This is a genomic window from Roseobacter sp. (genome assembly GCF_039970775.1).
Lineage (GTDB): Bacteria > Pseudomonadota > Alphaproteobacteria > Rhodobacterales > Rhodobacteraceae > Roseobacter.
On sequence record NZ_JBDVLG010000053.1, the window covers coordinates 1 to 57671 of the forward strand.

At 56.3% G+C, this 57671-nt stretch carries 46 protein-coding genes and 2 pseudogenes (1 of these 48 running past the window's edge); 17 read left to right on the forward strand and 31 right to left on the reverse strand.

Annotated elements, in window-relative coordinates:
• Window positions 1-293 (reverse strand): annotated as a pseudogene (locus tag ABJH13_RS14870) (chromosome partitioning protein); the annotation flags it as partial.
• 386 nt (window positions 294-679) lie between these two features.
• On the opposite strand from ABJH13_RS14870, the gene ABJH13_RS14875 reads away from it, so the two are divergent.
• The 4 genes and pseudogenes from ABJH13_RS14875 (at window position 680) to ABJH13_RS14890 (ending at window position 3167) form a co-directional block, all read left to right on the forward strand.
• Window positions 680-1717: a replication initiator protein A gene (locus tag ABJH13_RS14875; RefSeq protein ID WP_348407008.1), complete on the forward strand. Its 1038-nt coding sequence runs from the start codon at window positions 680-682 to the stop codon at window positions 1715-1717.
• A gap of 67 nt (window positions 1718-1784) precedes the next feature.
• Window positions 1785-1934, forward strand: a complete 150-nt coding sequence (locus tag ABJH13_RS14880; RefSeq protein WP_348407009.1) for a hypothetical protein — start codon at window positions 1785-1787, stop codon at window positions 1932-1934.
• A gap of 15 nt (window positions 1935-1949) precedes the next feature.
• Window positions 1950-2129, forward strand: a pseudogene (locus ABJH13_RS14885) (ATP-grasp domain-containing protein); the annotation flags it as partial.
• Window positions 2130-2417: 288 nt separating this feature from the next.
• Window positions 2418-3167 (forward strand): hypothetical protein, encoded by a 750-nt coding sequence (locus ABJH13_RS14890; protein WP_348407010.1) that lies wholly within the window; start codon window positions 2418-2420, stop codon window positions 3165-3167.
• A gap of 8 nt (window positions 3168-3175) precedes the next feature.
• On the opposite strand, the gene ABJH13_RS14895 is transcribed toward ABJH13_RS14890, so the two are convergent.
• On the reverse strand, window positions 3176-4987 hold the full coding sequence (locus ABJH13_RS14895; protein WP_348407011.1) for an ABC transporter ATP-binding protein: 1812 nt from the start codon (window positions 4985-4987) through the stop codon (window positions 3176-3178).
• Between the two features lie 160 nt (window positions 4988-5147).
• A complete protein-coding gene (locus tag ABJH13_RS14900; RefSeq protein ID WP_348407012.1) occupies window positions 5148-6191 on the reverse strand; it encodes a glycosyltransferase family 2 protein in 1044 nt (347 codons plus the stop codon).
• Between the two features lie 120 nt (window positions 6192-6311).
• Between ABJH13_RS14900 and ABJH13_RS14905 the strand changes: the two genes are divergently transcribed.
• Genes ABJH13_RS14905 through ABJH13_RS14920 form a run of 4 tightly spaced genes read left to right on the forward strand, consistent with a single transcriptional unit; the run spans window position 6312 to window position 11300 of the window.
• On the forward strand, window positions 6312-7391 hold the full coding sequence (locus ABJH13_RS14905) for a glycosyltransferase family 2 protein (RefSeq protein WP_348407013.1): 1080 nt from the start codon (window positions 6312-6314) through the stop codon (window positions 7389-7391).
• A complete protein-coding gene (locus ABJH13_RS14910; RefSeq protein ID WP_348407014.1) occupies window positions 7388-8884 on the forward strand; it encodes an O-antigen ligase family protein in 1497 nt (498 codons plus the stop codon). Before ABJH13_RS14905 ends, ABJH13_RS14910 begins: the two co-directional genes overlap by 4 nt.
• On the forward strand, window positions 8881-10086 hold the full coding sequence (locus ABJH13_RS14915; RefSeq protein WP_348407015.1) for a glycosyltransferase family 4 protein: 1206 nt from the start codon (window positions 8881-8883) through the stop codon (window positions 10084-10086). Before ABJH13_RS14910 ends, ABJH13_RS14915 begins: the two co-directional genes overlap by 4 nt.
• 47 nt (window positions 10087-10133) lie before the next feature.
• Window positions 10134-11300 (forward strand): polysaccharide pyruvyl transferase family protein, encoded by a 1167-nt coding sequence (locus ABJH13_RS14920; protein ID WP_348407016.1) that lies wholly within the window; start codon window positions 10134-10136, stop codon window positions 11298-11300.
• A 114-nt stretch (window positions 11301-11414) separates the two neighbouring features.
• Here the strand turns inward: ABJH13_RS14920 and ABJH13_RS14925 are convergent, their stop codons facing one another.
• From ABJH13_RS14925 to ABJH13_RS14950, 6 genes are all read right to left on the reverse strand, one after another.
• Window positions 11415-11990 carry an SIS domain-containing protein gene (locus ABJH13_RS14925; RefSeq protein WP_348407017.1) on the reverse strand — a complete coding sequence of 192 codons (576 nt, stop codon included), beginning with the start codon at window positions 11988-11990 and terminating at the stop codon, window positions 11415-11417.
• A 945-nt stretch (window positions 11991-12935) separates the two neighbouring features.
• Window positions 12936-14432, reverse strand: a complete 1497-nt coding sequence (locus ABJH13_RS14930) for a tetratricopeptide repeat protein (protein WP_348407018.1) — start codon at window positions 14430-14432, stop codon at window positions 12936-12938.
• A 75-nt stretch (window positions 14433-14507) separates the two neighbouring features.
• Complete coding sequence (locus tag ABJH13_RS14935; protein WP_348407019.1) at window positions 14508-15596, reverse strand: VPLPA-CTERM sorting domain-containing protein; 1089 nt, start codon at window positions 15594-15596, stop codon at window positions 14508-14510.
• Window positions 15597-15929: 333 nt separating this feature from the next.
• Window positions 15930-18689, reverse strand: a complete 2760-nt coding sequence (locus tag ABJH13_RS14940; RefSeq protein ID WP_348407020.1) for a hypothetical protein — start codon at window positions 18687-18689, stop codon at window positions 15930-15932.
• 178 nt (window positions 18690-18867) lie between these two features.
• The gene (locus ABJH13_RS14945; RefSeq protein WP_348407021.1) at window positions 18868-19131 is read right to left on the reverse strand and encodes a hypothetical protein; all 264 of its coding nucleotides are present in this window, start codon (window positions 19129-19131) and stop codon (window positions 18868-18870) included.
• Between the two features lie 146 nt (window positions 19132-19277).
• Window positions 19278-22595: a LamG-like jellyroll fold domain-containing protein gene (locus ABJH13_RS14950; protein ID WP_348407022.1), complete on the reverse strand. Its 3318-nt coding sequence runs from the start codon at window positions 22593-22595 to the stop codon at window positions 19278-19280.
• Window positions 22596-23072: 477 nt separating this feature from the next.
• On the opposite strand from ABJH13_RS14950, the gene ABJH13_RS14955 reads away from it, so the two are divergent.
• Window positions 23073-23729, forward strand: coding sequence for a VPLPA-CTERM sorting domain-containing protein (locus ABJH13_RS14955; RefSeq protein WP_348407023.1), 657 nt, complete (start codon window positions 23073-23075; stop codon window positions 23727-23729).
• Between the two features lie 94 nt (window positions 23730-23823).
• Entirely contained in the window at window positions 23824-24405 is a 582-nt protein-coding gene (locus ABJH13_RS14960; protein ID WP_348407024.1) for an acyltransferase, read from the forward strand.
• A gap of 14 nt (window positions 24406-24419) precedes the next feature.
• Here the strand turns inward: ABJH13_RS14960 and ABJH13_RS14965 are convergent, their stop codons facing one another.
• The 5 genes from ABJH13_RS14965 to xrtD all read right to left on the reverse strand — a co-directional run bounded on the left by ABJH13_RS14965 (window position 24420) and on the right by xrtD (window position 29345).
• On the reverse strand, window positions 24420-24893 hold the full coding sequence (locus ABJH13_RS14965) for a glycosyltransferase (protein ID WP_348407025.1): 474 nt from the start codon (window positions 24891-24893) through the stop codon (window positions 24420-24422).
• Window positions 24890-25375 carry a UDP-N-acetylglucosamine--LPS N-acetylglucosamine transferase gene (locus ABJH13_RS14970; protein ID WP_348407026.1) on the reverse strand — a complete coding sequence of 162 codons (486 nt, stop codon included), beginning with the start codon at window positions 25373-25375 and terminating at the stop codon, window positions 24890-24892. The genes ABJH13_RS14965 and ABJH13_RS14970 overlap by 4 nt, the downstream gene beginning before the upstream one ends.
• Before the next feature lie 100 nt (window positions 25376-25475).
• Window positions 25476-26903 (reverse strand): mannose-1-phosphate guanylyltransferase/mannose-6-phosphate isomerase, encoded by a 1428-nt coding sequence (locus tag ABJH13_RS14975; protein ID WP_348407055.1) that lies wholly within the window; start codon window positions 26901-26903, stop codon window positions 25476-25478.
• 111 nt (window positions 26904-27014) lie between these two features.
• The gene (locus tag ABJH13_RS14980) at window positions 27015-27644 is read right to left on the reverse strand and encodes a rhomboid family intramembrane serine protease (RefSeq protein ID WP_348407027.1); all 630 of its coding nucleotides are present in this window, start codon (window positions 27642-27644) and stop codon (window positions 27015-27017) included.
• Window positions 27645-27746: 102 nt separating this feature from the next.
• The gene (gene xrtD, locus ABJH13_RS14985; RefSeq protein ID WP_348407028.1) at window positions 27747-29345 is read right to left on the reverse strand and encodes a VPLPA-CTERM-specific exosortase XrtD; all 1599 of its coding nucleotides are present in this window, start codon (window positions 29343-29345) and stop codon (window positions 27747-27749) included.
• Between the two features lie 293 nt (window positions 29346-29638).
• Here xrtD and ABJH13_RS14990 point away from each other — a divergent pair, with 293 nt between their 5' ends.
• On the forward strand, window positions 29639-30943 hold the full coding sequence (locus ABJH13_RS14990) for a UDP-glucose/GDP-mannose dehydrogenase family protein (RefSeq protein ID WP_348407029.1): 1305 nt from the start codon (window positions 29639-29641) through the stop codon (window positions 30941-30943).
• 6 nt (window positions 30944-30949) lie between these two features.
• Here the strand turns inward: ABJH13_RS14990 and ABJH13_RS14995 are convergent, their stop codons facing one another.
• From ABJH13_RS14995 to ABJH13_RS15010, 4 genes are all read right to left on the reverse strand, one after another.
• Entirely contained in the window at window positions 30950-32332 is a 1383-nt protein-coding gene (locus ABJH13_RS14995; protein ID WP_348407030.1) for a hypothetical protein, read from the reverse strand.
• 48 nt (window positions 32333-32380) lie between these two features.
• Complete coding sequence (locus tag ABJH13_RS15000; RefSeq protein WP_348407031.1) at window positions 32381-33010, reverse strand: polysaccharide biosynthesis/export family protein; 630 nt, start codon at window positions 33008-33010, stop codon at window positions 32381-32383.
• A gap of 126 nt (window positions 33011-33136) precedes the next feature.
• The gene (locus ABJH13_RS15005; RefSeq protein ID WP_348407032.1) at window positions 33137-35584 is read right to left on the reverse strand and encodes a tetratricopeptide repeat protein; all 2448 of its coding nucleotides are present in this window, start codon (window positions 35582-35584) and stop codon (window positions 33137-33139) included.
• A 165-nt stretch (window positions 35585-35749) separates the two neighbouring features.
• The gene (locus tag ABJH13_RS15010) at window positions 35750-36436 is read right to left on the reverse strand and encodes a sugar transferase (protein WP_348407033.1); all 687 of its coding nucleotides are present in this window, start codon (window positions 36434-36436) and stop codon (window positions 35750-35752) included.
• A 615-nt stretch (window positions 36437-37051) separates the two neighbouring features.
• On the opposite strand from ABJH13_RS15010, the gene ABJH13_RS15015 reads away from it, so the two are divergent.
• From ABJH13_RS15015 to ABJH13_RS15025, 3 genes are all read left to right on the forward strand, one after another.
• Entirely contained in the window at window positions 37052-37948 is an 897-nt protein-coding gene (locus ABJH13_RS15015) for an AAA family ATPase (RefSeq protein ID WP_348407034.1), read from the forward strand.
• On the forward strand, window positions 37948-39477 hold the full coding sequence (locus tag ABJH13_RS15020) for a lipopolysaccharide biosynthesis (protein ID WP_348407035.1): 1530 nt from the start codon (window positions 37948-37950) through the stop codon (window positions 39475-39477). Before ABJH13_RS15015 ends, ABJH13_RS15020 begins: the two co-directional genes overlap by 1 nt.
• A 63-nt stretch (window positions 39478-39540) precedes the next feature.
• Window positions 39541-40368, forward strand: a complete 828-nt coding sequence (locus tag ABJH13_RS15025; protein ID WP_348407036.1) for a CpsD/CapB family tyrosine-protein kinase — start codon at window positions 39541-39543, stop codon at window positions 40366-40368.
• A gap of 5 nt (window positions 40369-40373) precedes the next feature.
• On the opposite strand, the gene ABJH13_RS15030 is transcribed toward ABJH13_RS15025, so the two are convergent.
• Together ABJH13_RS15030 and ABJH13_RS15035 are read right to left on the reverse strand one after the other, a co-directional pair.
• A complete protein-coding gene (locus ABJH13_RS15030; RefSeq protein WP_348407037.1) occupies window positions 40374-41525 on the reverse strand; it encodes a hypothetical protein in 1152 nt (383 codons plus the stop codon).
• Complete coding sequence (locus tag ABJH13_RS15035; protein WP_348407038.1) at window positions 41522-42748, reverse strand: Coenzyme F420 hydrogenase/dehydrogenase, beta subunit C-terminal domain; 1227 nt, start codon at window positions 42746-42748, stop codon at window positions 41522-41524. The genes ABJH13_RS15030 and ABJH13_RS15035 overlap by 4 nt, the downstream gene beginning before the upstream one ends.
• Before the next feature lie 434 nt (window positions 42749-43182).
• Here ABJH13_RS15035 and tviB point away from each other — a divergent pair, with 434 nt between their 5' ends.
• Both tviB and ABJH13_RS15045 read left to right on the forward strand, forming a co-directional pair.
• Window positions 43183-44478 (forward strand): Vi polysaccharide biosynthesis UDP-N-acetylglucosamine C-6 dehydrogenase TviB, encoded by a 1296-nt coding sequence (gene tviB, locus ABJH13_RS15040; protein ID WP_348407039.1) that lies wholly within the window; start codon window positions 43183-43185, stop codon window positions 44476-44478.
• Window positions 44479-44628: 150 nt separating this feature from the next.
• Complete coding sequence (locus ABJH13_RS15045; protein ID WP_348407040.1) at window positions 44629-46395, forward strand: ABC transporter ATP-binding protein; 1767 nt, start codon at window positions 44629-44631, stop codon at window positions 46393-46395.
• A 21-nt stretch (window positions 46396-46416) separates the two neighbouring features.
• Here ABJH13_RS15045 and ABJH13_RS15050 read toward each other — a convergent pair whose 3' ends face one another.
• From ABJH13_RS15050 to ABJH13_RS15080, 7 genes are all read right to left on the reverse strand, one after another.
• Window positions 46417-47790, reverse strand: coding sequence for a phosphomannomutase (locus tag ABJH13_RS15050; protein ID WP_348407041.1), 1374 nt, complete (start codon window positions 47788-47790; stop codon window positions 46417-46419).
• A 33-nt stretch (window positions 47791-47823) separates the two neighbouring features.
• Window positions 47824-48690, reverse strand: coding sequence for a glucose-1-phosphate thymidylyltransferase RfbA (gene rfbA, locus ABJH13_RS15055; protein WP_348407042.1), 867 nt, complete (start codon window positions 48688-48690; stop codon window positions 47824-47826).
• A gap of 14 nt (window positions 48691-48704) precedes the next feature.
• A complete protein-coding gene (gene rfbD / locus ABJH13_RS15060) occupies window positions 48705-49553 on the reverse strand; it encodes a dTDP-4-dehydrorhamnose reductase (RefSeq protein ID WP_348407043.1) in 849 nt (282 codons plus the stop codon).
• Window positions 49550-50590, reverse strand: a complete 1041-nt coding sequence (gene rfbB, locus ABJH13_RS15065; protein WP_348407044.1) for a dTDP-glucose 4,6-dehydratase — start codon at window positions 50588-50590, stop codon at window positions 49550-49552. The genes rfbD and rfbB overlap by 4 nt, the downstream gene beginning before the upstream one ends.
• Before the next feature lie 4 nt (window positions 50591-50594).
• The gene (gene rfbC / locus ABJH13_RS15070) at window positions 50595-51158 is read right to left on the reverse strand and encodes a dTDP-4-dehydrorhamnose 3,5-epimerase (RefSeq protein ID WP_348407045.1); all 564 of its coding nucleotides are present in this window, start codon (window positions 51156-51158) and stop codon (window positions 50595-50597) included.
• A gap of 147 nt (window positions 51159-51305) precedes the next feature.
• Window positions 51306-52289 carry a UDP-glucose 4-epimerase GalE gene (gene galE, locus ABJH13_RS15075; RefSeq protein ID WP_348407046.1) on the reverse strand — a complete coding sequence of 328 codons (984 nt, stop codon included), beginning with the start codon at window positions 52287-52289 and terminating at the stop codon, window positions 51306-51308.
• A 78-nt stretch (window positions 52290-52367) separates the two neighbouring features.
• Window positions 52368-53381, reverse strand: coding sequence for an NAD-dependent epimerase/dehydratase family protein (locus tag ABJH13_RS15080; RefSeq protein WP_348407047.1), 1014 nt, complete (start codon window positions 53379-53381; stop codon window positions 52368-52370).
• Window positions 53382-53701: 320 nt separating this feature from the next.
• Between ABJH13_RS15080 and ABJH13_RS15085 the strand changes: the two genes are divergently transcribed.
• Window positions 53702-54352, forward strand: coding sequence for a sulfotransferase family 2 domain-containing protein (locus ABJH13_RS15085; protein ID WP_348407048.1), 651 nt, complete (start codon window positions 53702-53704; stop codon window positions 54350-54352).
• 6 nt (window positions 54353-54358) lie between these two features.
• Here ABJH13_RS15085 and ABJH13_RS15090 read toward each other — a convergent pair whose 3' ends face one another.
• The 4 genes from ABJH13_RS15090 to ABJH13_RS15105 all read right to left on the reverse strand — a co-directional run.
• The gene (locus ABJH13_RS15090) at window positions 54359-55321 is read right to left on the reverse strand and encodes a glycosyltransferase family 2 protein (protein WP_348407049.1); all 963 of its coding nucleotides are present in this window, start codon (window positions 55319-55321) and stop codon (window positions 54359-54361) included.
• 10 nt (window positions 55322-55331) lie between these two features.
• Window positions 55332-56192 (reverse strand): hypothetical protein, encoded by an 861-nt coding sequence (locus ABJH13_RS15095; RefSeq protein WP_348407050.1) that lies wholly within the window; start codon window positions 56190-56192, stop codon window positions 55332-55334.
• Complete coding sequence (locus ABJH13_RS15100; protein WP_348407051.1) at window positions 56192-57406, reverse strand: polysaccharide pyruvyl transferase family protein; 1215 nt, start codon at window positions 57404-57406, stop codon at window positions 56192-56194. Before ABJH13_RS15100 ends, ABJH13_RS15095 begins: the two co-directional genes overlap by 1 nt.
• Window positions 57407-57500: 94 nt before the next feature.
• Window positions 57501-57671, reverse strand: partial view of a glycosyltransferase gene (locus ABJH13_RS15105; RefSeq protein ID WP_348407052.1) — the final stretch only. It continues 708 nt past the right edge of the window; only the last 171 of its 879 coding nucleotides appear in the window; its start codon lies beyond the right edge, outside the window; its stop codon occupies window positions 57501-57503.

A 57671-nucleotide genomic window follows, 5' to 3' on the forward strand; every position in this document is an offset into this window, starting at 1 on the left:
CATTTTGCGCCGCCTTCCGTTTCTGCGCGTCCTTGAGGTAAATCAGGGTTGGCTCTTAGCACTCGGCGAAAATATTGAGGGGCCACAGGGATTAAATATTTGGTGATTTCCCAGGTTGAAAACAGGCGTAGTTTTTTTTCGCCGCTCTCGTCTAACCCTCGTGATATCAGATCGTTTGCGCCTCTGCTGCAATCTTCTGAGATCTTAGCAAAGTGATCTGTACTGACCTCTTCAGGTAAGGTTTTTACGACATCATCTGGGTTGATATTGAGGTATGGGGGTAGGGTGCCCATGAGACTTCGTGTCCTTGATATACCGTGTTTTTCAATAAGTAACCAAAAACACGGTACCTTACAAGGTTTGCGTTTATTCTCTCTTTTTCACTGGAAAATAGGCGCTTTCTTTATGGCCAAGAGCGATTTTTCGCCAATAGTTTTGTTATATATCAGTTATTAGAGTGTTACGGACCTTTGACTTTTTATATTACCTGAATTATTTCAACGCCTTACGGGATTTTTTTTTAAACATCCGACTCTGATCCCACGATAGGGCGACTCTGATCCCACGTTAACCCGACTCTGAACCCACGATTGAGATCTCATATTGTGGTAGACAGTGTTTGCTGTGGGAAATAGCTTTGGTGTCAACGAAACAACGAAACGTTGTCAGGCTCGAGCAGATGGCCACAAGACAGTCTTTGACACCCGCGATGGGGGTCACGCCCGGGCAGGGTCACGTTGGCGATTTTTTCGTCTGCGACTTTATGGGTGCCATGCCCAAACATGATCTGGTCAGTATGGAGCATCCGATTTTTGCACTGACGACCCGCCCGGACAGGCGGATCTTATCTTATGAACATAACGCCGCAGAGATCACCATTACGCCCAGCGTAAAGGGTCGCGCCACGATCTTTGACGCGGATATTTTGATCTTTTGCATCAGCCAATTGATTGCTGCGCTGAATGCGGGGCGCGCTGTTAGTCGCAAGCTGACCTTAACTGCGCATGATTTGTTAACGGCGACAGGACGCGAGACAAGCGGTGACGGGTATCGCCGTTTGCGCGATGCGTTTGAGCGGCTGGCAGGGACCCGGATCACCACCAATATTGCCACTGATGATAAAATCACGACGAGCGGTTTTGGGTTGATCGAAACGTGGGAGATCGTGCGCAAGACCCGCAGTGGCCGGATGGTCAGTGTTGAAATTACCCTCAGCGATTGGCTTTATCGGGCGGTGCTGTCCAAAAGTGTCCTGACGCTGAACCGGGAATATTTCAATCTGCGCAAACCGCTGGAACGTCGGTTGTATGAGCTGGCGCGTAAGCATTGTGGGCGCCAACCTGAATGGCGGATCTCTTTGGCTGTTCTGGCAAAGAAGGCCGGGTCGCGCAGCCCTTTGCGGGTGTTTCGCGCCATGGTCCGCGAGATAATCTCGCGGAACCTTTTGCCAGACTATGTTCTGAGCGAAGAGCCCGGCGATATTCTATGTATCCGTCCGCGGGCTGCGGATCCTGTGATTGAAACTGGGCATGGGGCAGGGTTGCTTGATCCGGCCACGCTGGAGACAGCCCGGCAGTTGCGCCCAGGGGCGGATGTTTACGCACTGGAGGCGCAGTGGCGCCATACTTGGCAAAGCACGGGCCGGCCGCATCTGCGCAACCCTGACAAGGCGTTTTTGGGGTGGCTTCGTATCCGGGTCGATCGGGGTGAGATCTAATGCGGATCCAATAGCTTTTGACGACCAAATAACACAATCGCCGCAATGCTAAAAAGAAACCTATGGTATGCAATGGATACTGCAACAGTTTGAGGACACCGAGAAGCCAGCAGTTGTTTTGGATCGTCTTGGAATTCCCTACACGTGGCACAAAGTTGTCCTGTTTGTTGGTGAACTTGACCCAGACCCCGTGATTTACCTGTCTGAAATCGACTAAGATGCTGCAGATTTCGCAGAACAGATGGTGCGTTTGAACCCGAACTACGCGCGTGCATATGTCATGGACATCTGCCGTACGGAAACGGGCCTGAAAATGTTGGAGACCAACTGCATCAACGCTGCTGGGTTTTACGCGGCTGATCTGACCAAACTGGCTGACGCCATGCACACGATCAACGGTATCAAGCCTTAGCGCAGGATCTCAAGCGGTGCCACGGGCGCAGGATGTTCCGAAATATGACCACGTGTGTTGCTCCGGGGCAGGTGGCCCATATGGGCGTCCCGTAAGTAAACAGACAGGTGGCCGACGTCGCCGCGCCCCTTTAGTAGACACCCGCATTCCCGACTAAATGGTTAACGGAACGTAAATATCCTAGGCGTGAGGCGTTTACTTTTGTATGTTCGGGATCAGTCATCCCCTTTTTATGGCGGCCCAGGCCGCAGTTCTGATTCTCAAAACATCCTCTGCGGAGATATTTCAATGGTTACTTTATATTCTACGACGCGCCGTGCCAGATGCGCATTTTTGGCTGGCGTCACCTGCATTGTAACACCACTGCCCGCGCTTGCGAGCATCGTGCCATTTGAAGGAGAGGCAACATGGCTCTTCAACATGGAAGTGACAGAGTACTCATCTTTTGGCACTGTGCTGTCCTCTGGGCCCACACTGGGCGACACTGGCAGCAAACTGGTGCAATCAAGCTACAATGGGCACGCCGATCTGGATTTCTATGGCCCCGGGCGGCATGACTGGACGTTCAACTTTCCACAGCTGAGCTTCTCTTCGACGGGCACCCCGGCAGGCGCGCTGACCTTGACCTCGGACATGCCCCCGATCAGCTTTGATGAAACCGAACTGCCCGACAATACATGCGGATTTATCATCGACTATTGCTATGGCGCGCTGGCCGCTGGCAGCGTCTATGAGGCGGTACGCTACACGCTGAATATCAACACGCTGATCCCGGCAGATGCGTTGCAAAGCATCGAAGACCCCACATACCCGGTGTCCTTTACCTTCACGGAAAACCTCATTTTCCGCAACACAACCGACAGTGGCGATCTGCACTTCTTTACGGCGACGGGCAGTTCTTCTGCAGTGGCGGTATTGGCAGCGGCGGATGGTGCCGCGGTGAGCAGTGTGCCAGTGCCGGGTGCAGTGGTCTCGTTAGGGTCGGCGATGTTCGTATTGGCCGCTCTTGGCGGGATCGGGCGGCGCCGCCCGACCTGACGACAGGGTCAGCCAGCAGACGCCATATCGCGGAACTGGCTGTCCATTTCGATCAGCGCATCATAGGTGCCTTCTGCGGCCACCTTACCGTCTCTGAGCAGGAAAATCGTGTCGCAGTTGCGCACGGTCGACAAGCGGTGAGCGATCATAATGATGGTCTTGGAACCGCTGATATTGGTCACCGCCTCCATGACGGCGCGCTCCGTAAGATTGTCGAGCGCCGAGGTGGCTTCATCCATGATCAACACATCGGGGTTGTGGTAAAGCGCGCGTGCGATACCAATCCGCTGGCGCTGACCGCCTGACAGGCGCACGCCACGTTCGCCGACCTGTGTTTGGTAGCCTTCCGGAAGCTCTGTCATGATGAAATCATGCAAAGATGCGGCTTTGGCGGCCGCTTCTACAGCGGCTGTATCGATCAGCTCGGGGGCGACACCAAAGGCGATATTAGAGGCCACGGTATCATCGGTCAGAAAGATCTGCTGGGGGACATAGCCAATTGTTTTTTGCCATGCGCGGATTTTCTCGGTGGTGACGGGTTCGTCATTCACGATAAGCTGGCCGTCTTGCAGATCCAGAAGGCCCAAGATGACATCAACCACCGTGGTTTTGCCCGCACCGGTGCCGCCCACGATACCCACGGTCGTATTGGCAGGGATCGTCAGAGACATGCGCGTCAGCGCGCTTTGCTCGGTGTTGGGGTAGGCGTATACGGCTTCTTCGAGGCGCAATTCCGTTGTCAGACGCAAGGGGGCGACGGCCTCGGCGGCATCGCGACGTTTGAGCCGGTCTTTGTCCAGCGCCATGAGATCCGTGTGAATGCGGTCCAATGTGTTTTCGTTAAAGCGGATGGTGGCGATGCGGTTGTAGACCTGCTGCAGCGACGGAATGAGCCGCATGCCGGTGGCCGCAATCAGCCCAAGCGTGGGTAGTAAGGTCGTCAGATCGCCGTCACCACTGCCGCGTGCCAACAGCACCAGAATTAACATGATGACCCCGCCAAAGGCGATGCCTTCCAGCGCGTAACGCGGCACCTGACGCAATACTTGGCTGGTGGTTTGAGCCCGCGCCATGGTCAGGGCGGCCACTCGGAACCGGCGTATGAAATCTTTTTCGAGCCCGATGATCTTGAGCTCTTTGATCCCGCCCATGGCTTCTTGGACCACATGGAACCGCCGTTTGTTGGCCGTCACGCGGGAGGCACCCACGCGCAGGAGCAACAGCCGGATACAGACATAGATCAGCGTATAGGCGCCACCCAACGAGATCACCGCCCCCAGCGCAATCACCGGCTCAAAGTAGAACAAGGCCCCAATCAAAAGGATCGCGGTGAGCAGATCCGGGATCAGCCGCATCGCTGGCAACAACGACCCCGATACGGTTGTGTCGACCTCTGCCAGCACGCTATTGCCCAGATCCGAGCTGTGGCGCGACAAAAACCAGACATAGGGTTGGTGCAGATAGCCTTCCAATAGGCGCGAGCTGAGCACGTAAGAACGCATCAGCGAGAACCGTGTCAGCACCCAAACCATGAACGCTTTGAAGATCAGCCCCGTGACCGTAAAGAGGAAAACCCCAGCCCCCATCGCCACAAAGAAGGCCTGATTATTGGTGAAACCAAAGGTGCCGTAAGCCCACGCCAGCATGGTGTTGGTCTGGATCATCTCGGGGTTAGACAGCACTTGTAGAAACGGCAGGATCGATACGACGCTGCCTGCTTCAAACACTGAGAGCACAAAGACCATGCACAATAGAATGAAAAACCGTCGCTTTTCTGCTTGCGACAGTAACGATAGGATCTTCGCATAGGTACTGATCATCGCGATCTTCCTTCAACTGCATGGGCCGGAATAAGTGTGCGCCATAGGATGGGCGTGGTTGTCCCGGCAGGTATTTTCCTAGACTGCGTATACGAAGAAATCGTTCCCGCATGCAATTCCACAGTGGGTCTGGACGTGCAAGATCGCATCTGGGGGATGGTTAAACAGGCGGATCCGAACGCAATGCCGCAGGCAGCATCCGTTTCAGCTCGGCGGCGCGCAAGGCCAAGGCAGGCAGGAAATCGACCCCATGGCGTAAAAACGCACGCCGCGCCTGTTTTCTGGACAGGCCTGATCGTTGCAAAGCAGACAACAACAGCTGCGACGCCTGCCGGCGCATCCAAGTGCGACGGTCGGGATGGCTGGCGGCGTCATAGGCGATCATTTGCCGCATCGCCGCAAAAATCGCAGCGGGCGGGGCTGCAGAGAACCCCAGATACGCGGCGTTGAAAGGCTCCAGGCTGGCCCGGACCTTCGGTGGTAATTCGCGGTCCTGCACCCCAAGGGCGATTTTCTGCGCCCGCGTGGCCTGATCGCGGTATTTCGTACCAGAGATCGACCCGTCGTGGATGCGGTAGTTCAGCAAGATATCTGAGGTCGAGACAGCCTCGCCGTGCGCGAGCACCCGGGCGAAGAATTCGTAATCCAATGTGGTGCGCATCTGGTCTGCATAGCGCAGTGGCGTGCCATCAGGAGCCACCCTGCGAAACATCGTCGATGGATGTGTAACGGGGTAGAAGAACCGCGCCAGCCACCGGCACGAAAAGGCGTCACGCGGTCTGTGGCTGGTGCGCAAATGCGCGCCTTCGGCATCAATCTGCCCAATACTTGAGCCAATCAGCATGACAGTATCATGTGTGTCCAAATAGGCTTTTTGATGTGCCAGACGGTCGGGCATCGATATATCGTCGCTGTCCATCCGGGCCACATAAGGTGCGCGGGCAAGATCCAGACCGCGGTTGGCAGCCCCCGCCACCCCTAGGTTTTCAGATAGGGTTTCTACGTGGATACGTGGGTCTGCAGCAGCTATTTTGGCCAAAATCTGTGGTGTTTCGTCTTGCGACGCATCATCGACAACGATGATCTCGATGTCATCCAAGGTTTGGTTTTGGATCGATGCCAATGCGCTTTCGACATAGCGCGCACCATTGAACACGGCCATCAGAACGGAAACTTGAGGTGATATAGGGGCGGTAAGGGCCATCGTGCGCTTTCGAGTGAACCATATTTTCAGGACCGGGGTCTATACGCTTGCGGAGTGAATGTGTAGATCAGTTTTGGACGGCCATCGCCCGCCTTTGATTTGTTTGTATGAGTATTGTCCATGACCCTGAATTCTCAACCCGACGATTCCGCTCTGACATGGGATGCGGTGATCGCCACACGCAACCGGCCTGAGGCGCTTGCCCTGTCGATCCCGCTGTTGTTGAAACAGACGCGGTTGCCACAGAAAATCATCGTAATTGACAGCTCTGACGATCACGCGCCCATCCGCCAGATTGTGACAGAGTGCACGCAGGGATGGGACGGCGAGGTCATCGTGCATCAAAGCGGTCCGGGGTTGCCTTACCAACGCAACCGCGGTCTGGAACATGTCAGCGCAGATGTCGTGATCTTTCCAGATGATGATTCTTTGTTTTATACGGACACGGCCGCCGAAATTATGGCTATCTACGAAATGGACCGCGCCGGGATCGTGGCCGGGGTCTGTGGTATTTCCGTGCATGAAGCCCCCGAAGGGTCCTTGCCTGAAGGCACCTACCAGATGTCGCGGGCACATGCGCGTGACGCGCGCACCCGTTTGATGCGCAACCGCATTGAAAAGAAATTGTCCCATCTCAAGCCGGCGCTTTATTTGGGGGGGCTTTTCAAGGGGCGCCACCCGGTGCCAGATTGGTTTGACCCAGAGCGCCACAGCCTTGTTGAATATATGACCGGGTTTCGGATGTCGTTTCGGACGCAGGCGATCAAGGCGCGCGAATTTGACGAAAACCTCAAGGGTTACGGGCTGGACGAAGACGTCGAAGCCAGCCTAGCCGTGGCGCGCGATGGTTTGTTGGTGGGTGCGCGGCGTGCCCAAGTCTATCACCACAAGAACCCATCGGGGCGTGCAGGTAGCTTTACAATGGGGGCGATTGCGGTGCTCAACCGAGCATACGTGATCCTCAAACATACCAGCGATGGTGCGCTGACGCCTCAGCAGTCGCAGGCGGCGCGGTCGCGGTTGCGGTGGTTTATCCGGCTCAAACTGCTGACTGAACTGCGCTATTTGCGGTCTGCCCCTGGCCGGGCGCGGTGGCGCGGTGCGTTTGCAGCGGCACGCGCGTCGCGGACCCTGATGCGCACCCCGCGGGCTGAACTGGGTGCGGCGTATAGTGCGGCACAGGACACTCTGACCTCATGAGCGACGCAGGCGCATATCGCCTGACCCGCGAGCGCAACCGTCATGTCAGAGCGCGCCCCTGGAAAAACGTCAAGGGCCAGGCGGGCCGTGGTCAGGCCAAACAAGAGGTCATCGACGCAGGCGCCGACCAAGCCGCCGCCGCTGAAACACGCCCCATAAGCGCGCCCCCGGGCAAGGCCGCGCAGTTTATAAAACAAACGGCAGTGCGTGTGGCTGGGCTGCCTTGGCTCGCCATCATATTCATGATCAGCATCATGGCGCCCATCACCGTACGGGCCGGGCCTGTGCTGCTGTTGCCGTACCGGATGGTGCTCTTGGCGTTGTTTTTCCCATTGCTCATTCGTTGGCTCATGGGCAAAGCCGGGCCGATCTTGTTGATGGACAAATTGATGATGTTCTCGGCGGGCTGGGCGGTTTTGGCACTGGCGATGAACCATCCTCTGGGGCAGGTGATCGAACCGATTGGCATCCATACGGTTGAATTTTTTGGGGCCTATATGTTGGGGCGGGTGTCGATCCAGTCGGGTGCCGATTTCCGCAAATTCGCCCGGGTGATGTTCCTGATCGCGCTGGTGTTGTTCCCCTTGGCCGCCCTCGAAAGCGTGACCGGACGGCCGATTGCCTTGGATCTGGTGCCCAATTCGATTTCTCATGTGAATATCGGCGCGCGTTGGGGCCTGCGCCGGGCACAGACTTTCTTTTCACACCCCATTCACCACGGCACCTTTGTCAGTACGGTGGTGGGGCTTGCATGGTTCTCGTTCAATTACAGCTCTGGCTTTATGGGGCGGGTTATCCGGCTGGGTGTGGTGTGTGTCTGTACCGCCTTTTCCATGTCGAGCGGGGCGCTCATGGCGATGGTCTTCCAGCTGATCTTTATCGGATGGGAACTTGTGCTGCGTCCGCATCCCAAACGTTGGACGATCTTTGCTTGGCTGTGCGTTGCGGGCTATGTCGTGGTGGATCTGTTCTCTAGCCGCACCCCGTTCCATGTGGTCGTCAACTACGCCACATTCAGTTCGGGCAGTGCCTACAACCGTATCCTGATCTGGAACTATGGCACTGATAACGTCTGGGCAAACCCACTGTTTGGGCTTGGCCTGAATGATTGGATACGCCCCAGCTACATGAGCAGCAGTGTCGATAACTTCTGGCTATTGATTGCTATGAAATACGGGCTGCCGGCGTCCTTGGCCTTTATGGCGGCGATCTTGCTGATTGTGCGCCGTGTGTCGTTGGCGCCCCTGACTGATCTGGTCGATCGTGCCGGCCGGGCGGGGTATCTGGTGTCTTTGGGTGGTGTCGTGCTGGCAGGGGCGACGGTGCACTATTGGCATGGCATCGGGGCGTTTGTGTTGTTCTTTATGGGCACCGGGGTCTGGGCGGCCCAGTCATTCGGCGCGCCCCCCGCACCCCCTGATCCAGACCTAACAACAGATGCGACAACAGACCCGGTCAAGCCGGCCCCCCCTAGCCGGAGACGACCTGCATGAAAATTCTGATTACGGCGCCGCGGCTCAATGCGCTGGCGGTGGGCGAAGCATATACCGCGACGATGCTGCTGCGCGAAGTCTCTAAACTGGCGGATGTCACCGTGTTGGCGTTCGAGACACGGCGTGGCCCGCCATTGGCTGAACAGTTACCAGAGTGCACGGTTGTCACCTTCGACGAGCCCAACTGGACACGGATAAACGAACGCCTGTCGTCCATGCTCAAGATCAGCCTGTTTGTGTTCAATGGCCATGTGCGCCGGTGGATGCAGGCACATGGCGCAGAGTATGATCTGGCCCACCACATTTTGCCCCGCGCACCCCGCTACCCGACCCCCTTGCGCAAAGGAAGAGTGCCTTATGTAATCGGGTCTCTGGGGGGGGCGCTGCCAACGCCCGCGGCCTTTGCCCCCGAGGCGCAGGGCGCTCAATGGTTTACCCGGCTGCGGGCTCTTGATGGGCTGCGGTTTCGGTATGATCCGTGGTTGCGTGCAAGCTACACAGGCGCGGAACTGGTGATGGGGGTCGCCCCCTATATGCGGGATGTTCTGGCGGATGTGCCGCTTCGGCGGTTCGAACCATTCCTTGGGATCGGCGTTGCGGATCTTGAGCCTGAAACGGTGCGCGACACGCCTGCGGGCCAGTTGAAGATGTTGCATGTGGGCCGGGCGGTGCGTACCAAAGGGTTGCGCGATGTCGTACGGGCCTTAAGCCACTTGAAAGACCACCCTGAGGTCACCCTGACCAGCATCGGCGATGGCGAAGAACTAGAGGCGTGCCGCGCCGAGGCCGAAGCGCTTGGGGTGGCGGACCGTGTGTCGTTTCTGGGTCGCCTGCCGCGCGCGCAGATTGAAGACCACTACAAAGCCGCCGACGCGCTGGTTTACCCCAGTTTTCGCGAAAGCATGGGCGCTGTTCTTTATGAGGCGATGCGCTGGAGCCTGCCGGTTGTCACTGTGCGTGCGGGGGGCCCTGATTACATCATCGATGACACATGCGGGTTGAAGGTGGATGTCACCACGCCGCAACAGATGCCGCAGGATCTGGCGCGCTGCATCACTACCCTTGCCGCAGACCCTGCATTGCGCCAGCGGTTGGGGCAGGCGGGGCGTGCCAAACTCGCCGCCGAAGCGTTGTGGCCGCTCAAGGCACAAAAGCTCATGCAAATTTATCAAGACACACTTGCCGATGCGTCCCGGCGCTAACCCTCACGTGCGACTGAAGTTCGCCTCATGACAGGAGCCACCTTTTTATGTCTTCTCCGCTGACCATCGGCTTGCTGTGGCATTCCGCCAATTCCGACAATCTGGGCGTTGGTGCCCTGACCGTTGCCCAAATCGCGATCGTCGAAGGTATCGCTGCTGAACTGGGCCGGGAGGTGCGCTTTTTGACCTTAGGCTGGCGTGATCCGCGCCCATCCTATGTCACGGCAGACAACGTGGAAAACGCGAATTTCCGCACCCGCGACCTTTATCGTCCCAGTGGGTTGGCACGCTCGGTGCGGCGTTGCGACATTGTGTTGGACATTGGCGCAGGCGATAGCTTTTCGGATATCTACGGGGCCAAGCGTTTCATCAAATATATGACGGCAAAGGCCACCGTTCTGGCATTGGGGCGGCCCCTGATCCTAAGCCCGCAGACCATTGGGCCGTTCAAGGCAGGGTGGGCGCGACGCGTGGCATTTGTGACCATGCGCCGGGCGGCGGCGATCTTTGCACGTGATGAAAAATCTATCGCGATCCTGCGTGATCAGGGGTTTGGTGGTGATGTGCATCTGGCCAGCGATGTGGCGTTGCGTTTGCCCTATGACGCCCCGGCCGCGCGTGCTGATGACGGCCCGGTCCGAGTGGGGATCAACGTTTCGGGGCTGTTGATGAATGGGGGCTATACGGGCGCCAATATGTTCGGGCTCAAAGGAGATTATCCGGCCATGATGACGCGTATCGTGACCCGGTTTGCGCAGATGGAGGGGGTCGAGGTGCATTTGGTCCCGCATGTTATCGCAGATACCATGCCTGTCGAAGACGACTACCGTGCCAGCGAAACCTTGGCGCGCGACGTCGGGCAGGGGGTGAAAATGGCCCCGAAATTCACCTCTCCCTCAGAGGCCAAGACTTATATTGCGGGGATGGATTTCTTTATGGGCGCGCGGATGCATGCGTGTATTGCGGCGTTTTCCTCGGGGGTGCCTGTGGTGCCTATGGCGTATAGCCGTAAATTTGCGGGGCTGTTTGGCGCGTTGGAATATCCTCATACGGTTGATTGCACCTCGGACCCGGCCGAAGAAATCGAGGCGCGCATTTTCGAACAATTTGAAGCGCGCGCGGCTTTGGCCAATGAGACACAAGCCGCTTTTGCGCGTGGTCTTGACCGGTTGAGCGCATATGAAGACAGCCTGCGGCAGATCATGTCGACATAGGCGTCACGCGGGATAAAACTGTTTTGAATCCCGCGCGCAGGGTGCCGCCAAAACCGCATGTTGCGTTTGGGGGCACCGCGTCACCTTAAACCCACCGCGCTGCGGGTGTTTGACCTACCCCTTACGGGCGCGCATGTATTGGGTCACCGCGTGAATGAGGCTTTGATGGGTGTCTTCCACGATGCCGTAGTTTTCGATTTCTATGTGCACCACATGCGTGGCATGTTCTTTGAGCGCACCGCCCTTGAAACCCACAAAGGCCACCGTGGGTACGCCTCGTTCATTGGCGTATTTACAAGCTTCGATCACATTTGCGGAATTGCCGCTAGAGCTGACCAGCAGCACTGCGTCCTTATCCGTCAGGTAGTATTTCAACGGCTCCGAAAAGACCGCATCATAAGAGATATCATTGCCGATCGCCGTCATCAGCGGCACATTGGCCGCCAGCGACATCATGCGAAAGGGGGCTGTCCCATCAACGTGTGTCCCCTTGCCAGCGTCACAGACCATGTGGTTTGCAATCGCCGCGCTGCCGCCATTACCCGCGACCCAAACGACCCCACCCCGTGCAACGACCGTATCGAACACATCAAGCACGTCTTTCAACGGTCCTTTGTCAAAAGACAGTAGCGTTTGTGAAAACCGCTTGTAGTAGTCGGTGATGAAAGCTTGAAAGTCGTTGTCTGCCATACTCAGCGCTCCAAAATCGCGACACGGCGCAACCTATATGATGATGGGTGTCTGTGTCGTTCGTTGTTTGTGTTAATGTGGGCCGGGTATCCATGCAAAGGCAATTGTAGCGACAAGGAAAGTCAAAATAATGCTGCTACCTGGCATGTTTTTTCTCAGTCATCATTGCGTTCTTTTGCCGAGCAGATAGCCAGACTGTAACCGACACACTAGCCCCAAAAATTAGGGCGTCTAGGCCCAAGGTTTTGCCACGCGGGATTGCTGCAAATCCTATCGTGAAAAAAGCTGTAGCTGAGATACTCGTGCAATTCCAGCAAGCGCCATACCCCTATACCATGCAAAGAATCCAAAGAGCTGGGACACAAAGGCAAGGTAAACAAACGCCGACAACACTTGTCACGAACTGGACGATGGAACGAGGGCTATGGGTGAGGCGCCCCTAGTTTCCTGGACACCTGTGGGCGATACCTGAACCGCGACTCCTATTGGCGTTGAGGGTAGGGTGATCGACCCATCTCTTCCATCATCTTTTCGCGGAACACTTCGGCAGGTGTTTTCAACGGTGCCTTTCTGCCATGGACTGGAAGGGTCGCAGAACCAAGTTTGGGTACCTTTGCCAGCTACCAGTCTTCGATCCGGCGGCGATCTTGTAAGCTCAGTTGCGTATAGATCGCTCCCATGTGATATTCCTCCTATTAGATAACTCGTTGTTTTCTAATAGGAGCCGCACTTCAAAGTAGCGCGCACCCGCGTCTGCAAAAGTGAACTATAATATGTGTTATGATAATTAATGGCATCTATGCTCTGAGATATCCTGGTTGGTCTGTCGTAGGGCCCATGGTCTGAAAGGCCTCTGTACTGGGCGCGTGCAGGACAAACCGTAGGTATGGTCTGGTTGAGATAGGAATAGACGGCATTAAGGTTTAGATTAGGTACACCATCTGTTTATTGCTGGGCCTGCACTTTTTTGAGGATATCGGCGGCGGGTTGCGCATTCCCGGATAGCGTCACAGCGCGCTGTGCCAGACGGGAAGCAGCAGCGGCGTCGCCCTCTGCCAAGCGTAGTGTCGCAATATTCACAAGGCTGGGCCAATGGTCCGGGTCCAGCGTCAAGGCGCTGCGGAACGTGCCTTCTGCCTTGTCGTTTTCACCGCGAGCACGTTGTATTTCGCCCAGCAAAAACCGAGCTTCGAGCCATTTCGGCGCGACCTTTACCGCCAAAGCGGCGTCCTGGGCTGCGGATGCGAGCTGGTTCAACCGGACCTTGACGATACTGCGCCCTCGGAGAAGTTCGGCATCTTGGGGAAACCGCGCGATTGCCTCATCATAGATGGATTTTGCCGCCTCATATTGCCCGGTTGCCCCTTGGATCGCGGCATGTTCGCGCCAAGACGCAGGTTCATCTGGCAACTGCGTTACCAACCGTGTGGTTGCTGCATGGGCGGCGGAAAAATCGCGGGCCATAAGGTGCGCGCGTGCTGTAACGGACAAGGCTTGGTGCAAGATATCGGCGTTGGCATCCGCTGTGGCAGCACGTTCTGCAGCGGCGATCCCATCCACAGACCGCCCCATTGCAAGCAACGCGCGGGCGTATTGCAGGTTGGAAAAGGCGTCTGCAGGCTCTGCTGCGGCGGGTTTAGACAACACCACCACCGCGTTGGGCCAATCGCCGGTTTCCACCAATAACGCGCCTTTCGCTTTGAGAAGTGCGATGTTGTCAGGCGCGGCATCGATCCCTTTTTGGTAGGTCTCTAACGCTTGCTTGGGGTCCCCCAATTGGGCGTGGGCATTGCCAAGCGCCAATCTCATGCGCGCGGTGCCGTCGTCTTGGGGGCTCAAAAGAGCGATTGTATCTTTGGGACGACCGATCCTGTTATAAACGAACGCCAGTTCGGCCTTTGCGCCAAGCTTTGCGGTGTCTTGTGCCGCAACGGCTGCCTCAAGGTGCGTCAGGGCGCGGGGCAGATCATTGGTATCGGCATACGCGATGCCAAGACGTTCGTGGGCGGGGGCATAGCCGGGCGCAATTTTAAGCGCAGCGGCCCAATGGCCAAGTGCCTCAGGGGTATGGCCCGAAGCATCGGCAAGATCGCCGCGCTTGATCCATGCGCTGAGACGTTTGGGTTCTAGGGTAACCGCCTTTGCATAGGCGGCGTCCGCGCCAGTGACATCGCCGCGCATGCTCAATGTGACACCAAGCACTTCCCAAGCGATCGCATCATCGGGCGCGTCATCAAGCCGTGCACGCACCAGGGTTTCAGCCCCGGCGATATCGCCTGTGTCCAGCGCGCGTGAAATGGGCAGCAGGTACGCCGTTGCTTGTGGCGCGTCTGGCAACAAGGGGCCAGCTTCCAAAGTGGACGCCTGTGCAGATTGCGTGAAAATAGTGAAGATCAGCGGAAAGAAAACCGCGTGCCCGAACCGGGAGGAGACAGATGACATAAACAAGTCTCACTTTGAAAAACGAGGGGAAATGCGCCGCGATCCTGCGCCGCATTCCGGTATATTAGGTCTGTATCAGGCCGCGCGACGACGCAACAACGCGAGCCCACCAAAGGCTGTCAGGAGCAGTGGAAACCCAGCTGGCAGTGGCACCGGAGAGGGGCCCGTACCGTCGGTGAAGCTGTCGAATTCACGGGCAACGATGCCGCCATCAACCAAAGCGTTGGTAAAGAACTCTGCATCCCCTTCTGCGGTCCGCGTGAAGGTCACATCAAATGTGAAGGCTCTGTCTTCGGAGCGGTCATAATCACCAATCGCCTCTGCACCAACGCAGGCGCCGATATCAGCTGACGTACAGACGGTGCTCACATCAATGCCCAATGGCAGGCCAAGGCCCAGATCATCAACCGTTACGGTTTCGTATTCAGAGAACCCGGCAGTGATACCCGCGGTCACGTCGGCGATGATATCTGCAGCACTTGTTGAACTGCTGAACACGGTGCCGCCCAATGGATCACCGTAGGATGCGGTGATTGTATCCAGATCGCCGTAGGCCAAGGTCACCAAAGAGATGTCTTCAGCGGCAAGTGCGGCCTGCGCACCCGCAAGGTCACCCTTGGCCGAGGCGTCAGTAAAGACAAACATGAACCGGTTTGACCCAGCCCGCCAGTCAAGATTGTCCCCAGACAAGGCGATCCCGGTATAGCCGGATTCGGGGAAATCCCCGCCCCCGTCTGGGACGCCCAGCGAGACATCATTCACGTTGTCGGTGAATGTCGTGTTGTTCGTGCTCAGGCCGCTTCCAAAGATGACATTGGCATTGGGGCGCACATCGTCGAGAAACGCACCTTCTGAAAACACACCAACGCTGGCGGCAACATCGCCAAATGTTGTTTCAAGCGATGCGAACAGATCGCTTGATGCGTCTTTGGCGGCGTTGATTTCGCCGCCCATGCTGCCGGATGTGTCGATCAGGAAATGCACGTCGATGACGGCATCAGATGGGCCGCTTGCTTCGACAACAACGGTTTTTGTGATTGTTGCGCTTTCGCCAACGGCCAGATCGGCGCTGTATGTTTCAGGGTCAATTGTATCTGCGAAAGCAGGAAATGCGGCGACGCCAACGGCCGCGGCAAAAAAAACAGGGATTCTATGTACAAACATCGCTCTCATTAAACTCCGAAATTTTGTAAAAATTAAAATTTTGCAATGATGTGATGTTAACAAATTATTCACATTAACCAAGAAAAAATATCAAATGTGCTATATTTGTACGTTTTTCGAATGTTTTCTGTTTGATTTTCTACCTTCGATTGATTTTTCGAGGCGAAGGGTAAACCAGCCAAAACGTATTTTCGCGCTGGCAGCTTCCGATTTGCAGCCCGCGCGCATGATCAAGGCCGTCTCAAAACGCGATAGGGCCACGGCAAAAACGACGCCAGATCCAGAGATCTGACGTCGCGTTTAATTTCATGGTGCGTGGGGGTATTGCCCTGGTTACAAACCATCCCGTAGCCAACTGGGGGCGGTCTTCGGATTGGACGCATTCCAGCTGCTGGCGGGATCTATCCAGAACCGTGCCGCACTGGGGGGTTGGCCATTGATCACCGCTTCACGTGGGTCCTCAAAGGCCAGATCGGGGTTGGCCCAATTGGGGAAGATCGTGCTGAAGTCAGGTGCTTCGGCGGTCGACATGTCGATGGTGTTCTCACGGTCGACCAGGTGGAACCAGCTGTCGTAGCCGCTGCCAGTATACCCGTTAATCAGACAATCCTTGAGCAATATCTGACACGCAAAGCGGAGGTATATCAGCGCCGTCCTGCTGACATCTGGATGCGGCAAGATCGAGAATTGTTCGAATATACTGTCGTGATAATATTCGAGATTGGCTCCATGCGCGTTCGTCGAGTTAAAGACCGTGTTGCCGCGGTAGATATGGCGGTAGTTGGTGCCATTGCGCGGCGTCTTATCGCTGTTGCCCCAGCCATCTTGATCAAAGAGGTGCCCCTGAATCAGATCAACGCCGGAACAAGAGGCAAAGTTGTCAAGCCAGCAAAAGTGGTTTGGCTGTGGGGCATTGTTGCCAAAGGTCTGCAACAGATCGCGGTGGGTATAAGAGGTGTAATTGCCCACGGGTTCTTGGAATCGGTTACCCTTGATAACGCCACCCATGCTTTTGTTGGTGGTCAGACCGTCGACCCCTATCCAACGCACGGTACAATCTTGCACCGTGAAATGTTTGGAGTTGTCCAGATTGATCCCGGCATAGACATTTTCGATCGCACAGCGGTGAACCACTGGGAAATTCCCACCTGTCGTGATCCCCACTCCCATGGTGACAAAACTCTCGGTGTTTTCCCAGTCAGCCCCTGCATCAGCAGAGGCACCAGGTGCCACAACATCGAGCCGGTTACCGCGTATTGTCAGATCAAAGAAATTGATGTGCAAACAACTGCTCTGCGTGCCCAATATCATCTGGGCGCGGTAGTCCTTACTGGCGCTTTCGGTGATACTGCGCGTGACGGTGAAGCCTTCAAAGACCAAACCAATACAACTGTCGATCTCGACGCGCCCGTTGACAACGGCGGTGACGGGCCCGGTGACGATCGTAGGGTTTGACTGTGTCGCGTTCACAGCACCAAAGCTGTTGCCCCATGTGTAGGTGCCGTCTTCTTCCAGAGCCAGCACCCCACCGGAGGAGGCGTATTTGCGGATCTCGTCGAAAATCACCCCACCGGACGGAATGGTGCGAACTGGCGTGCGGTCACGAAGGGCAACGGCTTCGATCTGTACGTTGGCCTCCAACGTATTGCCGAGCGCATCCGTCACTTGCACGGTCAGCGGTGTGCGCGGTGTGGGCCGGTCTGGCGTGCCATGGCACACCCCGTTGTCTTCGACGGTGACCCAATCTGGTTTGCTCAGCACGGTATAGCTGTGCGGCTGCGCGCCGCCATACACTCCGCGTGAAAAAGCAAAAGACGGCATGGGGCGGCCAACCTCGATCTGCCAATCCTCACCGGGGGTGCGTTCTGTCAGGGGTGTCAGGGTTGTGCTGTCGGACACATTGATCGAAATAACCTGCGGATCGACAGCCCTCAGAGGACCATTCATCGCATAGATCAGGCGTGTGACAGTGCCGTCCTCGGCATCGCCTTGTCCGGCGGTATCAACGGTGGGCGTAATCGTGAGCACCGCACCATCCCAGGTGTGCGGCTCGGGGCCGTCATAAATATATTCTGTGATGTTCCCGGTGAAAAACTCGGTAAAGTCGATCGGACGAGAAGACAGCCCTGTATAGAGTTTTTCGCTCCAAAAGAACGGGGTCTTCGCCGCCTTTTGTGGAAAACCGCCGCTATCGGTAATGTCCCAAAGCCCTAGCATATGCAGGCTATAGCGTTTGGAAGACCCGCTTGCGATGGTCCCGCGGATCTTGGCATCAAACCGGACAATGGCCGCATCTGAACTGGCGGGGATTTCGACAAGATGTGTCCCCGTGCCTAAATCACCGCTGTTCCAGAGCGTTGTGCCGCTGTCATCTTGCATCCGCAAAGACGTATCTTCGGTGTTGCTGCCCGTGCCCGATAGTGTGCTGCGGTAAAGCAATTGATAGGTTCGGTTAGGGTCTACCGAAATGAAGATCACGTTGGTGGAATTCGTGTCTCCGGGGGTGCCCCACGTCATTGCGCCTGGGGTCGGGTCGCCAGAAAAGGTGGCCGTTGGGTCAAACCTTAACGAGCTGATGCCGGATGTTGAGGGGATAAAATCGCTTGTCCGGTCGGTATCAAAAGAGGTGAAGTAAACCTCGATAGGGGCACCATCTACCGGAGGCTCGTCAGCTTCGATGGTGAGTTTAAACGCGGCGCTGGCCGACCCAGCCGCGTTTGTGGCCACCACAACAATGCTGGCGGCATCAATGGGTGTTGCCGTATCGAGTGACAAAAGACCCGAGACCGGATCAATGTTGGCGGCAAGCCCTGTGACGCTAAAGGTCAGATCATCGCCCAAAAAGACACCCGAGACGTCGATCGTTTCTATGCCGGTGTCTTCATCGAAAATCTCATCGTTCAGATCTGCGATTTTTGTGGGCGGGGCTAGGGCGGCCTGAATGATGAGATCAAACGTGCCTTTGGCTGTTCCCGCGCTGTTCAGGGCGGTAACGGATATCATGGTCGCGGACGTTGACGCGGCTGTATCCAGTGACAGCTGGCCGGACACGGGGTGAATACTGGCCCCAAAGCCCGTGACATCGAATGTCAAATCAGCACCTGAGAAAAAGGCCGAAACGTCGGTCGTCGCGAAGCCTGTCCCTTCATCCAGAAGCAGATCAGGCAAGTCGCTGATGAGGGCGGGCGCAGTTATTTGACTTGGCTTGCTCTTCTTCTGACCAAGTCTAGAAAGAGACAGTGACGTGCTGATTTGCATGTTATTTTCCCTATCAGCGCAGGCCGACGATATCGGTTGCTGTCGTACCTGTGGCAAGAACGCGCGCGACCCGCAATGGATAGAGATTGCCACCCTGCAGGCCGCGTAAAGTGATGTTGTTGCCCGAAATCAGTTGGACGGCAAGGTCCCCTGTGCCACCAACATAAAGAGCCCGGGTTGCAAAATCGAGATCGTCTTGGTCGCTGGGGGTAACCGCAACACCATCGCTGGCCGGTGCTGTCAGGCCGGGTGTCATAGACTCAAAGTTATAATTCATGGTGGTCTCTCTTTTTCCTGGAGCCAAAATCACCGCAAGTAAAGAGAGAGAACCCCAAGGATCCCTTAGGAGGGCGCGCGCACTGTTAAGGGGCCTGTGTCAGCGCGCGCGCAAGGTCGTTTTATTGGCAGGATGTCCCTACCAATTTAGAACAATATTTCGTCCACGGTCAGCAGGTTAAGAGCTGTGAGCTGGTCGAGGACCGCGGCTTCGTCAACGCTTTCTGGGGCATCCTTGAGCGAGATGTTCTCGATATAGGCATCCACGGTGGGGTCGCTCCATGTGTTGCCCAAAATCGCATCACGAGAGCTGCCTAGGATAATCCCACTGGCCTCGGTCCGCGCTGTTTCCTGACCATCGATGAACAGTGCCAGATAGTTTTCATCATCGTCATAGGTGATGGTGATTTGATGCCAGTTGCCATCGTCGAACACGGCCTCGTCACTGATGACGGCGAATTTACCCTCATCGGTCTCAATCCCGAACCAGACCCGGCCGTCGTCTTTCACCGACCCCGCGAATTGCTGATAGTAGTTGATGAAATTCCCCGCCGCGTCGGCCTCTGCCAGGCGCAGGTCCAGGCGCAGGTCGAACCCGTCCATGTCTTGTAGGCTTCCGGTGTCGCTGTTCAGGTAGATTTCGCTACTTTCACTGATCCGGAACCCGACGTGGCTGCCCAGAGTTTCGCCGGTCTGATAGACCGTGATGCCGCTGCCCGATTGATCCGCGAGCCCCTGTGACGAAGACAGCAGAGCGATGGCATCGGCATCGCCTACGGGCACATCGATGCTGATACTCCGATCCGAAAGCTGAATGTCGTCAATATAGGCATCTACCGTATCGCGTGACCACAAGTTCCCCAGAACCAGATCTTGGCGGGCCCCAGTGATGATACCGCTGGCGGTCACGCTGGCCACTTCAACGCCATCCGCTCGCATGACAAGCGTTTCGGCGTCTGAATCGTAGAAAATACCAATGCTGTGCCAATCGCCATCATCAAAGATCGCCCGGTCGCTGATCATCGCGTAGGTGCCTGTGGTGGTCTCTACCTCAAACCAGACCCGGCCGTCGTCTTTCACCGACCCTGCAAATTGTTCATAGTAGTTGATGAAATTCCCCGCGGACCCCAGGCTTTCCAGTCGCATGTTCAGCGTGAGGGCGAGACCTTCCATATCTTGCAAGCTGTCTGTGTCACTGTCGATGAAAATTTCACTACTTTTGCTGATGTTAAACCCCGTATAGTCGCCCTCGACGGTCCCGGTGTTGTAAATCCGGGCATCCCCTTCTGCCAGGTTCGTAAGGCCCGTCGCAGAGGACAGGCGCAGAAACGCACTGGCGACAACCGGTTCTTCTCCGATGATCGGATCGTCGTTTGGAACATCTATTGTAACCGGTTCGTCCGCGATCGCGGGATCACGGCTGATTGCAATGTCGTCAATGTATATGTCGGCTGTGTCACGGTCAAAAACATTGCCAAATACCAGATCCTGTGATGACGACCCGGTAATACCAGATGCCGTGACACTGGCCGCTTCCTCACCGTCCACATACAGCCCAAGCTTTTCGTCATAGGCGTCATAAGAGATGCCGATGTTGTGCCAGTCGCCATCCGATAGGACGGGTGTCTCGGTGATGACAGCGAAGGCGCCCTCATCAGTGACGATTTCAAACCAGACCCGTCCGTCATCATAAACGCGACCCTGAAAGATCGTGTGCAATGTGATGAAATTGCCGCCGTTGCCGGCATCGGCCCATTTCATATCCAACGTAATCCCGATGGTCCCACTTTTTTGCAGAGGAAAGGCGCCCGAGGTGATCTCGATTTCGTTCCCCAAGGAGATATGGAAACCGTCATGAGAGCCTTCGACGTTGCCCTCCACGAGCACGGTAGCCTGCTTTTCAGATAGATCTGCTAGGCCATTACTTGATTTCAAGTATATGATATCTTTAGTAGCAACCAAGAAATCCCGCGATATTTGGTCTACAACTGTTCCTCCATCGTTGATTGTCAGAGTGACCTCATAGCTCCCCCCCTGCCCAACCGATTTGTCGATTTCGATGCCTGTGAAGGTGGAGCCATCAGAGAATGACCAAACAAACTGATATTCTGATAGATCAACAAACCCGGTGCTGTCCAAAGACAGCCTGGCGTCGAAGGACATGGTATAGATGTCTCGGATGTCGGCCGACCGGGTCAGCACGGCCTCTACCCCGTCGATAGCGCTTAGCGTGGCTTGGGTCAGATCGGCCCCCGCCAGCCCGTTCCAATCGCTGTCCAGCAGAAACCTCAGGTCGCGCAGATCGGCCGCACCGCCATCATTGGCATTTACGAAATTATTGATGATGTGATTGGCGGCATTAACATCGTCATACTCAACGAAAAAATTATCTCTTATTACAGATACATCTTCGGTGGTTCCGGCGATTTCATTTGTGATGTTATTGGTGATCACAACATCGCCGTCGTTGCGAATAACAATCGAGGGCGCGCTTGAGCTGATCTCGTTGTCACGGGTGACAACTTCGGCCTGACGGTTCCACAAAAGGGTGTTGTTCGTGATCGACAGGTCGTTGACGTCAGCTGCATAAATGCCGTGGATATGAGAATTGTAGATCACATTGTTGCTGATCTCGAAGTTTTCGAAATATCCGCCGGTGGCGCCACCGTCTCCAAACAGTTCGTTGCGGATAAAGATGCCTTGGCTGCCCGCCCCGCCCGAAGTGTTCAGGACATTGCCGCTGATGACCACGTCGCGGGTGATCTGGTTTGCGTTGGTGCCCCAAAACTGGATCATATCAGAGTGGGTGACATTTTGTGATGTGCCGTAGAAATCATGCAATGTGTTGTCAGTGACCTCGACCCCTTGCACCGAAGCAAACCGCAGCCCGTCGCCCTGCATTTGCGTGATGTCGTTGTCGGAAACGACAATATCGTCGCCATCGATCACCGACAGTCCGTGATAGTAATTTGAGACCGTGTTGCCCGAGAAATTGAACTCATCGCTCCAGCGGACAGATCCAAGGGTCAGACCAACCTCACTATAGCTGGTCACAAAGCCAGTGGCGTTGCCGATGAATTCTGAGTTGGTGATCGAGATGTTATCCGAGCTGTAAATTTCCAGATCGTCAGAGCTATCGTTGCTGTCACCGGTGCTGTCAAAAAGCACGTTGTCGATCGTGATGTTATCGGTGTCCCGGATGTAAACTCTGGACATGATGGCAGGTGTGTCGGGGTCTTCTGAGGTGATCGTGACAGCGTTCTGTTCGTCACCGACATCCCTAAAATACATGGAATAAGGTGTGTCACTGGCTTGTAGCTTTATAACACCGCCGCCTTCGTTCGCCTGCAATTCTAGATATGCAGCTCGCAGTTCTTCTGAACTTGAAACCGTTATGGTCGTTTGTGCCGTGGCGTCTGCCATAAAGAAAATCTCACCCCTTTGTTGATCCGTCTCGTCAGCCATCAAAAAAGGCGCTTGCAACTGCAAAGCGCCCGTATCGTGGCGTTTGGTACCCCTTGATTGGGACTGATGTACAACAAGTTTTCGGTCGAAAAATAGCCTTTAGCGGCGATGCGCTTTGCAATCTCTAAAATAGGCATAAAATTGCCTGACCTTTGCGCAAATACAAACGCGCGCTTGGAAGACCGCACAGAGAACGGCATGGTCCGTAAGAGGAAGCTATGATTCCCCCGCCAAAGGTCGGCCCCAACCAAATCTTCGTCGTGGATCGTGTGTTCAAGACATCGAATGCAACCTTAAGTGGTTCGCATGGCTAATTTTTGACATAAAACGTTTTGAAGCGATAGAAATACGCTTTAAAAGGCGCGCGGGGGACAGAAATCTATTTACGAAAAGTTAAAAATTCGTGTACAACTGTCGCCAGTATATCAAAGTCGCACGCATTCAAACTACTGCGCAAATAACAAGGTTATCGTAAATATGAACAAAGTGTTTAATCTTATCGCTGCTAGTACGCTGGCATTGGGCGCGGGAACAGTTGGCGCATCTGCCGCACTTCTCGATTTCACCAGCACGGCATCTTATGACGTTCAAAGCGACGCTCTGGCATCCGGCACCATCAATGGTATCGGCTGGACATTGACACCATCCGGTGGCGACCTGACATTCACCACACCTGGCCCCGGCTCTATCGGTGACTTGGTTGGCGACAATGACGGCATCGGTGTCGATGATGACGAAATCACACTCAGCCCAGCTGAATCTGTGACTTTGACATTCGACAAAGCGATCCGCGTTACAGGTCTTTATTTCCTCGACCTGTTCATCTCTTCGGATGGCGCCGTAACAGAATCTGCTGTTGTGTCTTCGAACGGTTCTGCCATCCTTGAGCTTTTCGCGACCGAAAACGAGCCTGGCTTCGGCTTGGGTGACTTCACGGAACTGGCGGGTGACTTCGTATCCTTCACAGGTACATCGTTCACGTTCACCGTTGGCAATGACAACGACAACGTCGGTAAAGCAGACTTCGCTCTGGCAGGCATCGAGATCGCTCCGATCCCACTGCCCGCAGGCATCCTGTTGCTGGGTACAGCACTGGGCGGTCTGGGCATTGCGCGTCGCCGCAAAAAAGCCTGATCAATATCAGCATATGAAATTCCAAAGGCCACTCTTTCAGGGTGGCCTTTTGGATTCTGAGCCTCGTTTATTTTCGTGACCGCTATGGAACACCATGACACAAGCACCGGCCAGATCTGCTCCCGCACATAAGAAACGCCTGTCCAAGCCGGGGCGTGCCATTCGCATGCTGGCGGCTTTGTTTGATCCGCGTGCGTATCTGCATGTTTTGCGTATCGTGAATTATTATAACTATACTCATGTGATCCCACGCCGGGCCTTGCAGGTTGGGCCAGGTGCCCGGATCAGCCCGAATGCCGCGTTTTCCAACCCAGAACGGATCAAGATCGGCGCGCGTTTTGGTCTGGGTGCGCGCAGTACGCTTTGGGCGGGGCCCGCAACCGGCATGATCGAAATTGGCGATGATGTGTTGTTTGGCCCAGATGTTCTGGTGACGGCTGCAGGCTATCGGTTCAACGACGGCAGCCCGGTGACAGAACAAGCCATGGATGAGGCAAGTGTGCACATTGGCAGCGATGTCTGGATCGGGGCCAAAGCGATCATCTTGCCGGGGGTGACCATCGGTAACGGCGCCATCATAGGAGCGGGCGCATTGGTCCGTGGGCCGATCCCCGAAAATGCGATTGCGGTGGGCGTCCCGGCCAAAGTTGTGGGCCTGCGCACGCTGGCGGAATAACCGGCCGTTACGGCCTAGCCTTGATCGATAAAATCGCGGATCCGGTCGCGCAGTTGGTCAGCCGTGGCGCCGGGGTCTGGCACGGCCGGGGTCAACGATGGGGCGCTGAGCAGTGCCGCTAAATCTGATATATCCCACGCGACATGGATACCCGTTACCGCTTCGACTTGTCGGGCTGTTGCCAGCTGGTGATCATTGCGGTGCTCTGCATGTGCAAGACGCCGCGGCATCACGATAAGCGGTTTGCGGTAGGCTTTGGCCGACAAGATCGACCCGATCCCGGCATGGGCGACAACAACGCGCGCCTGTCGGAACAACGCATCAAAAGCGTCGGGCGTAAGGGTTGCGTGGGTCTTGAGGCACTGGCGGGGCGTGGTGTCAGGCCCCACCTGCGCCACGATATCTTCGTCAAGATCTGCGCCTAGGCGGTCAAGCTCGGCCATCAGCCGTGGAAAGGGCAGCTGGGTTCCAATCGTGGCAAAAATCATAAGACAGACCCGGCATAATCTGCCCCACTGTCACGGGCGACATCGGGCCATTGCGACAGCCACAGGTCCGCAAACCGCCGCGCAGTTTGGCCAGAGGCCGATAGAGTTTCGGCATTGGCCACACTATCAACCCATATGGTACGCGCGCCGGTTACCTTGCCCAATATCAAGGCCAACAGCCCCGGCAATGCGCCGGTCGTGATCACCACATGCGGGCGCAAACGCACAAACCGCACCACCAGCCAAATAAGACATCGCAAAGCTTGCAGCGGTTCATTGCGGTTGCAGTCCGGCACCAGATGGGCGGGCGCCGCGTCAAACTGTTGGGCCAGCCCCGGTAGGGTTGTGGCGTAGGTAACATCATGATGGGTGAACCCAGGCCGCATTAACATCAACTGCTGCCAGTGCCCGCCAGAAGATGCGATGGCCAGCACACGCCGGGGCGCGGCAGCCTTGTGCGGAGCAGATGGAGAGACAGTCATGAGCGGTTACCTGATTGCGGATCCCGGCAAGACAAACAGGCAAACCAACCGGATGACAAGCCTATCCGAGACATTTGCACAGCCTCACACCACCTGCGCCTTAGTTGCGCGCATAGACGTCTTCGTAGCGCACGATGTCGTCTTCGCCCAGATAAGCCCCGGTTTGCACTTCGATCAAGATCAGTTCGACCTTGCCGGGGTTTTCCAACCTATGTGTTTCGCCAAGCGGGACATAAACGCTCTGATTTTCGGTCAACAAGGTGACTTGCTCGCCGACGGTCACCCGTGCGGTGCCTTGTACAACAATCCAATGCTCCGATCGATGATGATGGCTTTGCAATGATAGCGCCGCACCCGGGGTCACCTGAATGCGTTTCACTTGGAACCGGCTCCCGAATGCCAACCGTTCGAAAGACCCCCAAGGCCGGTGATCCATCGGGAATGTTTCGGCCTGTGGTACCGCGCGGGCCTGCAACGTTTTGACGACCTGCCCCACCCGTTGATCTTCGGAACGGTGCGCAACCAAAACGGCATCGGGCAACGCCACAGCAATGATATCTGACAGGCCAAGGCCCACCAGCTCCAGCGTTTCATGGTCGCTGCGCAACAATGTGTTGGTGCAATCAATCGCCGTTGCGTGCGCGGAACAAACATTCCCCGCCGCGTCTGCATCGCCTTCTTTCCAGACAGCGCCCCAACTGCCCAGATCTGACCAATGGCCATCGTAGGGCATGACAACAAGATTTTCGGCACGTTCCATCACCGCATAATCAACGGAAATAGGGTCTATTGCACCCCAGGGCTCTGCCGCCAAGCGACAGAAATCCAGATCCTGTGCTTTGTCTTTCACCGCTTGGGTCACCTGCTGGGTCAATTCCGGCGTGTATCTACCGAAGGCGGCAAGGATTGTGCGCACTGAAAAGAGGAAAATCCCCGCGTTCCACAGGAACCCACCTTGTTTCAGCATGGTTTCGGCGGTGGCGATGTCTGGCTTTTCGACAAAGCGGGCTACGTTTTTCGTGGCCGTTTCCGAGCTGCTGGCCGTGGTTTCTAATTCCAGATACCCATAACCGGGATCAGGGCGCGTGGGCACAACACCAAAGGTAACAATCTGCCCGCTTTCAGCCGCAGGAAGGGCCGCCTCAACTGCAGCTTGGAACGCATCGGTGTCAGGGATCAGGTGATCACAGGGGCTGACCAACATCATTGCGTCTGGGTCTTGTTCTGCAAGCCACATGGCCGCCGCCAAAACCGCAGGTGCGGTGTTTCGGTTGTGCGGTTCAATCAAAATGCTCTGGGGTTGCAGGCCGACCTCAGTGCATTGTTCGGCCGCGATGAACCTGAAGTCATGCGATGTGATGATCAGGGGCGCCTCAAACAGCGGCCCAGTCAGACGTTTTGCACAAGATTGAAACGGGCTTTCGGCATCAATCAGGGGCAAAAATTGTTTCGGATAGGATTTCCGAGACAAAGGCCAGAGCCGTGTCCCATGTCCTCCGCACAGCAGTACTGGGGTCAAGCGTGTAATAGTATGTACCTGTCAAATATCTTTGGGGTTTACGCGGTGCCTGTTAGGCTTTTGATTTTTATAACATCAGTTGAAATGACGGCAACCGTTTCCACACATAAGTGTGGTCGATTACGGATCGTTGCGCCCACGTGGGTCAATTAATAGCGCAAAAGTCCACCCCGAGAGAAACCCCCCCAGATGTGTTTGCCACGCCATCTGCCCATCAAGAGCCCACCACATCACGATGTTCATCAAGATCAAAAGACCCACAGCGCGCGCCACGGGCCAAAGCTTTTCACGCAGCGTGAACCTGTCGACATAGTTCCAGGCCAACACACCGCCCGCCAATCCAAACAACGCACCCGACGCACCCACCATAGGCTGCAAAGTGTCCGCCAGCATGCCGAAGGCCCCCGCCCCGCCCAACATAGCCGCAAGATAAAGTACGGCAAATCCACGGATGCCCACGCGTTCTAGCACAACGCGCCCAAGCGACCACAACGTGACCATATTGACGGCCATATGCAAAAAGCCACCGTGCAAGAACCCATAGCTGAAGAACATCGCATAGGGTTGTTGCGGGTAGTTTGGCAGCCAACTGCGCAGCAATCCCGGCCAGAAACCACCAAATTCATAGGCATAGCGGCGCCAATGCGTTGAGCCGATCACCCCCCTATCTGCCAACGTCAGGGTGCATTCAACCAGCCCACAGACCAAGATAAGCCCCACCAGCAGGCTGGTTCTGCGGCGGTTTTGCACGCGCGTATCTAAAGAAGGCTCCCGATCGCTGTACACGCTCATGACAACATTGTTGCGCCTCTGTCCCAGACTGGCAAGGCTTTGCGCCCGCAGTGTTGGGTCTTATTCAGGAATGTAACGTGGCAACCGCTGCAATACGCCGGCCATCAGCTTTTGGATCCGCGCATCTGCGACGCTGTCGGTTTCGCCCGTGCGGATTGGGGTGACAAAACGCACCAAGGCGCCATCAGACCGGCCCTTGGTAAAGCCATCCCAGACCACGCTCATTTTGGCGGCGAAATCATTGGTCATACGTTCGCCACGCTGTTCGAACCAGTAATAAACCAACTGCTTGGACAGACCTTTTTGGATAACCGCGCGGTTGACCTCAAAGGTGCCATAGGTCGTGTCGGGCATGCTGACGGCGTGTTTGTCCAGCGAGAAAATCTCCCAGCCACCGACAGGCAAACAAACCTCGGGGCTGTGAATGCCCGAGCCTTCGGTCTGCTTGTGATAAAAGGCCGCGAAAAAGCTAACAGCGGCGGCCTCGCCAGGGGCCACGTAAGACGATTGAATATAATCGTCGGCGCCCAGAACATGCGCGACTTCCGAGCTAAGTTCAGATTGTCGACCGGACCATTCGGATAGGGTTCTGGGGAAGAGGCTAAAGGCCTCACGGTCTACGGGGGGTTGAGCTTGGGGCTGCACCATAAACCAAACCGCAGTGACCGAGATTGTGATTGCGGTTGCGGCCACTAGGGCTGTGCTGCCCGCGATGCTGAACACGCGCATAAAGATGCCACCCAGTTGATCGGTATCGACATCGATCGCATCCGCCAAAGGCAATGGGTTGGGGGTCAGCCGTTGCAGGGCAATCGCCATGATCATCAAGATCGCGATACAAAAGCCAAAAATGACCCATCCTTCAAAGAAGTGCAGGAAACCTTCGGCATGTTCGATCCCGTAAGAGTTGACCATCACGCCGATCACCCCGATCCGGAAGGAGTTCATCAAAACGGTGATGGGTGCCGCAGAAAGCAAAAGCACTGCTTTGTGCCAAACCGGGCCGCGGTAGAGAATAGCGAACAGATAAGAAAAGGACAGGATGGGAAAGAGATAGCGCAACCCCGAACAAGCCTCGGCGACTTGTAGCTTATAGACGCCCAGGTCGATGATGTTGCCATCCAAAAACACCGGGATGCCGACCATATCAACGATCCAGACCCCGATAACCGATGAGATCCCCTGCAAGAAGATCGTCAGCTTCCAATACAAGAACTGTGGCAGTGGCAGCATGAAAACCAGGTGCAATACGGGCAGTTGGTGGTGCTTGCCGCGCTGCCAGCCAAAGACCGTCAGGACGACCCCCGCAACCCATACGATGAACGCATAGGTGACGATATCCGGGATGCGCACGGTATTGCCGAAAACAGCAAGAACCAGCCCCAGCATGAGCACGATAATCCCGGGCCGCCTGTTGCGGGGCTCGGTGATTTCGGCGGGGGTGTTGCGCAATTCGCGAAGAAACAAATAAAGCGAGATCAGCGGGATCAGCGGACCGTGGCTATATTCTGGTGTGCTCCAGGCCCGCGCAAGAGACACGAATCCAATCCAAAAAAGCGGGATAGATGCGACGATCAGCAGGATAAAGAAAAACAGCCCGCTTGCATTGACCGGCAAACCGCCAATCTTGATCGGAGCGCTACGCGGAAATGAATTCATTGCAATGCCACCTTTTAAATAACTACCGTCTGAAAACCACGTACTCTGGGCTGTCTCAATTTTGCCATGCGTTAGCATGATGCCGCTTGTTTTCCTAGGAAAATGCAAAAACACCCAACGCCATTGTGATCTGCCCCCTGCCCCACGCCGCCCAAAGCGGGTTTTCCATGCTTTTCAAGCCATATGGTAAGCAGTTTTTCAGATTGTTCTTGTGCTGGCCCTTCGTTCCCTCGACAAGACACGGCGAAACTCTTATTTCATGACGAGCGTAACCATTTCCGTGTGAGGATACGATGAAGATTGCAATGATCGGGACCGGCTATGTAGGTCTCGTCTCTGGTGTGTGTTTTTCCGATTTCGGCCATGACGTTGTCTGCGTCGATAAGGATCCGGCAAAAATAGAGAAGCTCGAACGAGGAGAAGTCCCTATCTTCGAGCCTGGGCTCGAAGATTTGATGGCGCGCAACGTTGCTGCGGGCCGGTTGTCTTTCACCTTAGATCTGGCAGAAGCGCTGGAAGGCGCCGATACGGTCTTTATCGCGGTGGGCACCCCCACACGGCGTGGAGACGGTCACGCCGATCTGACTTACGTAATGGCGGCGGCCGAAGAGATCGCCCGCACCGCCAAGAAATATGTGGTCATCGTGACGAAATCCACCGTGCCTGTGGGGACCAACCGCAAGGTGCATGATGTGGTGGCCAAGGCCAACCCGGATCTCGAATTTGACGTGGCTTCAAACCCAGAGTTCCTGCGCGAAGGCGCGGCTATTGATGACTTCATGCGCCCTGACCGGGTGGTTGTTGGGGTTCAGTCGGACCGGGCCGCCAAGGTCATGGCCGATGTCTACCGGCCGCTGTTCTTGCGTGACTTCCCGATCGTGACGACTGATCTGGAAAGCGCGGAGATGATCAAATATGCGGCCAACGCCTTTTTGGCCACCAAGATCACCTTTATCAACGAGATCGCGGCGCTGTGTGAAAAAACAGGTGGCGACGTCAAGGAAGTGTCCCGTGGTATGGGCCTTGACGGCCGGATCGGAAACAAGTTCCTGCATGCGGGTCCCGGTTATGGCGGGTCATGTTTTCCCAAGGATACATCCGCCCTTGCGCGGATTGGCCAAGAATATGCCAGCCCGATGTTGATCACCGAGGCCGTCATCAAGGTCAATGAAGACATCAAACGCCGGATGATCGAAAAGCTGCGCGACCTATGCGACGGCAACTTTAACGGCAAAACGGTTGCCATACTTGGGGTGACGTTCAAACCCAACACGGACGATATGCGCGACGCGCCATCCCTGACGATCGTGCCGGCACTTGTTGGCAGCGGTGCAAACGTACGTGTCGTTGACCCACAAGGCCGCCAGGAAGGCGAAGCCCTATTGCCAAGTGTGACATGGGTCGAAGACCCATATGAGGCTGCCAAAGATGCCGATCTGATTGTGGTCCTCACCGAGTGGAACGAATTCCGCGCGCTTGATCTGGGCCGTATCAGCTCTGAAATGCGCACTGCGCATATGGCCGACTTGCGCAATATCTACGCATCGGCAGATGCATTGTCATCCGGGTTTGAACGCTACGATTCCATCGGACGGTGACAGGCGTCAGCGTCCGAAGCTACGTCCGATGCTTAAAAAGATACTGTTGGCGGTGCGATCAGCCTCGTCGCCATCAGTCCCCATATTCCGGCTAAAGCCCGAGCTCATCGACCAGTCTTTGGTGAGATCGCGGTTGTAAGACACGCTAAAGCTGCTGCGTTCGGTGTCATCACTTGAACTCTCGATCACATTGGTCCGCGCAAAATCAAAGCCCGCGCTTATGCTCGATAGGGTATTGATGGAATGTGAGTAATCGACAGAGAACCCTGTGTTCAAAATGCTTTGATCGCTGCTATTGATCCCGCCCGATTGGCTAAGCTCTATGGTCAACCCCCCGGTGGGCAGCGGCTGTTCATAGCTCAGATTGATCAACGGTTCGATTTCGCCGGTTTCGAATTCTGTCACGCCGACAGATGTCGCGAAACTGGCATTGGGCAGGTTTAACGCCCGCGTCAGCACCAAAGAGTTACGCCGACCGTCCGAATTCACGGATGTATCAAAGCCCAAGCCAATCGACCCGTTCGCGCGATCATAATCGAGATCGAACGACAGCCCAAAACCGTTGGTCGACGTTTCGCTTGTGGTTGTGGTGGTCGTGTTGTTGGTCCGCGACAGACTGAAGGATGCCGTCAGATCAGACCTGAGAACAAAATCAGCGCCCAGACTGATGGATTCACGTTCGCGGTTGGTTTGGTCACTGTCATCCGTATCGGATTCGGATAGGTTCACGCTCGCTGACGTCTGAATGCGCGGACTGATATCAAAACGCGTGCCCAAAGACAGCGCCACTTCGGACCGGTCCGATTGTGCTGTGCTGGCTCCGATATTGCGGAAATCACGCTCGCTGAACGACAAAGAGCCGTTTAGTCCGAAAGGACCCGCAAGCCCTGTTTCAAAGCCAAAGGCCGCATTTGAACGGATACGTTGACCGTCACTGATGACCACATCATCTGCGACAATCGTCGGCCCAAAAGTGGTGTCATCAATGACGGTAAACTCGTCCAGCTCATCCACTTGGATCCGCACATCTGCGGTCAGCTCTGTGTTGCGGTTTTCGCGGGTATAGCCCAGGCTGACCCGTGGTGAGACAAGCGTCCTGTCGCTGGTGTCATCCCCAAATTCCAAAGACCCGCTGGTTGAGAAATTGAAGCTCTGAGCACTGGTGCGTGCCGATAGGCTATAGCCCAGATTGGTCCGGCTCACGAAGGTGCTGTCCGACCCTTCCACCGAGAAATCAGGGTTGTCGTTATATCGCAAAGTCTCGCTTAGGCTAAAGCTCTGCTGCACCCCTGGTGTATCTTGCGCGACCCCAGGGCGCACAATCACGCCCACCACTGCAACCCCGGCAAGGGCGCAAAACACCGCCCGATATGGCTTTTGCAAACGCACGGCCGTGGACCCTGTCAAAGAATACCTAATTGGCATGTGGACGACGCCCTATTCGAAAAGCCTGCGTTCCGGCACCAATATAACATCGCCCTCTTGCAAGATCACATTTTGCTGGAAATTCGCGCCTCGGGTCAGTGCCTTGTAGTTGATGTTCACAACGCTGGGCGCGCCGGTCACCGGATCTGTACGGCGCAGTTGAATACGCTTGGTTGCGGCAAAATTGGTGAAACCACCGCTTTGAGACAACCCTTGCAGGAACGTTGTGCCGCTCATAACGGCCCGCAGCCCAGGGGAGCCGATCTCGCCGATGAAATACACATTGATTGCATCGGGGCCTAAGGCCGCCGCTTCGGTTCCCAGCAAACCTGGGCCTTCGACCCGCAGGACAGATACGAAAACATTCGGCTCAACCGCGAAATTGCTGCTGATCGCAGAGGTGATCGCACGTTCAACTTGGCTCAGCGTTCGGCCACCGGCTTGGACAGTCCCGGCAAAGGGAAAACTGAACCGGCCGTCCGGCAATACAAGCGCATTGCGGTTCAAAGACGTGTCTTCAAGAACTTCGATGCGTAGCGTGTCACCGGGTTGCACGGCATAATTACCTTGGGCAGACACCGCAGTGACTGCGACGACATATGCCAAAACAATTGCCAAGCATGACGTAATCAGATTTTTCATGGCTCGCCTCATTAATCAATGTTTTTAGACCTTATCGTATATTTCATACGAAAAGGGAAACATCGTTAATCTGACGACCCTGGATTGTGCTCGGGTGACAACACTGTAGGCGGGGTGCGGCGGGCCTTACTCTGCAAGAGCGGCGGTTAAGGCCTCGATTTCTGCGCGCGCCTGTTTGATGCGATCTCGCTGGTCATCTTCACCGGCAATCTCAACAGCCCGCTGCAGCATCTCTAATGCGTCCTCATTTCGCTCCAGCGCTTGGTAGGTAAACCCAAGGTGCGCTTGGACCATCGGATCATCAGGCAAACCCGCAGCTGCCGCTTCAAGATATTCGACCGCTTCGACATATTCGCCACGTTTATAGGCCAGCCAGCCATACGTATCTTGGAACGCAGGAATTTCAGTGCCCCGCAAACGGCGCGCCACCGTATAGGCGCGGTCGTTGCTTTCGGCATCGTCGCGGTACGTGCTGAGCAAGCTGGCCAAGTTGTTGGCCACCACGATTGAGCCGGAGTTCAACGTATAGAGTGTCTCGTAGATCTCGATGGCAGCATCAACGTCCCCCCCGCGCTCCAGATAAGAGGCCTTGGCCCAGAGCAGTTCGGGCTGATCCGGTGTCAGTGCCAAGCCGTCATCAACCAAGACCTCGCCTTCGGCGTTGCGCCCTTGCGTCGACATCAGCCGCAGCAAAGCCAACCGCAGTTGATGCTGCTTGGGGAAATCGTCCAATAGTGCGCGGTACCGTTCTTCGGCTTCTTTCGGCTGCCCAATCGCGGCAAGCGTTGTCGCCAAGACATAGTGCATTGTGCTGTCACGCGGATTCTTTTCGAGGAAATTCCGGGCGTATGCCACCGCCTCGGCCCCCTTCCCGTTCGCCAAATGGGCGCGGATAATCGTAATCGCGGCTTGCCCGTTTGGATTGTCAGTATCTTCAGCCATATTCTCAAGGGTCGCGATAACAGTGTCCATATCACCACTGCGCGCACGCACCGACAAATCAAGGGCCCGAGCCGCGTTTCTGGACTGGGCTGTGTCCAGATCATTCATGCTTTTGATGACCTGACGGGCACGCGCGTTGTCTTCCATCAAAAGGTAAAGCTGCCCCAGCTCCGTCATAACGGTCAAACTGCGCGGATCGCTGCGCAGGGCCAAAAGCAGTTGATCTTCGGCGGTGGTATAGCGGTCGTCCTCGACCAACCGGCCTGCATACCGCAGCGTCTCGGCGGGCGCATTGTCCGAGGCCTCAGCCGCACGTGCCAAGAAATCCAATGCCAGTTCATGGTCTCCCGCCCGGGTATAGGCTTCGGCCATAAGTGTCATCGCTGTTGTGTCACGATCACTCGCTTGCAGCGCTGCCCGCAGCGACGAAATAGCGGTGTCGATTTCATCAGCATCAATAAGCCAGCGCGCTTGCATATGCAGTGCTTCACTCTGGCCTGAATCCTCCGCCAGCACCTCTTCGATCAACCGTCGTGCGCCAACATTATTGCCGACGATATTTTCCATACGGGCCAGCATAACTTTGATATTTCGCAGATTTTCAGATGTCGGCAGATCCTCTGCCAACACCGCATTGAGATCGGAAATAGCATCTTCCTGATCCCCCTGAAGGAATTTCAAATTCGCCTTGAGCCCACGATAAAGCACCGCATTGCCGCCCCCAGCCGCAATGGCGCTCTCAAGCTCGGCCAGCAACGCCTCTTTGCCTTTGGTTTGTTCAACCAACTGCAAAAGCGCCACAAAATTCGCGGGATCTTCATCCGCAGGGTCAGAGTTTTCTCTCAGATATGTCTCTGCATCGTCCAGCCGGTTGCGCCCGACATAAAATCTGATCAATGCGGTTGTGACACTATCGTCATCGGGAAAGCGGTCGAGCATCTCGTAGAGCACGCTCTCAATCCCGTCTTCATCTTCAAACTGGCCCAGCAACGCCAACTTCACCCCATAAAGGTCACGCTGCGCCGGTCGCAAAGCCAATGCCTGATCAACAACGCGCAGGGCTTGCGATGGCCGCCCGTCCCAACGGTAGCCATCCATGAGCACGCGCATCAGATAAAAATTCTCGGGCTGTTGCTCAAGCAAAGCTGCCGCTTGTTCCAAGGTTGCCCGGCGGGCCGATGCATCTTCTGCAATCACTGCGCTACGATAGTCCGCCAGCACCTTCACCGCATCAGAGGCCGGTGTTGGCGCTTCGGCCGCGGCCTCTAGCACAGCCGCACTGTGACGCTCGAATTCTCTCCAGTCCTGCAAATCAAACGTGATCTCACTGAGCGCGACACGCCCTTCGAGATCATCGGGGTATTGTTCGACCAACCGCAAATACTGGCGGTAAGATCCACGGACATCGCCGCTTTCACGTAACAGCCGTGCGTAGGTCTGCCGTGCTTCACGGTGGTTGCTGTTAAATTCGAACACATTGCGCAATTCAACAATCGCGCGGGGGATGTCCCCTTCTTCGATCAGGGTCAGGCCGCTTTGGTAATAGGCCTCCGCCTTTTCCTCTGCAGATTCACAGGCTGCCAAAAACAAGCACACCGTACATGCGAGAAAAAGCTTGGAAAAGAATGTCACGCCTAAAACCCCTGATTTGAAGACTCTTTAAAATCGAGTCGCACACACTACCGGCTTATTATCATGGAGCAAGAAACTACACGAACCGTGCCTGATATCTAAATGAATACAGACACGGTTACCAGATTGTGAACCTAGGATTGGCTAAAAATCAAATCAGCGGGATCAGCACCCTGTGCCGCGCAACACCACACCAAAGGTCTTGGCGATGATTTTCACATCGGTCCGGATCGACAAGGATTTGTCGTAGGCATCATCAAAGAACGCACGATCCACGAAATCACATTCGTTGCGATCAGAGATTTGCCACAGGCCAGTGATGCCCGGGCTCAACCGATAATAGCGCGTACCGGGGTACAGATCCATCTGATCTGTCATCATTGGACGCGGTCCGACAATCGACATATTCCCGATCAGGACATTAAACAGCTGTGGCAGCTCATCCAGCGAGGTCTTGCGCATGAACGCCCCAACGCGGGTGATTCTTGGGTCGGACTTAAGCTTTTGCGTCCGCTCCCACTCGCTGCGCGCCTCAGGGTTTTCCTGCAAGTACTGCACCATGAAGTCATCCGCATTGGAGATCATCGTGCGCATTTTCCACATCCGGAACGAACGCCGATTACGCCCGATCCGTTTTTGTGTGTAAAACGGGGATTTGCCGTCTGTGACGACCAATAGACCCATCAGAACAATAAGAGGCAGCGCGACCGGAAGTGCCAGCAACACAAGTGTGATGTCGAGCGCGCGTTTTGCGATGTTGCGGTAGACGTACTTACCAAGGGCGCGTCTTTTACGGCGCTGGCTCGATACTAAGATGTCTAAGTTCTGAATGGTATTGGTATCAATTGTCATATTTACCTACACCGGAAAACACCCGGCCCTATCTGACTACACTCGCCACATACTGATAATTGTGACTAAACAAAATTTTCATAGCTTTTTAATAAACCATTTCGAATAAAGATACCAAATCTTGATGAAAAAAGAGACGGCTTTGTAAATAGTACCAAAAAATCAGCAGTAGATATACGTCAGGCCGCGATAACTCCCCTATAGCGTGCATATTGAGGCGATGACTCTGCCACCAAACCCCTCTTTTCACGGCAGGGCCCTTCAATTCTAACGGGTTTTCAGACGTATAAGGGCCTTCAATACGGGGGGGCATGCTGTGCAGTTCGAATCACCGTGAACGCGCGGTGCCTGCGCCTCAAATCTGCATCCCACCGCAAACAGCTGCTTGAACGGCGTTGCCCGCCTGGGTATTTGACACCGCGCGCGTGCCGCCATTGCCACGATCCCCCTCAAAATGTAGAAAGATTGCCCAAAAGGCAGCATCTGGGCCCGTTAGGCCCCGCGACTGGCAACTGCATCTTAATTTTACCGTAGTTATCTGCTAGAGGCTCACCTAAATATGCGCAGTTGTGCTTGGTGCACGTGCAGCCTACATGACACTGTCCAGCGTTTCGGGTGAAAGTACTCTTGGTTACAGAATTATATACGCAGTTCTATGGCTTTAGCGAGCGGCCCTTTACCTTGCTCCCCGACCCGGATTTCATCTTCTGGTCGAAAGCCCACCGCCGCGCGTTTTCGGTGCTCGATTACGGGATTCAAACCCACGCGCCGCTGACCGTCGTGACCGGAGAGGTTGGCGCAGGCAAGACGACGCTACTGCAGCACCTGCTCAAAGATCTCGACGAAAGCAAAACTGTCGGCCTCATTTCCAACGCCCAGGGAAACCGCGGCGATCTGTTGCGGTGGATTTTGCATGTCTATGGAATCGAACCCGATTCTTCGGGCGACTATGTCGCGCTGTTCCGCCAGTTCCAAAACTTTGTGATCGATGAATATTCGATGGCGCGCAACGTGCTGTTGATCATCGACGAGGCACAGAACCTGTCTATCGAGGTGCTGGAAGAGTTGCGCATGCTGACCAACATCAACTCTAACAAAGATGAGCTTTTACAGCTGATCCTGGTCGGCCAACCCGAGTTGCGCAGCAAAATCCAACGCCCCGAATTGCGGCAATTCGCCCAGCGGGTTTCTGCCTTCTACCATCTTATGCCGATGGACGCCGACACAACCACCGATTACATTCGTCACCGTCTGCAGCATGTGGGGGGGTCTGGCGACGAAATCGCGCCAGACGCCATTGCCAAGATTTTCGAAGAAACCGGGGGTATCCCGCGGATGGTCAATAAGTTGAGCGATATCACATTGGTATATGGTGCCTCAGATGGCCTGAAGGTTGTTGGCGGCGATACTGTCGAGGAAATCTTGGAAGATGGCCTGTTCATCACATCGCAGAAATTCGCCGACCCGCTCCGCCTGACGGACCGGGTCGATACGCATAAAAAGGTGCATTAATGTCGATTGATATCCGCTTTTATCGCAAGATGGCCTTGCGCCGGCTGCCCGCGATGACCGTGCTGTTCTTGCTGTGTGCTGGGGTGGGCGTCATTCTCGCCATTAAATTGCCGACGACTTACGCCTCTAGCGCGCGCCTTTTGGTAGAAAGCCAGCAGATCCCGGGGGAATTGGCAACCTCGACCGTGTCCACAGATACGCCCGAACAGCTCGAGATCATTCGGCAACGGCTCATGACGCGGGCCAATCTGATTGATGTGGCCAATAAGTTGAATGTGTTTCCCGCATCCGACGGCCTGACCCCTGACGACGTCTTCCGCAGAATGCGCAGTGCAACATCTGTTAAAACAAGCGGCCGGCCTATTGTCGTTTCTATTTCATTCGAAGCGGGCACGCCCCGTGCGGCGACGGCTGTCGTCAATGAATTTGTGACCTTTATCCTGTCGGCCAACGCAGAATTCCGCACCGGCGCCGTCGATGACACCCGCGACTTTTTCGAACAAGAGGTCAACAATCTCAACCGTGAACTTGAACTGCAAAGTGAGCGGATCCTGGCGTTCAAGAATGCGAACGCCAACGCCTTGCCCGACAATCTGGAATACCGGCTTAACCGGCAATCCACGTTGCAAGCCCGGCTCACCCGCGCAGAGCGTGAACGCGCAATCCTACTTGAGCAGCGCCAGCGCATCGAAACGCTCTACGAGACCACCGGACGTGTCACCCAAGAGCAAAACAATCTCTCTCCCGAAGAACGTCAGTTGGGTCAGCTCGAAACAGAGCTAAACAACGCATTGCTTGTCTATTCGGCAACCAGCCCTCGGGTGCGCGTGCTGCAAACACGCGTGGAGCAGCTGACCGAGATCGTCAGAGCCCAAAAAGGCGCTGGAGCCGCAACAAACGAAGCCGACACACAGGCCTCGCTGTTTGAGATTACCATCGCCGAGGTTGACGGCAAGATCGCCGAACTTGAAACAGAGCTCACCAAGCTACAGCAAGACCTCGACGATCTGGCCGCAAGCATCCGTGCGACACCGCAAAATGACATCGCCCTTCAATCTCTGGAACGCGATTATTCCAACGTGCGCGGCCAATATAACAGCGCCGTCTCTCGGCTTGCGCAGGCCCGCATGGGTGAGCGGATCGAATTAGGTTCGAAGGGGCAGCGCATTTCTGTTGTCGAACCCGCCAGCACCCCGCGATCCCCCAGTAGCCCGAACCGGCCGATCATCGCAGGGGGTGGTATTGCCGCGGGCATTGCGGCCGCAGTTGGGTTGTTCTTATTGCTTGAGATGATCAACACGTCGGTGCGCCGCCCTGTAGAGATCACGAATAAGCTGGGGATCACCCCGCTTGCTGCGATCCCGCACATAGAAAGCAAACAACGGCGTCTTTTGCGCATTTTCACTTTTGGCTTTTTGCTGTTGGCAGCACTGGTCGGGGTGACGGTGCTGCTATGGGGTATCGACCAACATTACATGCCCCTGGATATTCTGTTTCAGCGCATCATCACCCGTCTTGGCCTTGGATAAGAGCCTCCCCCACCCCTCTGGCGCAGGGTGCCGGTGGGTTCACAGCAATTAAAGGGACGATCCATGGAGAAACTTCAAAAAGCTCTGCAACAGGCGCGCACAAAACGGGCTGAAGTCAGCGGTGATGCGCAGACCACGCCCACAGATGCGCCAGTGAAACGCGATGTTGCGCTGGATGGGACCTGGGAGTCGCTACCGCTCGCCGAATTGAACAACACCCACCTGACCAATATGCGCGTGGTAACGCGGCACGCCTCAAAGCTTGCCATGCCCTTTGACATTCTGCGCACCAAGATCTTGCTCCAGATGCGTCAAAACAACTGGACCCGCTTGGCGATCACCTCGCCCTCTGCCGCCTGCGGCAAGAGCACGCTTTCGGCCAATCTGGCGCTCGGCCTGGGTCGCCAGAACGAACTGCACTCTATCCTCTTTGAACTGGATCTGCGGCGCCCGTCGCTGGCCAAGACATTGGGCGCGCAGCCCACGCACAACATCGATGAAATGCTTGGTGGTGCGCTCAGCTTTGATCAGCAAGCCATGCGATTGCGGCCAAATGTGGCGGCCTGCCTGTGCAGCGCACCTGTTGAAGATCCAAGCCGCTACATGCTGCACGGCCAAACCAGCGAAATCCTGGATGAGGTCGAAAAGACCTACGCCCCCGACGCCATGCTTTTTGATATGCCGCCGCTGCTCGTCGGAGACGACACCCGCGCGTTCTTGCGCAATGTCGACTGCGCCCTCATCGTGGCGCGCGCCGAAGTGTCGACCGCGACCGAAATCGACATCTGCGAAAAAGAGCTGGGCGAACATACCAACGTGCTGGGCGTTGTTTTGAACCAGTGCCGGCACTTACCGCAAGACGACAACTGTTATGGGTACGGTGCGGACTGACCCAGTCACAAAGCGTTGGGGTCCGCACGGCGCAGCCCGGCCGTTTTGAGACCCGTCTGGATTTTGGGATCGGGATGCAGGTCTTCTACGCCCTGTAGCCGGGCCGGACTTTTCCAAGCCGTTGTGATCTGGCGGCAATGCCAAAACCCGGCGCGATCAGAAGACACGGTTGTCCGCTGACGCAATTTATTCAGACGGTGCACGCTCCAACTGGCCCAAAACAGCGGCCCTCTTGGGCGCACACAATATTTGGTCGGGCATTGGTCAGGGACAGACCGGGCGCAAATGTGATCGGCGTGTCTGATATCGGTGCGCCCCTCCTGCACATCTGGATAACGCCAAGCGCCATTGAAGCGCACCACGCCCAAAGGGTGCCGCACGGCCCTGTCAAAGATCGACTCGCCATTGTCGGTCCAAACCAATTCATCCACATCGCATTGCAATACGGCACGGGCTTGCCTGAGAAACCGCAGCCGCGCGATATTCAAAAGTGACATTTGCAGGAACCCGCCATCAAAGCTGGATCTGCCGCCCGCAGTGACGCCTTGTGCCCGGAAAGGCAAAGGCGCCGATACCAGCGTAACCTGCGCCAGCCCGGCACGGCTCAATGCATCCAATATATCATCAGGGCCATAGCGATCCGAGCCGTTGTCAAAGAACAAAACCGCCTGCATGCCATGTTGCTGCACATGATACCTTGCGTAATCCTCGATCCAGGCGAGATCGTTGTTGCGCGATAGCAAAAGCCCGGTATTGAGCCCGGCAAAATCCACCCCGTCTTGGCGGCTCGACACGCCCGACCCAATGTCTTGTCCTTCAATATCTAGATGCACCCGCACAGGTTTGCGGTGAGCCCGGATGCGCACGATCACATGGTGCTCTTGCTGTGTGATCTTCAGTTTCGCGACGGGCACCCCATCCAACATCAACCGCCCCGCCGCGATTAGATCGTCCAACCCATACAGTCGCGGACAGATCAACCGCAACGTGCCGCGATGCCAGATCGCATCGTACCACAGGGTCGTGTCATCATAGCGGGCGGGGTCTTCGCCCGGTGCCAGTGTAAAGTTAGGCGGAAAATCTCGGCGGCGCGTGGTGTTTTCAAGGCTGCAAGTCGCCAGCTGCGCCACGCAGGCCTTAAATTCGGTATTGGTCATGTTTCTTTGATCTTTCCCTGAAGCCCGCGCCGGATCATACCCAAAAAGTTTTTGAAATTGACAGGCAGACGGTTCTGCAGCGCGGCGGCCCGCAAATGCAGCCCGCGGTATCGGGGTGTCGGCAAGCCCATCAGGCGCAACCCAGCCAACCGGGCAACCAGCGCCCGTTTGCGCCCAGATTGCCCCGGTTGGATCTCTGCCAAACCGGTGCTGTCAAAATCGGCAGTGGCCAATCGACCGGCCGTTTCAGCCGCCCGCATAAGATCGCGCCCGGTCTTGGTCCGGACCACCATCAAGCTGATGCCGTCTTGTTCTTCGAACAAAGGATACCCCCGCGTGTCGGTCTCCCAGGCGTCGGCACAGACAATATCGGCGGCCATGCCAACGCCATCAGCACAGACCTTGCAGCGATGTTGCACATGTTTCGACAGGATTTTACCCCAGCTGTCGTGATAGCTCATTTGTCGGGTGGTGCCGTCGCGTAGGGTCGCGGTGGCGAACCCCGGCCAGCCCTGCCCGCGATAGCGAAACGCGGTCACATCATCACGCGGGGCCTCCAACGCATCCAGCACCGCAGCCGCTCCTTTGAGCGACGGCACACCAGCACAGAAAAAGGACATCATCACCGGAATACGCGCATTGACCCGCGGGTCATGCAGCGCCAATGCCCGCAAGGCAGCGACATCGCAGGGTTTCCCAACGAAGGCATGGCGCTTTTGCCCATCCAGAAGCGCGGACAGATCGGCCAGCGGGCTGGATGGGGCATACCGTGATCCCGCCGCCTGCAGCACGTCCTGGCGCGTCATGGAAACAACTGCCGCGTTTCCGGTCGGGGGCGTTTGGGCGGCGGCGGTCTGCACCACACTGTCCACGACACCGCTTTCGATCAGATGTGCCAACACCGCCGAAAGCGCCCCACCAGAGGATGCCGCGTGGCGCATCGCGGGGTCTGTTGCCCACCCCTGACGCATCTCTAGCACCGGCCCCCACAGCGCATCATCGGGACGTTCCTGCACATCTACCGTTTGGCCAACACCGGGGCAGATCGCCGCAATACGTGCTTCCGCATCAGCAGGCACCTGACCGTGTTGGCGCGGGCGCAAGAAACCGTGGCCCGAAAGTTCCATCGTGATGGCTTCAGGAGCCACCAGCGCACAACCACCGCATCCAGCGCACAGGGCGCCCCGCGCGACTTTTGCAAGTGTAGGGGAAACATCCGACATAGAACCAACCATTACTAATATAACTTCATGCGTCATCGCTATTTAAAGGTCGCACGTCAATACGCAGTACCGCTTGCACGCGACAGACCCGCATTTGGGCCACGCATAGGGCTATTTCCCAAGCACACCTGCAATTTGATATAAAAGCTATCATGACACCTCGCCCGATCTGTTTGCACGTGAGATACCATAAAAGCACAACCACATCGTTACAGCACACCAAGTTTTGCTCAGAGCGCGGCCTGTGGCCCATGGCGAATATCGGGGCGGCCTGGGCCATTTAAAACGCCATGAGGTTGCATTGATATTGACGCCATCTGGGTGTTCAATATCAAGGGCCTGTCCCCCTGCGGGAGGCACACACGCATCTCCACCCGAAACCTGGTTTCATGGTGGCCTTGCTCATTTTTAACGGTTCGGGGATGTCCACCGCAATGCATATTGAAACAGCTGTGGACCCAACAGGCGACGGTAAAATTGCGGTTATTGGTCTGGGCTATGTCGGGCTACCTCTTGCCGTTGAGTTCGGCAAAACACGGCCGGTGATCGGTTTTGATATCAGTGCAGATCGCGTAGACGCATTGCGTCAAGGCCAGGATCACACCCGCGAGGTCTCGTCCGACGAATTGGCCACCGCTGACCATCTCGATTTCACCTCTGATCTGAGCGCCATTTCCGACGCGTCCATTTATATCGTAACGGTGCCGACACCCGTCGATGCGCACAAACGCCCAGATCTGACGCCCCTGTTGAAAGCTTCTGAAACTGTGGGCCAGGTGCTGTCTCCGGGCAACATCGTCATCTACGAATCCACAGTCTATCCGGGTGCCACAGAAGAAGATTGTGTGCCCGTTTTGGCGCGCGTGTCAGGCCTGACTTTCAACCAGGATTTTTTCTGTGGATATAGTCCAGAACGTATCAACCCCGGGGATAAGGCCCACCGCCTGACCTCGATTTGCAAGGTCACCGCGGGGTCTACACCGCAGGTCGCACAGGTCGTTGATGCACTTTATGCCTCTATCGTGACGGCCGGGACCCACAAGGCTCCAAATATCCGCGTGGCAGAAGCTGCCAAGGTCATCGAAAACACACAACGGGATCTAAACATCGCGCTGGTCAATGAGTTAGCGATGATCTTCAACCGCATGGACATCGACACAGAAGCGGTTCTGCAAGCCGCTGGCACCAAATGGAATTTCCTGCCCTTCCGCCCTGGTTTGGTGGGTGGGCACTGCATTGGCGTTGACCCGTATTATCTGACCCACAAAGCCGCAGAGATCGGTTATCAGCCCGATGTGATCTTGGCGGGGCGCCGGGTGAACGACGAGATGGGCGCCTATGTCGCAGGTCGGCTGGTCAAGACCATGCTGCGCAAGGGGATCAATGTGGGCGAAGCGCGGGTGCTGGTTTTGGGGCTGACGTTCAAGGAAAACTGCCCCGACCTGCGCAACACCAAAGTGGTCGATGTCGTTTCAGAGCTGCATGATTATGGCGTCGCGGTAGATGTCCACGACCCTTGGGTCGATCCTACAGACGCCCTACGAGAATACGGCCTAACGCTCGAAACCACCCCCCGCCACGGACAGTATGACGGCATCGTCCTGGCCGTGGGGCATGACATATTTCGCGCGATGACCTCAGATCAGCTGCGCAGCTATGGGCGGGATCCTCACGTGCTGTTCGATCTCAAGAGCAGTCTGCCTCGCTCTGAAAGCGACCTGCGGCTGTAGCACACTGGCACCTATTGGGGGCGTATGCGGGAGAGTGTAGAATTCTACGCGAAGCGGCGAGGACACGTTCTCCCGCAAACGACCCCTTGAACCACCCCCCTATTCAGTCTTAGCTGTCGCCCTTGAGCCCCAAAAACGAACAGAGCCAGCATGCTAAAACGGTGGATCGCCAAAAAGAACGACAGCATGATGTTGCGGCTGCTGCGCGAAAATTTCCAGCTGCAGGTCTTTAACTACGGGATCGCCATTGCTGCGATGGTCGTGATTGCTGTGACAACCGCGCTGACGGCGTGGATCATGCGCGACATTATCGATTCCATGATGGTGTCGGCCGATAACACCCAGGTTTTTATCGTGGCAGGCGCTGTTGCGCTGATTTTCTCTGTTAAAGGGGCGGCGACCTACATTCAGGTCGTGTTTCTAAGCCGCGCGGGCAACAGCATCGTCGCAACCCAACAACGCAACCTTTATGACCGCATCCTGCAGCATGGGGTGTCGTTCTTTAACGACCAAGATTCGTCGAACCTGCTGATGCGGGTCACCCATTCCGCACAAGCCGCCCGGTCGGTGATCGCCACGTTGGTGATGGGCTTTGTGCGCGATCTGCTGACGTTATTGGGTCTGATCGCGGTGATGATCTACCAACAGCCGACCTTGTCATTGTTTGCTCTGGTCTTCGGGCCTATTGCTTTGTTGGGTGTGCGCCGCCTGCTGAGCCGTGTGCGCAAGATCATGGAGGCCGAAATGATCTCGATGGCCGAGATCATCAAGGTGGTGCAAGAAACCTCTATCGGGATCCGCGTGGTCAAGGCCTTTGCCCTTGAAGACCGTATGGCCGCCCGCATGGACAGTGCCGTCAGCAACGTCGAAAGCCGCGCCAATGCGCTGTCCCGGCTAGAAGCCGCCACCAGCCCCTTGATGGAAACGCTATCAGGGTTTGCCATTGCAGCGGTGGTGGCGCTGAGTGCGGTCAATTTGTTTGGCGACACCGCCAACACCCCCGGCGAGCTGATGTCGTTTGTGACGGCCTTGCTGATGGCCTATGAACCGGCCAAACGGCTGGCGCGCATGCGGATCAGCCTAGAGGCCGGTATGATAGGGGTTGGCCTGATGTATCAGGTGCTGGATACCCCCGTCCCCGTGGTGCAAACCGCAAACCCAGTGGATCTGCCCCATGGGGCCACCGCCGTCGGGTTTCACGATGTCGGGTTTGCCTATGATGATGGCAGCGCCATTCTGGGCGGGCTTGATCTGACCTTTGAGGCGGGGCAAACAACCGCGCTTGTGGGGCCTTCGGGTGGGGGCAAATCGACGATCATGAATTTGATCATGCGCCTTTATGACCCCACATCGGGGCATATAGATATCGGCGGTTGCGATCTGCGCGATGCCACGTTCCGGTCTTTGCGGCAGAAAATCGCCTTTGTCGGGCAAGAGACGTTTTTGTTTTCAGGCACGGTTCAGCAAAATATCGCATTGGGCCGCGAAAACGCCACGCAAGACGATGTCATTGCCGCCGCCAAGGCCGCGAATGCGCATGATTTCATCGTCAAACTCAACGCGGGATACGACACTGATGTGGGCGAAAACGGTGGAAACCTATCTGGCGGGCAGCGCCAGCGGGTGGCCATTGCGCGGGCCATTCTGCGCGACAGCCCGATCTTGTTGATGGACGAAGCCACAAGCGCGCTGGATTCTGAATCCGAACATCTGGTCAAGGAAGCCCTAGACCGTCTGACCAAAGGCCGCACCACCATCGTGATCGCACACCGCCTGTCTACAGTGATCAACGCCGACAAAATCGTTGTGATCAAAGACGGTCGCGTCGCAGAGGCCGGGAAATTGGCCGACCTGCTGGCCCAAGACGGGTTGTTCCGCAAATTATACGATCATCAGTACAACCAAACCACGCCCTAACAAGCCCCCACAGGCCAGTAATCAAAGCGCCGCGCGCACCCTGCTCAACGCGTCGCTCAAGAGCTGCTGCGCCAACTGTGTGTCTTTTGTCTCTATATAGACCCTAAGTTCGGGTGCATTTCCCGATGGCCGCACATGGATCACATCCCCATCCGTCAAGATCATGCGCATCCCATCTGTCAGATCCAGACGGGCTTCGTCTTTGCCCATAAGAGCCAGAAAATCGGCACGTGTTTGCGGGTTCTGTTGCCATTGCGCCAACAGAGCTTGGCTTTTGTCTTGCGCGATGTTTTGCAACCGGTCTGCCACAGTCACCACTGCCGGTTCCTGCGCCACACGGGCGCGCAGACCACCGTCTTGACTGGCGTATAGCACCGTCAAAATAGGCAATGTACAGTCACGGGTCGCAAGGGGGCTAAGTGGGCCGGCCGGGCCTTGCGCCTCAAACCCCAGCAAGAACCCGCCATTGGCTTCATAGCCTACGACATCATCCGCGCCCGCCATCGCAGCGATCACATAAGGAGACCCGATTTGCGTCAACCGCACGTCTTTGATGCCTTTCAGCGTGATCCCACTGTTTGAAGATATCGGGGTCACAACCACCTGCGCGTGCAACGTTTGCGCCGTGATTTGGCCCAAAATATCGCCCGGAACGATACGCCCCTGCGCGTCCGCCATCAGGGGCCTGTCTGAATCTCCATCCGTTGAAACCAAGGCATCAAGGCCATGCGTCTTCACCCAATCCGCAATCTGGGCGCGCACCTCCGGATCAACCGCTTCGGTATCGACAGGTATAAACGTCTCTGAGCGGCCCAGTTCAAGGACCTCGGCGCCCAGATCCTTCAAAATGTGGATCAAAACATCACGCCCCACCGCGCTATGGCTATAAACACCAATGCGCTGACCAGACAATGCACCCGTGCCAAAGGCGTCTACATATCGTGCTATGTAGCGGTCTGTCGCCTTTGTATCAGTGTCTAAAGCCCCCTGCGCGATGGTTTCAGGTGTCTCTGTATTCCCCAAATGCGCCAAGATCGCAGCTTCATCCGACTTGTTGATCTCGCCAGACCGGACATAAAATTTCAACCCGTTGCGATCTGCGGGGATATGGCTGCCGGTGACCATAACCGCGCCCCCCTGCACCGCTTGGGCCGCCAGTGCCAACGCCGGGGTGGGCAAGGCCCCGCAATCAATCACCCGGCAACCAACGGCCCGGGCGGCGGCGATCACATCCCCCGCGATACGCGGCGAAGACGGCCTAAGGTCGCGCCCGACACAAAGAACCCCGCCTGTATCACACGCACGCACAAAGGCCTGTACATGATCAGAAATCAGATCTGGGGTCATACCCGTGACCAGCCCGCGCAAGCCGCTTGTGCCAAATTTGACAGACATAAGATGCAATCCGCTTTTGTTAAAACACTGGTTTTAGAGACTATCTAGATAGGTTCCATAGTCATTTTTGGCGTATTTCTTTGCCTCGCGGGCCAGATCTTCGCGGGTGATCCAACCTAACTGAAAGGCGATCTCTTCTGGGCAGCCGATTTGCTGACCTTGCCGCTGTTCGATCGTACGCACGAAATTCCCCGCATCCAACAGGCTGCCATGGGTGCCCGTGTCCAGCCAAGCATACCCCCGCCCCATGCGTTGCACCGTCAGGGATTGTTCCTCAAGGTACATCTCAAGCAGGGTGGTGATCTCGACTTCTCCGCGCGCCGAAGGTTCGACAGCGCGCGCCTTGGCCGGGGCCGCCCCATCGACGAAATACAACCCCGTAACCGCGAAATTCGACGGTGGCACAGGCGGTTTTTCGATAATGCCGCGCACCGTGCCCTTTGCATCGAAATCGACCACACCATAGCGTTCAGGATCGGCCACCTGGTAGCCAAAGACCGTGGCACCCATGGGCTGGTCATCTGCGGCGGCCATTAGATCGGGCAGCCCATGACCAAAGAAGATGTTGTCCCCCAGCACCAGCGCCGACGGCGCGCCATCCAGGAAGTCTTCGGCCAGAATAAAGGCCTGCGCCAACCCGTCGGGCGAGGGTTGTTCGATATATGTCAGGCTGATGCCCCATTGCGATCCATCCCCTAACATGCGTTGGAATTGGGCCTGATCCTGCGGCGTCGTGATCATCGCAATCTCTCGGATCCCTGCCAGCATCAGCACCGACAACGGGTAGTAGATCATCGGCTTGTCGTAGATCGGCAGCAGTTGTTTGGAGACCCCCAGCGTGATCGGATAGAGCCGCGTGCCCGACCCACCTGCGAGAATGATACCTTTGCGTTTGGTCATGGAAATCTCCTTTATTAGGCTCTGTTCAGGTCGGCCAGAACGTCGCCCAGCCCGGCGCGCCAATCGGGGCGCTTGAGGCCAAACACACGTTCAGTGGCCGTGCAATCGAGCCGGGAATTCAAGGGGCGTGTCGCCGGTGTCGGATAGGCAGAGGTCAAAATATCGGTCACCTCTACCGACAGGTCCGCCTGCGCAAAAATATCACGCGCGAAATCGGCCCAGCTGACGTCTGCTGCGCCGCTAAAATGATAGGTGCCGGCCTTGGTTGCGTCCTGCGCCAAAGCCTGCGCCATGGTCATACAAGCCGCGGCAATGGCACGCGCTGGCGTGGGCCCGCCGATTTGGTCGGCAACGATGCTCAACGCGTCCCGCTCGGCTCCGAGCCGCAGCATGGTTTTGGCAAAATTATTGCCATGGGCGGAAAACACCCAAGAGGTTCGCAGGATCGCACCGCGCCCACCTGCGCCGGTCACGCCGCGCTCGCCGCCCAGCTTGCTGGCGCCGTAAACCCCCAAAGGGCCCGTCGGGTCATCAGGGTGCCATGGGGCAGTGCCGCCGCCCTCAAAAACGTAATCCGTCGAGATGTGCACAAATGGCAGATCGCGCGCGGCCGCCGCAGCCGCCATCGCGGTGGGGGCCATCGCATTCACGATCATCGCTGTGTCGCGGTCGTCTTCGGCTTTATCGACGGCCGTGTAGGCCGCCGCGTTGATCACAGCCGCCGCGTCTGTGTTTGCGATAATCGCCTCGCAGGTGCTCGGGTCGGTCAGGTCGGCCTGATCGCGCCCCAAACACACCACATCGTCAAACCGGGCCAGTTCTGTCGCTACCTGCCCCGTTTTCCCAAAAACAAGAACCTTCACGCTTTGGCCCCAAGGCGTTGACCCACGCCGTCACGGGTTTGCAGCGCACGCCACCAGTCTTCATTGTCCAGATACCACTGCACGGTTTTTTCCAAACCTTCCTCAAGCGTCACCGATGGGCGCCAGCCCAATTCGGTGGCGATACGCGTGGGGTCAATTGCATAGCGCAGGTCATGCCCTGGACGGTCGGTCACAAAGCTGATTTGCTCTGCGTAGGGGCTGCTTTTGGGCCGTTTAGTGTCTAATATTGCGCAAATCATCCGCACAATGTCGATGTTCTTGGCCTCGTTTTCACCGCCGATGTTGTAACTGCGCCCCAAGGTGCCTTTTTGCAGCACCGTCAGCAACGCATCTGCGTGGTCTTCGACATAAAGCCAATCGCGCACGTTTTCGCCCGCCCCGTAAACAGGGATGTCCTTGCCCGCCAGCGCGTTCAGGATCACCACAGGGATCAGCTTTTCAGGGAAATGATAGGGCCCGTAGTTGTTGGAACAGTTGGTCATGACGACCGGCAAGCCATAGGTTTCGGCCCAGGCGCGCACCAGATGATCCGAGGCCGCTTTGGACGCAGAATAGGGACTACGTGGGTCATATGGCGTAGTTTCGGTGAATTGCCCGGTCTCGCCCAAGCTGCCAAACACCTCATCCGTAGAGATATGGTGGAACCGGAACTCATCTGGTTTACCCTGCGCCATCCAATAGCTGCGCGCGGCTTCCAGCATCTGGTAGGTGCCGGTGATGTTGGTCTCGATGAAATCACCGGGGCCATCAATAGACCGATCAACGTGGCTTTCTGCGGCCAGATGCATCACTGCATCGGGTTTATGGGTCGCAAAGATACGGTCCAGCGCGGCGCGGTCCCGTATGTCGGCCTGCTCAAAGACATAATCAGGGTGCTGTGCCGCGTCGGCCACGTTTTCGAGACAGGCAGCATAGGTCAGCGCATCCAGGTTGACCACCGCGTGGCCCTGCGCCACGGCTAGCCGTACAACGGCAGACCCGATGAACCCCGCCCCTCCGGTTACCAGCAGTTTCATGGGCTTATCCTTCATAGGTAAAAGGGCTGTCGAACTCAGCCAACCCCGAAGCGGCGGCGTCTTTTTCGGACAAAACAGGCTCTAACCCGTCTAAACCCCAATCAATTCCGATGTCTGGGCAATCAAAACGCACCGCTCCGTCACAGTCAGGCGCGTAGTAATCAGAACATTTGTAGATGATCTCGGTTTCGGGGGCGCGGGTGGCAAACCCATGTAGGAACCCAGCGGGTACCAACAACTGCTTGCCATTTTCAAAGCTAAGCTCGGCGCCCACCCATTGCCCGTAGGTGGGGGACCCTCGGCGGATATCCACCGCTACATCATAGAGCACACCGCGTCCGCAGCGCACCAGCTTGTCTTGGGCATGGGGCGGAGATTGGAAATGCAGGCCACGTACCGTGCCCACCTGCATTGACAGCGAATGGTTGTCTTGCACCCAATCATGATCAAGCCCGGCGTCCGCCATTTGGCGTTTGCTCCAGCTTTCGCTGAAAAACCCACGTGCATCACCAAACCGTTTGGGCGTGATAAGAAGAACGCCCGGCAATTTTGTCTGTTCAATCTGCAAACCAAAAACCTTTACACCACCACAATTGGCCCATCACCTACCAAGACCCGCGACACCTGTCATCCACAAAGGCCCGTGGCCGTTTACAAAGCCCTTCCCATCTAGGTCGGATGATGCAGGAAGCGGCACGCAGCCCCCTGCCCTCGGTTATTTATCGTAATGGCCAGACTGGTGCCAACGCCACGCATCGCCGATCATCGACGCAAGTGTCGAACGGTCTGGTTGCCAGCCCAGCTCGGCCTTGGCCCGCGAAGACCCCGAAACCAGCTTGGTGCAATCCCCCGCCCGGCGCGGACCTTCCGTTAACGGCACCGCGCGATTGGTCACGTTGTGACTGTGGTCAGCCACGTCGCGCACCGAGAACCCTGTCCCCGTACCGAGATTAAACACCCGGCTGGGCTTGTTGTCACGCAGCCAAGCCAACCCCAGCACATGCGCATCAACCAGATCGCAGACGTGCACATAATCGCGGATGCAGGTCCCATCCGGCGTGTCATAGTCTGTCCCGAAAATTGTCAGCGCCGCACGCTTGCCCGAAATTGCATCCAACATCAACGGAACCAGATGTGTCTCGGGTTGGTGGAACTCACCCACTTCTGCATCAGGGTCGGCCCCGGCCACGTTGAAATATCGAAAGATCACATGCCGCAATCCATGGGCGGCTTCAAAGTCGCGCAACATCTGTTCAATGGCCTGTTTGGATGCCCCATAGGCGTTGATCGGGCGTTGCATGCTATCTTCGTCCAGCACAACATTGTCTTGTTCGCCGTAGGTGGCACAGGTCGAAGAAAAGACCATCTGTTGGCACCCAGCCGCCACAGCCGCCTCGATCAGGTTCAACGACCCAGTGACGTTGTTGTGCCAGTACAGGCCCGGGTTCTGCATGCTTTCGCCCACTTGGCTCAGAGCTGCAAAATGCATGACCGCAATCGGGCGATATTCGGCGAACACTTCGTCTAGTCGTGCCCGGTCCAGGAGATCGCCGCGCGCAAAGGGGCCGAATTTAACCGCGTCTTCCCACCCGGTGACCAGGTTATCAAACGTCACCGGCAAATAACCCGCCGCCTTGAGCGCCTTACAAGCGTGCGAGCCGATATAACCAGCCCCACCCGTTACAAGTACCGTGTCCATATGCGCGTCCTCTCACTGGCAACCGCCAGCAGTTTTTCCTGTTTACAAAGCATCATGCAAGACACTCCAGCCGCCCCGTTAGACACCGTGATACTCGCGGAACCACGACACAAACTCGGCGATCCCATCGCGGAAATCCGTCTGTGGGGTGTACCCCGTCAGCGTTTGCAGCAAATCCGCATTGGCCCATGTGGCGGGCACGTCACCTGTTTGCATGGGCATCATGTTGCGGATGGCGGTTTGGCCCAGACACCGTTCGATTTCATCAATGAAATCCAGCAAGCGCACCTTGTCGGAGTTGCCAATATTGACCACCCGGAAGGGGGCAGCGGGGCTAAGGTTATCGCCAGCAATGGGTGGGGTGTCGGCACCGGGCAGCGCGGGCACCGCATCGATCAACAACCGAATGCCGCGCACCAGGTCCGTCACATAGGTGAAATCGCGGTACATCTCGCCGTTGTTGTAAATGTCGATGGGGCGCCCCTTGAGGATCCCGTCAGTGAATTTGAACAACGCCATATCCGGCCGGCCCCAAGGCCCATAGACGGTGAAAAACCGGAACATGGTGGTCGGCAGATCGTACAGATGCGCGTAGGAATGACCCATCGCCTCATTGGCCTTTTTGGTGGCCGCATAGATCGTCAGGGGGGTGTCGGCTTTGTCGGTTTCGGCAAAGGGCATGTCTTCGTTGGCGCCGTACACCGAAGAGGTCGAGGCCATCAGCAGGTGTTGCACTTTATGGGCGCGCGCGGCTTCCATGACATTGAAGGTGCCCACCACGTTGCTTTCGATGTAGGCGCGCGGGTTTTCGAGGCTGTAGCGCACACCTGCCTGCGCCGCCAAATGCACGATCACGTCGGGCTTGAAATCAGCCGCCGTTTTGGCAAAAAGGTCCGCGTCTTCCAGCATGCCGATGGTGGTTGTAAACCGTTCATTTTGCAGCAGCATTTGATGACGACGCTCTTTCAAGCGCACATCATAGTAATCGGTCATGCCGTCAAAGCCATGCACTCTAAAGCCTTCGTCCAGCAAAAGGCGGCTCAGATGGAACCCGATAAATCCGGCCGAACCGGTGACTAGAATATTCAACATGGCACTTTCCGTATCAGAGCAATTTTAGAATAACGAGGGCGCCGTAAATTTAATGCATATTTTTTGATGAGTCGTTGGCAAAAATACCCCAATCACATTCGCCGCAGGCTTTGGGGCGCTACCTATGTCACACCAGACCGGGCCACATAAGTGTTCTGCTGCTTATCTGGGTTTATGATGCATAAATTTAAGGCGAAATGACTGCGACCGCGCCCATCAATCACGTTTCGCGTGGCATAAAGAGGCTGGAACTCACCACATAAGAATGCGAGATGTTCTCACCTTGTGCTCAGCGTACCAGTCGAAAGGTTTCACGTTCTATGCCCGTACTACTCCGAAATGGCAAAGCGGCTTTGTTCATTCATATCCCTAAAACGGGGGGGTCGTCTCTTGAAAGAGACATGGCCGATCTGGGGTGGCGAGAGGTTTTGAGTGTGCGTGGTATCGCGGCTGATCGCTTGAGTTTCCTCAAGGCGTCTCCCCAGCATTTTCATGCGGAAATTATGGAGCATGTCCTTAATTTCAAAGCATTTTCATCCATTGTGGCGATCACACGCGACCCGTTTAATCGGCTAAAGTCTGAATATTATTGGCACTTCCGCAGATCCGACACATGGCCCGACCCTGCGACTTGGATCAAAGACATCCTCTGTCAGGCAAACGAGGACCCCAATGTGAACGACAACCACATACGCCCACAGGTCGATTTTATACCAAAAGACGTTGATGTAGATCTGTTCAAGCTCGAAGAAGACGGCGTGCGCAAGGCTAAAATTGCGATCTGTGGTGGGTTCGAAGAACCGCCGAAACCGTTCCTACACCGGCTGCGTAGCCCCAAAAAAGAGCACAAGAAGGCGTCGAAATACACACCCGAAATTGAGGCCGCTTTCGTCTCTCAACGCAGTATGATCACAGATTTTTATGCCGCGGACTATGCGCGATTTGGCTATGACCCTGCGGGGGGCAGCTAGGGCTCTTTAATACCCGACCAGCCAATCGCGGCGCGCGCGCCAAACCTCGGTTTGGGCGGTGGCCCGATCCACCCAGCGCCCGCCGCGCAGCTTGGCCAAAAGACCCAGCCCGAGTGTGCGCACCCCAACCGCGATCCACATCAACACCAACCCCAAAGGCACAAGCGCAGCAGGCCAGTGGTCGCGCACCAGCGTCGCGCGCGCCTTGGTGACCAACAAGATCTTGTCACCGCGTGTTTTACTGGCCGCCCCAACCACATGCATGATCTGCGCATCTGGGGTGATGGCCGGACGGTAGCCCTGTTTCGCGGCGCGCAAACACAGGTCTGCCTCTTCGCCATACATGAAATAGCGCAGGTCAAAGCCGTCTAGCTCATTCCAAAGCGACCGTTTGATCAGCAGAAAACACCCCACAACAATGTCCACCTCACGCACTGTGTCACGTTGCCAGCCCCCTATTGCCTCAGAATTCAACAATTCTGATTTAGGAAACAAGGTCGACAGCCCCAAGCTGCGACATAGCAGGCTCCAGGGTGTGATCCGCATCCAACACGACGCAATATTAAGCGACCCATCCGGGAACACCGTACGCCCCCCCCAAATGCCCGCCTGTGGCCGCGCCTGCGCAAAGGCCATCAGATTGTCCACCGCGCCGGGGTGACATTCGGTATCGGGGTTAAGCAGCAGCAACCATTCGGTCTCGACCTCGGACGCGACCACATTGTTGGCTTTGGCAAAGCCCAAATTATCAGGCGACGCGATGACCCGCGCCTGCGGAAAGGCCTCGGCCACGGCTTCGGCTGATCCATCGCTAGAGGCATTGTCAAAGACCACCACATTGATCGCCACGTTCTTGGTGGTTTCATAGAGCGAACGGATCGCGGTCAATGTCATGTCACGGGTATTATAGCTAATGACAATAACGGTGAGTTCTGCCTCTGTCAGAGACGGGTTTTGGCTGTCTGTCACGGGGTCTGCCTTATGTATTGTGGTCGGTCTTATTTGGCGGGGACAGCCGATGGCGCAATGCACGTAGCCCTGACAACCGGTCTAGCTTCCACCAGGCCCGCAATAGCTTACGCGTCGCCGGATGTAAAAATTCTTCCTCTGCGCGCTGGCCGCCTGCCCGCACCCGGCTGGCCCGCTGACCAATCGAATGAACAGCCACACCCGCGTCGTTCAAAACAAAATCGACAAAGGCCTCCGCATGCATCGGGCGCGGCCCCGTTTCGCAAAAATCACGCATCCGGGTGACACGGGTGCCATAGGCCTTGATCGCCTGCGCGCCCGCACAAATGGCAAAGCGGTCGTTGCGGCCGAACCACGCCTGCCACCAAGGCAACCAAACGCCGCCTTTCCCCGCCCGTGCCACACGCAAAGCTGCGCGCAAAGGTTTGGCCATACTGTCGTGATATTCCAGATCCGGGCGGGCAAAAATAACCACATCCGCCTGCCCCGCCATTTCAGTCACCTGTTTCAACGAATGCAATTGATGCACCAAATTGCGCAGCGATGTGAAATCTGTCCCCCAGAAATCGCCGAACGACTTGAGCCCCTCAAAGTCCCATTCGGCCAGGCAGGCCCCGGGGGCTTCTAATGCCACCTGATCCAACGGCAAAAGCTTGTGTTCATCCTGCTCGAGGGCGCCTGTTTCACCTGTGCGCGGGTTGTCGATCTGGGCCTGCTCGAAGAAATGCGCATATACGTGCACAGGGTGCCCCGTGGCCCGCGCCACATCCAACACGTGAGTTTCAATAGAAGGCAATGTGTGGCGCAATGATCGGGTGATCCCGAAAAAACAAACTGCAATCTGTATGGGGGTATCCGCCGCCTTGGCCATCAAACGGCACCTACGCGGGCAAGCATCGTTGCGAAACTGTTCCTATAGGTCTCTATTGTGCTGTTTGGGGTCACTTTTGGTGCTGCGACAAGCGCCTGATCTAGGCTATCGGCAATGGCCCCAACCCGCCGACCCGCAGGCATCTTGGCCGTATCCCAAGCGTCTCGGAACCCGGCAACCTTGCGCACCGAAGGCTCCAGCCCCACACGTGCACGTTTAAAGACAAAGGCCGTAATATAGCCATGCAGGCTGGTGCCAACATAGGCCTGCGACCCAGCAATCAACGCCATAATCTGATCTACGGTCAGGGTCTCAGGGGCGACCCCAAACCACGGCGTGTTGCCCAAACGGGCCTGCAACCGCAAAGAGGTGATTTGATCATCATGCGCCGAGGCACGCCCAATGGCAAAAGACAAAACCTGCAGCCCCGTCCGGCGATGGACCTCTCGCAACTGTTCGGCCACCACGTCATCGCAGTCACGCGACCAACGTTCGGCCAGTTGCACACAAAGATAGGGTGCGTCGTCCAGCCCCGCAGCCTTCAATATGGCGGCGCGTTCATGCAGGCGTGTGTCTTTGGATATCAGGTCAGACATGGTCACGGCGCTGTCTGGCACCACGTCCGGCATCGGCAATCCACGGCCCGCAACAGCCTGCGCTGTGGGCGTATCACGCACAGTTAACCAACTGGCCCGCTTTAACGCAGCCGTTTGCCAAGCAATAACCCGCGCGCCCAGACGTCCCGTACTGACGCCGCCAACCGCATTGTAAACCACCTGGGCAGGTTCCGAACCCGACGGCAAATCGCGGGGGTCCAATGTCCAGGGCTGTTGATTTTGGCACCCAAATACGCGGCGCCATATTGGCGTCCAAAACGCGTAGCGCGTCTTGTGGTGTAGCGTCATGATGTGTTTGCTAATTTTGGGCGAGACCAAATGTTCCACCATCTGCCCCCAACTGGGCGCCAAAAGCTCGCCACCGGTCAAAACCACCAAGTGGCGCGTATCGGCGCTAAGGCGTTGGCTGTAAAGTTCACTCAGCGGTTTGCAGACCACGCCACCTTCGGCGCGCAGATCTGCCCGCCGAAGGGCGTAAAAATCAATATCTGCCTTTGGCAACGCCTGTCGCAGTAAATGTTCAGAAATACGTGCAAACAGGACGTCTCCGTAATTGAAGCGATCAAATGCACCCACCAACGATACTTTCCAATTCATCTGCTTACTCCCACACACATTTACCTACTAAAAACTGTGTGGCGTAAGTTCGCTCAGATAGCAACGAAACCGGCTGCCAGCCCCTATATGGGGCTTATATCCGCCCAAAAACAGCCTGCTGGAACATCCAAGCCCCTCGCAGCCAGCGCAGTCTGAACAGCGTCACCGCTGCGCGATATTTCTCGCCCGGCATAAGAGATCCGTGGCGCAAGACCGTTGGTAAATGGGCAAAGGGGCTCGCAAACATCATCACGGCACGGCGCGC

Excerpts from the sequence above, each read along its gene's own strand:
- ABJH13_RS14875 (WP_348407008.1), top strand. The coding sequence starts at position 680 with ATGGCCACAAGACAGTCTTTGACACCCGCGATGGGGGTCACGCCCGGG.
- ABJH13_RS14880 (WP_348407009.1), top strand. The coding sequence starts at position 1,785 with ATGCAATGGATACTGCAACAGTTTGAGGACACCGAGAAGCCAGCAGTT.
- ABJH13_RS14890 (WP_348407010.1), top strand. The coding sequence starts at position 2,418 with ATGGTTACTTTATATTCTACGACGCGCCGTGCCAGATGCGCATTTTTG.
- ABJH13_RS14895 (WP_348407011.1), bottom strand. The coding sequence starts at position 4,987 with ATGATCAGTACCTATGCGAAGATCCTATCGTTACTGTCGCAAGCAGAA.
- ABJH13_RS14900 (WP_348407012.1), bottom strand. The coding sequence starts at position 6,191 with ATGGCCCTTACCGCCCCTATATCACCTCAAGTTTCCGTTCTGATGGCC.
- ABJH13_RS14905 (WP_348407013.1), top strand. The coding sequence starts at position 6,312 with ATGACCCTGAATTCTCAACCCGACGATTCCGCTCTGACATGGGATGCG.
- ABJH13_RS14910 (WP_348407014.1), top strand. The coding sequence starts at position 7,388 with ATGAGCGACGCAGGCGCATATCGCCTGACCCGCGAGCGCAACCGTCAT.
- ABJH13_RS14915 (WP_348407015.1), top strand. The coding sequence starts at position 8,881 with ATGAAAATTCTGATTACGGCGCCGCGGCTCAATGCGCTGGCGGTGGGC.
- ABJH13_RS14920 (WP_348407016.1), top strand. The coding sequence starts at position 10,134 with ATGTCTTCTCCGCTGACCATCGGCTTGCTGTGGCATTCCGCCAATTCC.
- ABJH13_RS14925 (WP_348407017.1), bottom strand. The coding sequence starts at position 11,990 with ATGGCAGACAACGACTTTCAAGCTTTCATCACCGACTACTACAAGCGG.
- ABJH13_RS14930 (WP_348407018.1), bottom strand. The coding sequence starts at position 14,432 with ATGTCATCTGTCTCCTCCCGGTTCGGGCACGCGGTTTTCTTTCCGCTG.
- ABJH13_RS14935 (WP_348407019.1), bottom strand. The coding sequence starts at position 15,596 with ATGTTTGTACATAGAATCCCTGTTTTTTTTGCCGCGGCCGTTGGCGTC.
- ABJH13_RS14945 (WP_348407021.1), bottom strand. The coding sequence starts at position 19,131 with ATGAATTATAACTTTGAGTCTATGACACCCGGCCTGACAGCACCGGCC.
- ABJH13_RS14950 (WP_348407022.1), bottom strand. The coding sequence starts at position 22,595 with ATGGCTGACGAGACGGATCAACAAAGGGGTGAGATTTTCTTTATGGCA.
- ABJH13_RS14955 (WP_348407023.1), top strand. The coding sequence starts at position 23,073 with ATGAACAAAGTGTTTAATCTTATCGCTGCTAGTACGCTGGCATTGGGC.
- ABJH13_RS14960 (WP_348407024.1), top strand. The coding sequence starts at position 23,824 with ATGACACAAGCACCGGCCAGATCTGCTCCCGCACATAAGAAACGCCTG.
- ABJH13_RS14965 (WP_348407025.1), bottom strand. The coding sequence starts at position 24,893 with ATGATTTTTGCCACGATTGGAACCCAGCTGCCCTTTCCACGGCTGATG.
- ABJH13_RS14970 (WP_348407026.1), bottom strand. The coding sequence starts at position 25,375 with ATGACTGTCTCTCCATCTGCTCCGCACAAGGCTGCCGCGCCCCGGCGT.
- xrtD (WP_348407028.1), bottom strand. The coding sequence starts at position 29,345 with ATGAATTCATTTCCGCGTAGCGCTCCGATCAAGATTGGCGGTTTGCCG.
- ABJH13_RS14990 (WP_348407029.1), top strand. The coding sequence starts at position 29,639 with ATGAAGATTGCAATGATCGGGACCGGCTATGTAGGTCTCGTCTCTGGT.
- ABJH13_RS15000 (WP_348407031.1), bottom strand. The coding sequence starts at position 33,010 with ATGAAAAATCTGATTACGTCATGCTTGGCAATTGTTTTGGCATATGTC.
- ABJH13_RS15010 (WP_348407033.1), bottom strand. The coding sequence starts at position 36,436 with ATGACAATTGATACCAATACCATTCAGAACTTAGACATCTTAGTATCG.
- ABJH13_RS15020 (WP_348407035.1), top strand. The coding sequence starts at position 37,948 with ATGTCGATTGATATCCGCTTTTATCGCAAGATGGCCTTGCGCCGGCTG.
- ABJH13_RS15025 (WP_348407036.1), top strand. The coding sequence starts at position 39,541 with ATGGAGAAACTTCAAAAAGCTCTGCAACAGGCGCGCACAAAACGGGCT.
- ABJH13_RS15030 (WP_348407037.1), bottom strand. The coding sequence starts at position 41,525 with ATGACCAATACCGAATTTAAGGCCTGCGTGGCGCAGCTGGCGACTTGC.
- ABJH13_RS15035 (WP_348407038.1), bottom strand. The coding sequence starts at position 42,748 with ATGTCGGATGTTTCCCCTACACTTGCAAAAGTCGCGCGGGGCGCCCTG.
- tviB (WP_348407039.1), top strand. The coding sequence starts at position 43,183 with ATGCATATTGAAACAGCTGTGGACCCAACAGGCGACGGTAAAATTGCG.
- ABJH13_RS15045 (WP_348407040.1), top strand. The coding sequence starts at position 44,629 with ATGCTAAAACGGTGGATCGCCAAAAAGAACGACAGCATGATGTTGCGG.
- ABJH13_RS15050 (WP_348407041.1), bottom strand. The coding sequence starts at position 47,790 with ATGTCTGTCAAATTTGGCACAAGCGGCTTGCGCGGGCTGGTCACGGGT.
- rfbA (WP_348407042.1), bottom strand. The coding sequence starts at position 48,690 with ATGACCAAACGCAAAGGTATCATTCTCGCAGGTGGGTCGGGCACGCGG.
- rfbB (WP_348407044.1), bottom strand. The coding sequence starts at position 50,590 with ATGAAACTGCTGGTAACCGGAGGGGCGGGGTTCATCGGGTCTGCCGTT.
- galE (WP_348407046.1), bottom strand. The coding sequence starts at position 52,289 with ATGGACACGGTACTTGTAACGGGTGGGGCTGGTTATATCGGCTCGCAC.
- ABJH13_RS15080 (WP_348407047.1), bottom strand. The coding sequence starts at position 53,381 with ATGTTGAATATTCTAGTCACCGGTTCGGCCGGATTTATCGGGTTCCAT.
- ABJH13_RS15085 (WP_348407048.1), top strand. The coding sequence starts at position 53,702 with ATGCCCGTACTACTCCGAAATGGCAAAGCGGCTTTGTTCATTCATATC.
- ABJH13_RS15095 (WP_348407050.1), bottom strand. The coding sequence starts at position 56,192 with ATGGCCAAGGCGGCGGATACCCCCATACAGATTGCAGTTTGTTTTTTC.
- ABJH13_RS15100 (WP_348407051.1), bottom strand. The coding sequence starts at position 57,406 with ATGAATTGGAAAGTATCGTTGGTGGGTGCATTTGATCGCTTCAATTAC.